Genomic DNA, 57671 nt, shown 5'->3' with positions numbered 1-57671 from the left:
TGACAGAAGACGAAGTGCCGGCTGAAAACAGAAAATCGGAAGCTTAAGAGAGGGGCATGCAGTTGTGAAATATCGCAGCGTTTTTGACATCATCGGCCCGATTATGATCGGTCCCTCCAGTTCCCACACGGCCGGTGCGGCCAAAATCGGGCGCGTCGCGCGGAAACTCTTCAGCGATCGTCCGCAGCAGGTCGATGTGACTTTATATGGTTCGTTTGCCGAAACCTATCGGGGACACGGTACCGATGTGGCACTGGCCGCCGGTTTGCTTGGCTTTGACGCAAACGATCCCAGGCTGCCCGATGCGCTGACAATAGCCGCCGATCAGCGGATGTCCGTTACTTTTACCGCTGACAGAGACACGCAGGTCGATCATCCGAATACGGCACGGCTTCATTTGACAAAGGGAAAGAACGAACTGGATCTCGTCGGCGTGTCGATCGGCGGCGGCAAAATCGAGATCACGGAGGTAGACGGTTTTTCCATTTCATTATCGGGGAGCAATCCTGCTCTGCTTGTGCTGCACCGCGACAAATATGGCGCAGTGGCGGAAGTCGCCGGGCTGATCGCAAAATATGAAATGAATATCTCTTACATGGAAGTTTCCCGGCATGAAAAGGGCCATCTGGCGATGATGGTTATCCAGACTGACGAGGAGATCGGCGAGGGACTGGCTGCAGAGGTTTCGGCTCTTCCCAATATGCTTAATGTTGCCGTATTATCCTGAGCCTGGAAACATTGACGAAAGGCACGGAGGGATTTTCTTTATGTTCAAAACTGTAGCAGAATTGGTGGAACTGGCACAAGACAGGAGTTTGCCTGTTTCCGAAGTGATGATTCAGACTGAAAGGGAAACGACAGGAAAAAGCCGTGAGGATATCTTTTCCAGAATGGCAGACAATCTTGATGTGATGGAAAAAGCGGTACAAAGAGGCATTCATGAAGACATTCGTTCGCATTCAGGCCTGACCGGCGGAGATGCCCGGCTTCTTCAGAAATATCTGTCGTCGGGCCGCTCTCTTTCCGGGGATGTTCTGCTCAATGCCGTAGTAAATGCCATGGCGACCAACGAAGTCAATGCGGCCATGGGGACGATCTGCGCCACGCCGACTGCGGGTTCGGCAGGCGTTGTGCCGGGTACGCTGTTCGGGCTGGCCCGGAAACTGCAGCCGGTGCGGGAACAAATGGTACGCTATCTGTTCACTGCCGGCGCGTTCGGGTTCGTCATTGCCAATAACGCATCGATATCCGGGGCTGCCGGCGGCTGCCAGGCGGAAGTCGGATCGGCGGCCGGCATGGCAGCGGCGGCGGCTGTGGAACTGGCCGGAGGAACGCCGCTTCAGTCGGCCCACGCTATGGCGATCGCACTCGGAAATATGCTTGGACTGATCTGCGATCCCGTGGCCGGGCTGGTTGAAGTCCCGTGTGTCAAGCGCAATGCCATCGGCGCATCCACCGCTATTGTCGCCGCCGATATGGCGCTGGCCGGCATTCAAAGCAAGATTCCCTGCGACGAAGTCATCGGCGCTATGTACCAGGTAGGCAGAATGATGCCGGCGGCGTTCAGGGAAACGGCCCAGGGAGGGCTGGCCGCTACTCCGTCCGGGAAAAAGCTGAAGAATGAAATATTCGGCCGGACCGGCCGCCCGTCGGTGCCTGATCAGCGATGACGATTTCCAGTGACCGGCAGCTTGTCTGCGATCTGCAGGGTGTCGGCCGGACATCGGCGGAAGAACTGAAACAGCTCGGCATCGTCACCCTTGAAGATTTATTCAGCTATTATCCTTATCGTTATGACAATTACGAAATCAGGGATCTGGCGGACGTCCGCGATGATCAGCATGTCACGGTTGCCGGCAAGGTGCACAGCGAACCGGTTCTTACCTTTTATGCCAAAAAAAGATCGAGGCTCGCCATCCGTGTCCTTTCCGGCCGTTATTTAATTACGGTGGTCGCCTTTAACCGGCCGTACTTAAAAAAGAGGCTGAAGCTGGGGGACGAAGTCACAGTCACGGGAAAATGGGAAAAAAACCGGGCCGTTCTGACCGCTTCGGAGTTCCATATCGGGCTGCCGAAACGTGATGAAAGCATCGCTCCGGTTTATCCGGTCAAAGGCGGCCTGACGGTCAGACGCCTGAGAGCGATCGTCAGACAGGCCCTCCGGCAGTATGCCGACAGCCTCACCGAAAATCTTCCTTCAGAAATAATTAAAGATTACAAATTAATGGGGCGCAGGGAAGCCATCTGCGAAATCCATTTTCCCTCGGAGCGGAGCAGATTGAGGCAGGCCAGACGCCGCCTCGTCTATGAAGAATTTCTGAATTACGAGCTGAAAATGCAGGCGTACAGGCTGAAAAAGCGGCGCTCTTCACACGGGGTCGCCATGGCAGTCCAAAGAGACCGTCTCCGGAATTTTCTCAGCGCCCTTCCTTTTTCCCTGACACGCGCTCAGGAAAGAGTGGTCGATGAGATTCTGCACGACATGGCGTCGCCGGCTGCGATGAACCGGCTTCTTCAGGGAGACGTCGGTTCGGGAAAAACCGTCGTTGCGGCGATCGCGCTTTATGCGGCCGCGACTGCAGGCTATCAGGGCGCGTTGATGGCTCCGACGGAAATTCTCGCGGAACAGCATGCGGACGGCCTGCAAAAACTGCTCGGGCTTTTTTCCGTCAACGTAGCGTTATTGACCGGAAGCATCCGTGGAAAACGCAGGAAACTGCTTCTTGACGGGCTGAAGGGAGGCACGATCCATGTACTGGTCGGCACGCACGCCCTGATTCAGGACGAGGTCGTGTTCAACCGGCTCGGGCTTGTGGTTACCGATGAACAGCACAGATTCGGTGTCGGACAGCGCAGAGAATTGCGCGGCAAAGGGCAGGATCCGGATGTGCTTTACATGACGGCGACACCGATACCGCGCACGCTGGCAATATCCGTTTTCGGCGATATGGATGTCTCGACGCTCGATGAGATGCCCGGCGGCCGGAAGGCGATTAAAACGTACTGGGTCCGTCATGAAATGATGGAGCGGGTCATTCAATTCATGAGGAGCGAACTGGGACAGGGCAGACAGGCCTACGTTATTTGCCCGCTGATCGAAGAGTCGGAGCAGCTTGATGTACAGAATGCAATGGATGTTCATGCGCGGCTGACCCGGGCGCTTCCGGATTACTGCGTCGGCTTGATGCACGGCAGAATGGCTTCGGAAGAAAAAGAAGCTGTAATGGCCAGCTTTAAAAATAACAAGACTCATGTGCTTGTATCGACGACTGTCGTGGAAGTCGGGGTGAATGTGCCGAACGCGACGCTTATGGTGATCTACGATGCCGACCGCTTCGGGCTCTCTCAGCTTCACCAGCTGCGCGGCCGCGTCGGCCGGGGCGACAGCCAATCTTATTGCGTGCTCGTCGCAAATAGCCGCTCAGAAACCGCCATGGAAAAGATGAGAATGATGACGGAAACGGCGGACGGCTTCCGGCTTTCGGCTTTTGACTTGAAACTGCGCGGACCCGGCGACTTTTTCGGCAAGAAGCAAAGCGGTCTGCCTCAGTTCAGGCTTGCCGACATGGTCCATGATTACCGGACACTGGCGGCAGCAAGAGACGATGCCGCGAGATTGGTAAAAGATCCGCATTTTTGGAAGAGTGAAGCGTTTCTGCCGCTGCGAAAGCCGCTGGTGGAAGCCGGCATTCTGAATCATGAGCAGCTGGACTAAGCCGGGCAGAGTTCCCTGCAGCCGGAGTCGCAGCCGGAAAATGCCATGTACAGCTACCCGGAAAGCGGTGGATATGATATACTTACTATTATTACCTAGTCTTAAAAGGACGTTAGAAGCGACGGTGTCAAAGTAATGAGAAAAAGCAAAATGGACCGGCAGGCGTTATTGAAACAAACGATTGCCGAAAATCCGTTTGTCACCGATGACGAGCTGGCGCACAAGTTTTCGGTCAGTGTTCAGACGATCAGGCTTGATCGCCTGGAGCTTTCGATACCCGAGTTAAGAGAGCGGATCAAGCATGTGGCGAGGCGGCAGTTCGACGATGTCAAGGCTCTTCACGAAGATGAAGTGATCGGGGAAATTGTCGATCTGCAGCTCGATTCGAGTGCCATTTCTCTGCTCGAAATCAATCAGGACCTTGTTTTTTCACGCACGGGGATCGCAAGAGGACACCATCTGTTCGCCCAGGCCAACTCGCTTGCCGTCGCGGTGATCGATGACGACTTGGCGTTGACATCCAAAGCGTCGATTCATTTTATCCGGCCGGTCAGGGTCGGAGAACGCGTCATTGCTAAAGCGAGGGTGACGCGGGTGGAAAGGGTACGCACGATCGTGGAAGTGAACAGTTATGCAGGACAGGATCACGTTTTTAAGGGCACTTTTACTATGTATCGCTCGCACGGCGCAAGAGGGCGGGCGCGAAAGTGAAGCTATTGCCGCTGCCGGGCATAGGGTCCGGCAGTCCCGCCTCTTTTCATATGCTTTTGCCGTGACTGAAATGACGATTCAACATCAGCATATTGGGCTTGTGATTCAGGAGGTTTGATGAATATGGGTAAATGTGCATTTGTATTTCCGGGACAGGGATCGCAGAGTGTCGGCATGGGTGCGGATCTGATTAAAGCGGTACCGGAAGCGGAAAAAATTTTTAAAGCGGCCGACACCCGCCTCGGTTTCTCTTTAACCGATCTGATTTTGAACGGACCGGAAGAAGAGCTGAAACGGACGGAAAATACGCAGCCGGCCCTTCTGACCGTGAGTGCGGCGCTGCACGCGCTGCTTTCCGGGGAAGGGATCAAAGCCGACTATTTGGCCGGCCACAGCCTCGGCGAGTACAGTGCGCTCTATGCTGCGGGCGTGCTCGGATTTGAAGATGCGGTTTATGCGGTCCGGGAACGAGGCCTGCTCATGGAGGCCGCCGTCCCGGCAGGCCGGGGAACCATGGCCGCCGTTCTCGGCCTTGACGCCGCCGCTCTTAAAGAAGTATGCGGACAAGCATCGGCCGGGAACGAATCGGCTCAGATTGCCAATCTGAATGCTCCGGGACAAATCGTGATTTCCGGTACCGTTGACGGTGTGGCGGAGGCGTCGCAGCTGGCCAGGGAAGCAGGTGCCCGCCGCGTCCTTCCGCTCTCGGTCAGCGGGCCGTTTCACTCCGAGCTGATGAAACCGGCGGCGGAAAAAATGCGTAGAATACTTGACGGGCTTCCTTTTGAGAATGCGAAAATTCCGGTCGTGGCCAACAGCACGGCGCAAACGGAAACGACAGCCGACGAGATCCGTGTTCACTTGATCGAACAGCTCTATTCGCCGGTGCGCTGGATCGAATCCGTTGAAAAGCTTAAATCGCTGGGGGTCGATACTTATATCGAGGTCGGGCCGGGAAGGGTACTTTCCGGGCTGATTAAGAAAATTCATCGCGGTGCCGTTATTCTTCAAGTCAATGATCTGAAAACTTTGAAAGAGACGGCCGGGAAGCTTGGGGGGAGAAAATAATTTGATACTCAAAGATAAGACGGCGCTGGTCACCGGCGCTTCAAGAGGAATAGGGAAGGCGATTGCCCTTGAACTGGCGCGTGCGGGGGCCTCGGTCGTCGTCAATTACTCGGGCAATAAAACCCGGGCCGAAGAAACAGCAGCGCAGATCAGGGAACTGGGTACGGAAGCCTTGACCTACCAGTGCGACGTAGCAAATGAGGAAGATGTTCAGGAGATGGTGCGGACGGCCGTTCAAAAATTCGGACATCTGGACATCGTTGTCAACAATGCCGGAATCATACGCGACGGTCTGATCATGCGGCTGAAGGAAGAAGACTGGGACGCCGTGCTGAATACAAATCTCAAAGGTGTTTTTCTTGTGACTAAGGCGGCGCTTCGTCCGATGATGCGGCAGAAACAGGGGAAGATTATCAATGTGGCCTCGGTCGTCGGCATCCTCGGCAATGCGGGCCAGGCGAATTATGTCGCCGCCAAAGCAGGTGTGATCGGCCTGACCAAATCCACGGCCCGCGAGGTTGCCTCACGCGGCATCACGGCCAATGCGGTCGCTCCGGGATTTATCTCAACAGAAATGACGGAAAAATTTCCGGAAAAGATTAAAGAAAAGATGAAGTCGGAGATTCCTCTTCATAGGCTTGGGACGCCGGAAGATGTGGCCGGGGTTGTCAAATTTCTGGCTTCGGAGGACAGCGGCTATATGACCGGGCAGATTTTAAGTGTTGACGGCGGTATGGCGATGCAATAAAATGATTTAGGCGTGTGTTTTGATAGGCGGCGGCTTTTACGCAAAAAGGCGGAAGATTATTTTGACTCATATTTATTTTCCTGTTATTTTTTAAATGTGTGTCCTTGAGAGGGGGTGAAGACATGGCAGAAGATGATGTACTGGAACGTGTAAAAAAAATCGTTGTCGACAGGCTGGATGTGGATGAAGCAGATGTAAAGCCTGAAGCTTCTTTTAAAGAAGACCTCGACGCCGATTCTCTCGATATTGTGGAACTTGTCATGGAACTGGAAGATGAATTCAATTTGGAAATTTCTGATGAAGATGCAGAAAAAATTCAAACGGTTGGCGATGTCGTTACTTACATACAGAGCCACAAATCTTGACATCATAACAATGAAGTCCCGTTTTGTAATCATTTATGGATACGGGACTTTTTTCTTTCATTTCACCCATTCTTGACGGATGGCTGAATGATCAGGTTTGGGGGCAATTGGAGGTGACGGCTGATGTCCGTTTCAAAAAAAGTGAAGGAATATGAAAAAGAAACGATTGACAGGCTCCATCAGTTTCTAAAAGAGTTTTCGATTATTTTCACGGATGAAGCTTTGCTGAAAAAGGCTTTTACCCATTCATCCTATGTGAATGAGCATCGCCGCGAGCTGCAGGAGGATTACGAACGTCTGGAATTTCTGGGAGACGCTGTACTTGAGTTAATGGTTTCGCAGTATCTGTTCAAACATTTTCCGGATTTGTCGGAGGGCGATATGACCAAGTTCCGCGCCGCTATTGTCTGCGAAACCGGGCTTGTCCAGTTTGCCTCCTCGCTGTCATTCGAAAATAAGATTTTTCTCGGCCGCGGCGAGGAGGCTACGGGCGGACGAAAACGGCCGGCCCTGCTGGCGGATGTTTTCGAAGCGTTCATCGGCGCCCTGTATCTCGATCAGGGTCTGGATACGGTCAATCAGTTTTTGAAAAGGGTTGTCTATCCCAGGATCAGCGACGGTACTTTTTCCCATGTGATGGATTTTAAAAGCCAGCTCCAGGAGACGATCCAGCGAAAAGACCTTGGAGAGCTCGATTATGACGTCATTATGGAAAAGGGACCCGGCCATCAGCGTGAATTTTTATCGAAAGTCCTTCTGAACGGCGAAGTGATCGGCAGCGGACGGGGACATTCAAAAAAAGATTCCGAACAGAGTGCAGCACGCGAGGCGCTCAAAAGTATCGACGGATAACAAAAACAGCCGGGAACGCTCGGCTGTTTTTGTTATCCGGGTCCCGGCAAGGCAGGCGATGTGCTAAAATGATGGAGTTAATAGAAACGGAGGGATCGGGATGTATCTCAAGAGACTGGATGTTTCCGGCTTCAAATCGTTTGCCAATAAAACATCTGTTGAGTTCGTTCCCGGTGTGACCGCGGTCGTCGGACCGAATGGAAGCGGCAAGAGCAACATTACGGAAGCGATCCGCTGGGTCCTTGGAGAACAGTCCGCAAAATCGCTGCGCGGTTCGAAGATGGAAGATATTATTTTTTCAGGAAGCGACGCCAAAAAGGCGGTTAATATGGCGGAGGTTACGCTGACGCTTGAAAATACGGATCATTACCTGCCTTTTGATTACAGCGAAATCAGCGTGACCAGGCGGGTATTCCGTTCCGGCGACAGCGAGTTTCTGTTGAATCGCCGGAGCTGCCGGCTTAAAGATATCGTTGATCTTTTTATGGATTCCGGGCTTGGAAAAGAAGCCTATTCCGTCATTGGCCAGGGGAAAATCGATGAAATTTTAAACAGCAAAGCCGAAGATAAACGAAGAATTTTCGAAGAAGCATCCGGCGTGCTGAAATATAAATTGCGTAAACAAACAGCGGAGAAACAACTGGAAGAAGCCGTGGTCAATCTGAATCGAGTCGAAGATATTCTGCATGAACTGAACAGCCGGCTCGGTCCGCTTGAAGAACAGGCGTCGACCGCCAGGGAGTATCTGGCCAAAAAAGAAGAGCTTGAAACAGTCGATGTTGCGCTTCTTGCCTACGATATCGGAGAGGTACATACGCACTGGTCGGCTTCAAAAAGCCGCGCGGAGAGCCTGAATCAGAAGAAAAAGGCGATGGCTCTTGACATTGAAGAAAAAGAGAAGCTTTTTCGTTCGAATCGTGAGGCTCTTGACAGATTGAATCGCGATATCGACCTTCTGCAGTCAGAGTCGGCCGAATCGGGTGAAAAGGTCGAGAAAATGCTCGGTCAAAAAGAAGTGGCGGCCGAGCGCCGGAAACATGCGAAAAGCAGCGCCCTGGAACTGCAAGAACGGCTCGAAAAGCTCGAGGAGCAGCTCGAGTCCGAGCGCCGTGCCCTGAACGGCAGCGAGTCGGCCTATCAGGCGGAGCGTTTAAAACTGAATGAGCTTCAGAAAAAGCTGAAAGGAAAGCTGGCCGAATTCGACGGATTTGAACATAATCTCGATGAAAGGATTGAAAAACTGAAGGGCGAGTACATCGAAGTGCTCAACCGGCAGGCTTCCATGCGCAATGAGCGGCGCTATCTGAACGATCAGCAGAAGTCGCTTCTGCAAAAGAAAAATCGGGTGGAAGCAAATTCTGAAGACGTCCGGAAAAGCGCCGAGGATGCGCGGAAGAGAAAAGAAAAACTTGTTTTTGAAATGAAGCGGCAAGCGGAAGAAGGCACGAATCTGCAAAAAACGCTGGCAGCATGCGAATCGCAGCTGGAAAAGGAACATGACCGCTACAGCAGGCAGAAAGAAGCGTTTGAAAAAGTCGACCTTTTGATTAAGCAAGCCGTCTCGCGAAGGGAAATGCTTGAGGCGCTCAGGGAAGAATATGCCGGTTATAATCAGGGCGTCAAGGCTGTTCTGAAAAACAGAAATAAGCTCTCCGGCATTCACGGAGCGGTGGCGGAGCTTATTCATGTGGATAAAACATACGGAACGGCGGTCGAAACGGCGCTCGGGGCATCGTCCCAGCACGTGATCGTCTCTGATGAGGCATCGGGGAGGGAAGCGATCCGTTTTTTACGCAGCCGTCAGGCGGGACGTGCGACCTTTCTGCCCGTCTCCGTTATGAAGGCACGATCGCTTCCTTACGGCGACAGGACACGCCTTTCCAAACATCCCGATTTTGTCGGGACAGCCGAGGAACTCGTTCATTGCGATCAGACATACCGTGATGTGATCGGGCATCTGCTCGGAGCGGTTGTGATTGCCCGGAACCTGGCGGGGGCCAACAGCCTGGCCAAGCTGCTGGGCTACCGGTACAGAATTGTGACGCTTGACGGCGATGTCGTGGCTCCTGGCGGCGCAATGACCGGCGGCAGTCTGCGGCAGAACCGCGCCGGCTTAATCGGGCGGGCGGCGGAAATTGACCGGCTTACGGCGCAGATCGGGGAGATGCGCGCGAAGAAAGAGCAACTGGAGCGCGGCTTCTCAGAACTGAAGAACCGGATCGCTGCCGATGAGCTGCGGACGGGGAAATTGCGGGAAAACGTCAGGCAGGCGGCCGAGACCTACCGGAAGCTTGAGGAGCAGGTTCATGAAGCGGAAGCAGAAGAAAAAAACAGTTCCGAGAAATATCAGCTGCTCGCCAGGGAAACCGGAGACTTTACTTCCGAACAGCAGACGATTGCGCAGCGCCTGAAGGAAATCGACCGCGATCTTGCCATGCACACACAAAAGGGAGAGGATCTGAGTTCGCGCATTGATCGGCTGTCTGAGAACAGAAAGAACCGCGATTCCAGCAAGGCGGCTCTGCAGGCGGAGATTACTTCGCTGAAGGTGGAAACCGCCAGGCAGGGGCAGATCGTCGCTCATCAGAAAGAAAAAGCAGGGCAGTCGGGCGCACGTGTCGATGATCTGATTGCTTCTATCGAGGCGCTCAGATTATCCATCGACGATGTCCATTCGGAATTAAAGGATCAGTCCGACAGTACAAAGACGCTTGAACAGAAAGTTCAGGCAGCAAGACTGGAAAAAGAAAGACTCAGCGGGCTTCTGACAGAAAAGAAAGAGCTTCGCCGCGGCAAACAGGAACATTTATCGGAAGAAGAACGGCTTCTTAAAGAAAAGCGGCAGGCGCTTGATCGGCTGACCAATGCTTTTCAGGAAGAAAATCTGGCACTGGGCCGTCTGGACGTCCAGCTGGATCATTTGCTGGATACGTTGCGGGAAGACTATGAACTGACGATCGAAGCGGCCAGGGAGAAATATCCGCTGACGATGGATGTGGCGGAAGCCCGTAAAAAAGTAAAATTGATTAAACGGGCTGTTGAAGAGCTGGGGACTGTGAATCTCGGCGCCATAGACGAATATAAGGATGTTTCGGAACGGGAACATTTTCTTGCTGCACAAAGAGACGATCTGCTGAAAGCGAGAGCAACGCTGGAGAATGTCATGACGGAGATGGACCGCGAAGTCGGGCAGCGTTTTTCAAAAACGTTTAAAAAAATCCGGGAACAGTTTCAGGTGGTCTTTCAGGAGCTTTTCGGCGGAGGACGGGCCGATCTGAAGCTGATTGATCCGGATGATCTGCTGAACAGCGGTATTGAGATCCTGGCTGAACCGCCGGGGAAAAAACTGCAGCGCCTGTCTCTGCTCTCGGGGGGAGAGCGTGCACTGACGGCGATCGCCCTTCTATTTGCCATTCTTAAGGTACGTCCGGTTCCCTTCTGCGTGCTCGATGAAGTGGAGGCGGCGCTTGACGACGCCAATGTCGACCGCTTTGCCGGTTTTTTGAAGAAATTCAGCGCTGAGACGCAATTTATTGTCGTGACCCACCGTCACGGGACAATGGAGCATGCGGATGTGCTGTACGGCGTTACCATGCAGGAATCCGGGATATCGCGGCTGGTATCCGTCCGCCTCGAAGAAACAGAAGAACTGATCTCGGCAAATCGCTGATAGAAACCGTTTTGAAATAAAAAAAGACTGCGAAGGAGGGAAAGACATGAGCTTTTTCAGTAAAATGAAGGAGAAGCTGACAGGGCGTACGGAGACGGTGACCGATAAATTTCGTGACGGCCTGTCGAAAACGAGACAGTCGTTCTCAGAAAAAATGAACAACCTTGTCAAACGCTATCGCAAGGTGGATGAGGACTTTTTTGAAGAATTGGAAGATATTCTGATTGAGTCCGATGTCGGCGTCACGACCGTGATGGATCTGGTTGAAAAATTAAAAGATGAAGCGAGGACACGCAATATTAAAGACAGCGATAAGCTGAAAGACGTCATTGTCGAAGTACTCTCCGGATTCCTGACAAAGAATCCGGATGAAACAAAACTGAACCTGAATCCGGACGGACTGACGGTTATTCTCATGGTCGGTGTCAATGGTGCGGGCAAAACGACGACGGCGGGCAAACTGGCAAACAGGCTGAAGAGTGAAGGCAGAACCGTTTTGCTTGCGGCAGCGGATACGTTCAGGGCCGGGGCGATCGACCAGCTCCAGGTCTGGGGAGACCGTGCCGGCATCGACGTGATCAAACACCGGGAAGGTTCCGATCCCGCTTCGGTCGTCTTTGACGCTCTGAAGGCCGCAGAATCCCGGCATTCGGATGTACTGATCTGCGATACGGCCGGCCGGCTCCAGAATAAAGTCAACCTGATGAAAGAATTGGAGAAGATCAAACGGGTCATAGCCCGGGAATTGCCGGGAGCGCCGCAGGAAGTGCTGCTCGTTCTCGATGCGACGACCGGCCAGAATGCGCTGAATCAGGCCAAGCTTTTTCGCCAGGCCTCAAATGTCACGGGAATTGTCCTGACGAAGCTGGACGGTACGGCTAAAGGCGGTATTGTGCTGGCCGTCCGCCACGAGCTGGACCTTCCGGTGAAACTCGTCGGCCTCGGAGAAAAAATCAACGATCTGCATGTCTTTGATGCCGATGCTTTTGTGTACGGACTCGTTTCCGCCATGTTTGAAACGTCGGATGGCGAAGCAGAAGCAGAAGATTCTTCGCGGCAATCATAAAAATGAAGGAAAAAACTTGACAGGCCAAGACTGTTCCTGTATCATTGTTCCGTAAAGTAAAAGACCTTTACAGTCAAGGGGATTTTGCCATGCTTGAGAAGATCTTAAGGGTCAACGCCCTATACGATTTCTATCAGCCGCTTCTCACTTCTAAGCAGCAGGAATATCTAAATCTTTATTATCTTAATGATTTTTCACTCGGCGAGATAGCCGAAAAATGCCAGGTGACGAGACAGGCGGTCTATGACAACCTGAAGCGGGCGGAAGCCGCGCTTGAGGCGTTCGAGGAAAAATTGGGATTGCTGCGCAAATATCGGGCGCGTCTTTCTCTCATTTCCGAACTCAGGGAGCAGGCAAACTGTCTGAGCGGCGAAGAACACCGGAAGCTGAATTCGGCTCTTGACAAGCTGGAAAATTTAGACTAGGAAGTGGGAAGAATGGCATTTGAAAGCCTTGCAGGCAGACTGCAGGAGACGATGAAGAAAATTCGCGGCAAGGGCAAGGTTTCCGAAGCCGATGTGAAGCAGATGGGCCGTGAGATCCGCCTGGCGCTTCTTGAAGCCGATGTCAACTTCAAGGTCGTTAAATCATTTGTCCGCCGTGTACAGGAACGGGCGGTCGGGCAGGAAGTTTTGAAAAGTCTGACGCCCGGACAGCAGGTGATCAAAGTCGTTCAGCAGGAACTGACGAACCTGATGGGCGGAGATCAGACCAAGCTGAACTTTGCCGCTAAACCGCCGACCATCATTCTCTTTGTCGGCCTTCAGGGTGCCGGGAAAACGACCTCTGCCGCAAAACTGGCCAATTTTATCCGCAAGGCGAACAATAAGAAACCGTTGATGATTGCCGCCGATGTTTACCGCCCGGCAGCGATCAAGCAGCTGCAGACGTTGGGCGGGCAGCTGAATATCCCGGTTTTTACGCTGGGCGATAAGGTCAGCCCGGTGGAGATTGTCCGCCAGGGTATTGAGCAGGCAAAGGCGGAGCACAATGATGTGATCCTGATTGATACGGCAGGAAGGCTGCACGTGGACGATGTGCTGATGGATGAATTGGAACAGATCAAAGCGATCAGCCATCCGGACGAAATCTTCCTGGTCGTCGATGCGATGACCGGCCAGGATGCCGTGAATGTGGCCGGCAGTTTTAACGACCGTCTCGATCTTACCGGCGTCATCATGACCAAGCTGGACGGAGACACGCGGGGCGGGGCGGCACTTTCCATCCGATCCGTCACGGGAACGCCGATCAAGTTTGTCGGAACGGGCGAGAAAATGGATGCAATCGAACCGTTCCACCCTGACCGCATGGCTTCGCGTATATTGGGAATGGGCGATGTTCTTTCATTGATTGAGAAGGCACAGGCCTCCGTCGATGAAAAAAAAGCCCGGGAGATGGAGCAGAAGCTGCGGTCTGTCAGCTTTACTCTGGACGATTTTCTCGATCAGATCGGCCAGGTCCGCAAGATGGGGCCGATCGACGATCTGCTGGCGATGATGCCCGGAGCCAATCGTTTCAAGGGCATGAAGAACATGAAGATCGATGAGAAGAAAATCGACCAGATCGAAGCGATCATCCGCTCGATGACGCCGTCGGAGAAAAGCGATCCGGAGATCATCAACTCCAGCCGCAGAAAACGGATTGCGCTTGGCAGCGGTACATCGATCGCCGATGTCAATCGGCTGTTGAAACAATTTAAAGACATGAAGAAAATGATGAAACAGTTTATGGGCAAGGCGAAGGGGAAGAAACGCGGCAATCCGTTTAACCTGCCGTTTATGTGATCATCCGTTTCTTCGAAAAGTTGATAAAATGATTGATAATTTTAAAGGGGAAGGTGTTTGTTTATGTCAGTTAAGATTCGTTTAAAACGTATGGGAGCCAAGAAGCGTCCTTTTTACAGAGTCGTTGTTGCGGATTCACGTGCACCGCGCGACGGGCGCTTCATTGAGGAAATAGGGACTTACAATCCGGTTTCAACGCCGAAAACATTTGATGTGAATGAAGAAAAGGCGCTTGACTGGCTGAAAAAGGGCGCGCAGCCGTCCGATACGGTGCGCAACTTGTTTTCGAAAAAGGGCCTGATGGAAAAGTTCCACAACAGCAAGCTGAAAAAATAATCTTCAGAATTTGAAATTTTAAGGAGCGGAAGCGCAATGGACGAACTGATTAAAGCCATGGTTGTCCCGCTCATTGATTACCCCGAGGATGTTCAGATTCAGAGACAGGAAGATGAGAAACAGATTACCTATGTTCTTGCTGTGAATAAGAAGGACATGGGCAGAGTGATCGGCAAACGCGGCCGTGTAGCCGGAGCTCTGCGCACGATTGTCTCCGCCGCAGGCAGTGCAAAGGGGAAAAACGTCCAGTTCCTGATTCGTGAATAAGTGCAAAGAAAAAGAGGAGGGAAACCGGCCCTTCTCTTTTTCGCCTGCGGAAGCGATGCCTTTCAGCCATCGGATGAGGAGGAAGTTCAGTGACAGACTGGATCTATGTAGGAAAAATAGTCAATACCCGCGGAATCAAAGGTGAAGTGAAAGTCGTCAGTGTAACGGACTTTCCCGAAAAACGGTTTGCCAGGGGCGCGGTGCTCTATGTTCACGATGACCGCACGTCGTCGTACGAGCCGCTTACGGTCGCCGAACACCGGCGCCACAAGCAGTTCGATCTTCTTACCTTTGAGCGCTTCGGCACAATCAACGAAGTTGAGAAATACAAGGGATGTTCGCTTTATGTTTCAAAAGACCAGCTTGCACAACTTGAGAACGGCGATTTTTATTACCACCAGATTATTGGTGCGGATGTCGTTACCGACGCCGGAGAGCATCTCGGCGAGGTCAAAGAGATTCTTTCACCGGGAGCCAACGATGTCTGGGTGATCCGGACAAAGGGAAAAGATTTACTGCTGCCGTACATTACGGATGTCGTAAAGGCCGTTGACACCGAACACAGGCGTATTACGGTGCATTTGATTCCGGGACTGATCGATGATGAGGATTGATGTTCTGTCGCTGTTTCCCGCCATGTTTCATGAAGTGTTTAACGAGTCGATCCTCGGGAAAGCTGCTGAAAAGGGTGCCGTCTCTTACCACATCACAGATTTTCGCGATTACACGGTAAACAAACATAGAAAAGTGGACGACTATCCGTTCGGAGGGGGCGCGGGCATGGTCCTGATGCCGCAGCCGATTTTTGACGCGATCGAAGCTGTTCGCACGGAGGCCGATTTTTCTCCGCGTATTATTTTAACTTCTCCTCAGGGGAAACCGTTCAGGCAAAAAGATGCGGAACAACTGTCGGCCGAGGAGCAGCTGATCTTTATCTGCGGGCATTATGAAGGATTCGACGAGCGGATTCCCCGGTACCTGGTCACAGATGAATATTCGATCGGCGATTTCGTCATGACCGGGGGAGAGCTTGCCGCCATGGCAATGATCGACAGTATTGTCCGCCTGATTCCGGGAGTGCTCGGAAATGACACATCGGCAGTCACAGATTCTTTCTCCGACGGGCTGCTCGAGCATCCTCATTATACCCGCCCGGCCGATTTTCGCGGAATGACGGTGCCTGATGTGCTGATGTCCGGCAATCATGAAAAAATTGCCGAATGGCGCCGCAAAGAATCTTTAAGACGGACGTTTCTGCGCCGCCCGGATCTGCTGACAGGCCGTGCCTTTTCACAGAAAGAAACGGAGTGGCTCGCGGAATTCAGACGCGAAAATATGGAATGAGACTTTGCGGAGCCGGCCAAAGGCCCGTTCCCGAATTTTAACTTGCACGAAGCGGATCGGTTATGGTAACATAGTTTTCGTGGCAATTATGAGCAGAATACGATGTTCCGCTGCAGTTTGACGGACTGTAAGAGCATTTGTACGGAAGGAGGCCATTTTAATATGCCAAATATACTTGATGAAATTACAAGGGAACAGCTTCGGAACGATATTCCCGATTTCAGACCGGGCGATACTTTGAAAGTACACGTGAAGATCATTGAAGGCACACACGAACGTGTTCAGATTTTCGAGGGCGTCGTGATCAAGCGCCACGGCAGCGGGATCAGCGCAACATTCACCGTTCGCAAAATATCTTACGGCGTGGGTGTCGAAAGAGCGTTTCCTGTGAATTCGCCTAAGATTGATAAAATTGAAGTTGTCCGCCACGGCAAGGTTCGCCGTGCGAAGCTTTATTATCTGCGCAATCTGCGCGGTAAAAAAGCGCGTATTAAGAGCAAATAAGCAGTGCCGGAGATACGGACAAGATAAAAGGGGGCCTGGGGTTAACCGGGCCTCTTTTTATTAATGGCTTTATTATAATGCATAAAGGGGGGAGCAATTTGACGATACAATGGTATCCCGGTCATATGGCCAAGGCAAAGCGGCAGATGATTGAAAGGATCAGGCAGATCGATGTCGTCATCGAACTGGCCGACAGCAGGATTCCTGCCTCTTCGCGCAATCCGCTGGTCGGAGAGATCGCGTCGGGCAAGCCGAGACTGCTGGTTTTGAATAAGATCGATATGGCGGATCGTGAAGCGACCAAGCTGTGGAAAAGCCATTTTGAAAGCCAGGGTCTAACGGTTCACCTTGTCGACAGCCGGACCGGCGAGGGAATATCCGCCATTCCGGAAACGGTTCACCGTCTGACGGCAGGACGCAGAGCAAGAATGGAGAAAAACGGGTTCCGGCCTCACGCCGATCGCGCTCTGATACTCGGTATTCCGAATGTCGGCAAATCGACGCTGATCAACAGAATGGCCGGAAAGAAAATTGCCAAAATCGGAGACCGTCCCGGAATAACGACGGCACAGCAATGGATAAAAATCGGGAAAACGATGGAACTTCTTGACACGCCGGGTATTTTATGGCCTAAATTCGACGATCCCGAGGTCGGGCTCCGTCTGGCAGCAACAGGAGCGATCAAGGAGGAACTGTTTGATTTTCAGGAAGTCGCTCTTTTTCTGCTGAAAATCATGATCGGCCGTTACCGTCAGCAGCTGGCCGGCCGATACAGCCTGGCCGGGCTGCCTGAACTGGCCGGCACGGAAGAAGATCATAACCGGCTGATCGGATTGTTTGATGCGATCGGGAGAAATCGCGGCTGTCTCGTCGGCGGGGGCCGGGTCGATTATGATCGTACCGCGGAGATTATTGTCCGTGATTATCGCCGCCAGAAACTGGGCTGCCTGACTCTTGAAATGCCGTGAGCATGCAGTCACCCTGGCTTCCGAAAAATGGAAAAACAAGCATTTAATAAACTGAAAACAGCGTCCGATAAATAAATCGAGGAGCATGGAAATGGGACCATCGTCAATTGCACGGATTAAAGAAGAATTATCGCAGGCGCACCGGCTGTCACCGGAAAGAAAGCAGATGCTGGAGAACGATCCGCGAAAAGGCGTCCGCCGTCTGTTCAGGCTATGGGAAGAACGGCAGTTTCGGGCACGGCGTCTGATTGAAAAGTTTAATGAGATGAACCGCATGGAAGACGACCTGCACGGCCAGGGCGTTAAAAACATCGCCGGCATCGACGAGGCCGGACGGGGTCCGCTGGCGGGGCCCGTCGTGGCCGCCTGTGTGATTCTGAACCCGACTGTCGTTCTGCCTGGAATCAATGATTCAAAGCAGCTATCGGCGGCGAAACGGAACGAGTATTATGATCAGATCAAGAAAACGGCCGTATCGATCGGCATCGGGATCGTTTCGGCGCACGAGATCGATGAAATCAATATTTACCGTGCTGCCAAAAAGGCGATGCTGCTTGCCGTCGGACAGATGAGTGTCCGTCCGGGCCACCTTCTGATCGATGCGATGGAGCTGCCCGTCGATCTTGATCAGACTTCTCTGATCAAAGGGGACGCCAGGAGCAATTCGATCGCGGCGGCTTCGATTATCGCTAAAGTGACGAGGGACCGGATCATGGACGGATTGGATGAAGTCTATCCGGGCTACGGTTTTTCAGGACATAAAGGGTATGGAACGAGGCAGCATCTGCAGGCGATCGGAAAACTGGGCCCATGTCCGGAACATCGCCTGACTTTTGCCCCGCTTAAACGATGAATCGATCAGTATGAAGGTGATCCCTTGAATTTTCAGCCTTATGCAGTCAGCCAAAGTCAATTGATCGGAACCTTTGCGCCCGATCAGATTCTTCGCGGCCGGGTTCTTGAGATTCTTCCGGACCGGACGGCCCTAGTCCAGCTGGGAGCAAAAAGAATGGTTGCCAAGGTCGACGTCGTCGTACCGCCTCTGAAAGTCGGCCAGGACTATCTTTTTCAAATCCGGCAGAATGCGAATCCCGTGCTGGCGAGGGTTATTGACCGGAAATCGCCGGAAGCGGATCGGACAGCCGGATCGATGGTTGATGACGTGCTCTCGACCCTGAATTTGAAAAATGAATCGCTAACCCGAAGCATCATTCAGGCGTTTCTTGATCACGGCGATGCGTTGTCGCGCCGTTCGATTCTTGCTGCACGTGCTCTGTTAAGCGGCGCGGCCGGGTCTTCGGAAGATATTCCGGTTATTCGCTGGATGCTGAGCCGCAACCTGCCGATGACGCCCGTTTTTTTTCAGGCGGCAAAAAACCAGATTCATTCTCCTGCCCTCTCTTCACAACTGATCGGTCTGAAAAACGAACTCAGTCATCTGGCCGTTCCGACACCTTCTCTGCAATCACTGAAAGCCGCCCTCGATAAATTTCCGGCAACGGAGGGCGCTCCGTCACTGGTTTTTGCCGCCGGTCTGCTCGGTGCGAGGAAGACCGCTGCTTTGCTGCAGTCCTTTCTTAAAGGACAGGTTCCGGACCTGCAGTCGGCCGTGAAACAATTAGCACTGGTGAAATTTATCAAAAGCCCGATGATGGCTTCCGACGCGGAAGCGCTGCTGGGCAAAATCGGAAGCAAACTGCAGCCGGAAGCATTTATCGGAACCTTTACCGACTATATTTCCACCCATTCCGGAGAACCCGCGCTGCAAAGCGTCCTGAACGGCGCAGGCAGCCCAGGGCTGCTGTATAATGTGCTGAAACAGATCGGCTTCGATTACGAATACAGCCTCGGCATCCTTCTTAAAAACGGAAATCCGCCGAAAACGGGTACGATTAAGGAAAATCTGCTCGCCGTCCTTCAGGACGCGGAAACACCGGCAGAAGTCAGAAAAACGGTCGGCCAGGTTGTTCAAAGGATCACCGGCGAGCAGATCCAGATGGTTTCTTCCGATCCGTTTGTGGCCCAGTTTTCACTTCAGCTGCCGCTGCCCTTTCAACAAGAAATCCGCCAGGCAACGGTTTACTGGGAGGGGAAAAAGAATGGCCGGAGAATGATCGATCCGGACTACTGCACGATTCTTTTCAGCCTGGATTTAAAGTATTTGAAACAGACACTGGTCAGCATGCGTGTCCAGAATCGTTCCGTCACGCTGACAGTACAGAACGACTCCGCCGATTTGCGGGCAATGCTGAAAAAGGGGCAGCCGATTCTGGCCGAAAAACTTGAAGCCTTCGACTATCATCTTCTCTCTCTCGTTCAGACAAAGAAGCTCGATGACCGCCTTGTCGAAAAAATAACGAGGCCGCTCGCGGTGTCTAACTATACATTGGATGTGAAGATATGACTGAGCCCGCCCCGAAGAAAAAAAAACAGGCTGTCGCCCTTAATTATGAACATGGGAAAGATGAGGTTCCTTATGTTTCCGCTAAGGGAGAAGGGGAACTGGCGAAAAAAATTATTGCGAAAGCCAAAGAGTACAATATCCCGATCCAGGAAGATGCCGCACTGGTCTCCATGCTTTCCGAACTGAATCTGAACGAAATCATTCCTGCGGAGCTCTATGGAGCCGTGGCGGAAATATTTGCTTTTCTTTATCAAATGGACGAACAATCAAAACCGAAAAAAAATTAGCGGTTTCCCGCGAAATGCGTTCGATATCTGTCAATAATCCGCAAAATCTTTATAATCCTCCGAATCCAAATTCCTTCTCATTTTATGTTAGGTCAATACGCCAATAATCCGCAAGACTTTTCTAATCCCCTGAATCCTGCATCATTTTTCACACTGTTCATATACTTAATCATCCATTATGTAAAACTCAAATCTAACAGAGTTCCACCGCAAATTAGAATTTTTTGCGACAAACTTGTGACAAATTAGTAGACAAAATCACAAATCTTTGTCTATACTGTTAAAGTAAAGGCTTTCAATTATTTAACAATTCAAATATTGGAAGAAGGGGAATTCATGAATATTCATGAGTATCAGGGAAAACAGCTTCTGAATAAGTACGGCGTTGCCGTTCCTCATGGCTATGTCGCTTTTACGGAAGATCAGGCGGTCGAAGCGGCAGAGAAACTTCAGACGGATATCAAAGTGGTTAAAGCTCAGATCCACGCAGGCGGCCGCGGAAAAGCAGGCGGCGTAAAAATTGCCAGATCCAACGAAGAAGTCCGGGCCTTTGCGGATGAATTGCTCGGCAAGGTGCTGGTCACTCATCAGACCGGGCCGGCGGGCAAAGAAGTCAAACGTCTGCTTATTGAGGAAGGAAGCGATATTGATAAAGAATACTATCTCGGTATCGTGCTGGACCGCTCCTCATCCCGTGTGGCTGTGATTGCTTCTTCGGAAGGCGGCATGGAGATTGAACAGGTAGCGGAAAAATTTCCGGACAAGATTTATCGCGAATCGGTCGACCCTTTAATCGGACTCTCCCCTTTTCAGGCGCGGCGGATTGCGTTCAGCATCGGCATCCCCAAAAAGCTTGTAAATAAAGCTGTTAAATTTATGCTCGGCCTGTATCAGGTTTTTGTTGAAAAGGATTGCTCCATTGCGGAAATCAATCCTTTGGTCGTCACGAAAGGCGGAGATGTTCTGGCGCTTGATGCCAAACTGAACTTCGACGATAACGGCCTGTACAGAAACAAGGATATTCTCGATTTCCGCGATCTCGATGAAGAAGATGAGAAAGAAATTGAGGCGTCAAAATACGGTCTGAACTACATCGCACTGGAAGGAAATATCGGCTGCCTGGTTAATGGAGCGGGACTGGCGATGGCAACCATGGACATCATCAAATCGTTCCACGGCGATCCGGCTAATTTTCTTGATGTCGGGGGCGGAGCGAGCAAAGAAAAAGTCGAGGCCGCTTTTAAACTGATTATGTCCGATCAGCATGTCAAGGGCATTCTCGTGAACATCTTCGGCGGCATTATGAAGTGTGACGTGATTGCCGAGGGCATTGTCGCAGCCACGGAAAAAATCGGCCTGACCATACCGCTTGTCGTTCGCCTGGAAGGAACGAATGTCGATCTTGGAAAAGAAATCCTGCACCGGTCCGGTTTGAACATCACACCGGCTCAGACGATGGCGGATGCCGCGAAAAAAATCGTGTCGCTTGTCGATCAGGCGGCTGGAGGTGTTGCAAAGTGAGTATTCTTGTCAATAAAAACACAAAAGTGATCGTACAGGGCATCACCGGTTCCCAGGGGCTCTTCCATACAAAACAGATGCTTGATTACGGAACGCAAATAGTCGGCGGGGTTACGCCCGGCAAAGGCGGCACGACAGTCGAAGGGGTGCCGGTCTTTGATACGGTCCGTGAAGCCGTTGAGAAAACAGGGGCGGACAGTTCCGTCATCTATGTTCCCCCGGCTTTCGCGGCGGACGCGATTCTGGAAGCTGCGGATGCCGGAATTCCGCTTGTTATCACAATAACAGAAGGAATTCCGATTCTGGACATGGTGAAAGTCAAACGTTATCTTGCAGACAAAAAGACGCGTCTGATTGGGCCGAACTGCCCCGGAGTGCTGTCAGCCGATGAATGCAAGATCGGCATCATGCCGGGCTATATCCATAAAAAAGGCCATGTCGGCGTTGTTTCCCGTTCCGGCACCCTGACTTATGAGGCGGTCCATCAATTGACTCAGCTCAACATTGGCCAGACAACGGCGGTAGGAATCGGCGGCGATCCGGTCAACGGAACAAGCTTTATCGACGTGCTTCGATTATTCAGCGAGGATCCGGAGACCTACGCCGTCGTTCTGATCGGCGAGATCGGCGGAAACAGCGAAGAAGAGGCGGCTAAGTGGGCGAAAAGCCACACAGATAAGCCGATCGTCGGTTTTATCGGCGGCCGGACGGCGCCTCCGGGCAAGAGAATGGGTCATGCCGGCGCGATTATCTCGGGCGGTAAAGGAACCGCTGATCAGAAAATCCGGGTGATGCGCGAGCAAGGGATCGCCATCGCGGAAACACCGGCGCAAATCGGCGAAACAATGGTCGGGCTCCTGAAAGAAAGAGGACTTTATAAAGACTGCCTCATCGCAAATTCCTGAAAAAAATGGGAAAACGCATCTGTCCGCGTTTTCCCCCCTTTTTTAAATACTCCGTATCAGAACCGCAACATTAAAAAGATACCGTTGCCCACGTCCTTTTTTATCCCCCTTTATTCCACTACGCAAACAGGAAGGTGCACATCCATGGATGACTTGACAAGAAAGCTGATCCAGCTTGATCACTGCCGCGGGCTGGGCAGAAAAACCATTTCCGCATTTTTGAAAACGGACCCCGGACTCAGCCGGGCGGCAGATTACTCATTCAAAGAGCTCACGGAAATTTATCGCATGTCTCCGGTTCGTGCCGAACAGTTTCTGAAAGATTTTCATACTTTTAATCCTGAACGGATGATTCAGAGGTATGAGCGACAGGGAATTTCGATTGTTTCCGTTCATAGTCCGGATTACCCGCATTATTTGAAGAAAATTTTTGATCCGCCCCATTTGCTTTATATGAAAGGGAAAAAGGAGAGACTCAAAGATCTGAAGATGCTGAGTGTCGTCGGCACAAGATATCCGAGCACCGAAGCGAGCCGGATCATGGACTATCTGCTTACCCCGCTGATCGAATCGGGATGGACGATTGTCAGCGGCCTTGCTCTCGGAATTGACGGGCTGGCGCACGCGCTCGCTTTAAAGGGACAGACGATCGCGGTTCTCGGATCCGGCCTCTATTTCCCCTACCCGCTGCAGCACAGGTCCCTTTTTAACGAATTGATTGAACATCAGCTCGTGATCAGCGAGTATCCGCCGCCTTCCAGGCCGGAACGATGGCGTTTCCCCGAAAGAAACCGTGTCATCAGCGGCCTGACACTCGGTACGCTGGTCATTGAGGCGAAAGAGCGCAGCGGTTCGCTGATTACGGCGGATCAGGCATTGGAACAGGGGCGCGAAGTGTTTGCCGTGCCCGGCTCTGTTTTTAAAGAAAACAGCAAGGGCACGCATCGCCTGATCCAGCAAGGAGCTAAATTGGTGACACAGCCCGGCGATATTCTTGAAGAACTGCGGGTCTGAAAATGTCCTGTTTTTTAACGTAAGAACGATTCCACAACCCATATTATTCCATTTACACGTCTTTCGTTGCGCTCATTATTTTGCTTTGCGTTTGACAAAGCAATAATCAATCATTAATATTAGTGAAGATTTGAATAATCTCAGAAAGGGGGAGCAACATCATGGACGAATATCTCGTCATTGTGGAATCTCCCGCTAAAGCAAAAACAATCAAACGCTACCTAGGACCGAAATATCAAGTGAAGGCATCCATGGGCCATGTACGAGATCTGCCCAGGAGCCAGATGGGTGTCGATATTAATGACCACTATAAACCAAGGTATATTACAATAAGAGGCAAAGGTCCCGTGATCAAGGATCTGAAAAGCGCGGCGCGCAAGGCGAAAAAAGTCTATCTGGCAGCCGACCCGGACCGCGAGGGCGAGGCAATCGCCTGGCATCTGGCACACAGTCTGGATATAGACGATCATTCGGACTGCAGAGTGGTATTTAACGAAATCACGAAACCTGCGATCAAGGAAGCATTTAAAAAGCCGAGAAAGATAAACATGGATCTAGTGGATGCCCAGCAGGCACGAAGAGTTCTGGACCGTCTGGTCGGTTATAACATCAGTCCGTTATTATGGAAAAAAGTGAAAAAAGGGCTGAGTGCCGGACGTGTTCAATCGGTCGCGCTTCGAATGATTATAGAGCGGGAGAATGAGATTAAAGCGTTCATTCCGCAAGAATACTGGTCGCTCATCGGTAAATTCCGGACCGGCGATGAGACTTTTGAGGCGGCTTTTTACGGACTCGACGGCAAAAAAACGCAGCTGAAAACAAAAGAAGATGTAGAACGGGTGCTTTCCCGATTAGGCGATCCGCATTTCCTGATACAGAATGTCCAGAAAAGGGAACGTCTCAGGAATCCGGTTCTGCCTTTTATTACTTCATCGCTGCAACAGGAAGCCGGGCGCAAACTTAACTTCAGAGCCAGAAAAACAATGATGATCGCCCAGCAGCTCTACGAAGGAATTGAAATAGGAAAGCAGGGTACGACCGGACTGATCACTTACATGAGAACGGACTCGACCCGGATCTCGGATATAGCGAAGGCAGAGGCCAAGACTTACATTACCGATCATTTCGGTGCACGTTATGTCGGCAAAAATCAGGCCAAACCGAAAAATTCCGAGAATGTGCAGGACGCGCACGAGGGGATCCGCCCTACTTCCGTGATGAGGCATCCGAAAGAGATCAAAGAATACTTAAGCAATGATCAATTTAAGCTTTACAAATTAATTTGGGAGCGGTTTATTGCCAGTCAGATGGCGCCGGCCGTCCTGGATACGGTTCGCGCCGATCTTGTCCAGAAGGGCGTGACATTCAGGGCAACCGGTTCGAAGATCAAGTTTCAAGGATTTATGAAAGTGTATGTCGAGAGCAGCGACGACGGCAAAAAAGCGGAATCTGCTCACGATAAGAACAACTTCCTGCCTGAATTGGAAGACGGGATGACGGCGGTTAAAGAAAGCACGGAATCGAAACAGCATTTTACCCAGCCGCCGCCGCGCTACACGGAAGCGTCGCTTGTCAAGAAGATGGAGGAAGTCGGCATCGGGCGTCCGTCGACCTATGCACCGACCATTGATACGATTCAGCGAAGAAACTATGTGACGATGGATGCGAAACGATTTGTCCCGACCGAACTAGGAGAAATCGTTCTCAATCTGATTGTTGAATTTTTCCCGGAAATTATCAACATTGACTTTACGGCACAGATGGAGACGGATTTGGATGAAGTCGAAGAAGGCAAGGAGAACTGGATTGCGATCGTCGATAATTTCTATAAGGAGTTCTCGCAAAGGCTTTCCAAGGCTGAGAAAGAAATGCAATCGGTCACGGTGAAAGATGAACCCGCCGGAATCATCTGTGAAAAATGCGGCCATGAGATGGTCTACAAAATGGGACGGTTCGGTAAATTTCTTGCCTGCTCCAATTTTCCGGAGTGTCGAAACACAAAACCGATATTGAAGAAGACGGGCGTTGTCTGCCCGAAGTGCGGAAAAGGCGAAGTCGTCGAGCGCCGCAGCAAGAAGCACAGAATTTTTTACGGCTGTGACCGTTACCCCGAATGCGATTTTGTATCATGGGATAAACCGATTCAGCGGCAGTGCCCGAAATGCGGATCCCACCTGGTGGAAAAGAAAGCGAAAAACGGGAAAACTGTTCAATGTCCGAATTGTGATTATCGGGAAGAAGTGCAGTAAAGAAATGAGTAAACGAACCGATAGTAAAAACGGAGGGGACGATTAGGACCTGACGGGGACGTTGAAGGATGATTGGCGGATGTCCCGGCGGATTGCCGCCGGCTACTCTTTTCTAGAAAAAGTGAGGAAACAAATGTGGCAGAACAAGCAGTAACCGTTGTCGGAGCTGGATTGGCAGGCAGTGAGGCTGCCTGGCAGATTGCAAAAAGAGGCATCGCGGTCAATTTGTATGAGATGCGGCCGGGCAAGCAGACACCGGCCCATCATACGGATCAGTTCGCCGAACTTGTGTGCACCAATTCACTGCGGTCGAACAGTCTTGCCAATGCGGTAGGCATATTGAAAGAAGAAATGCGCCGGCTCGATTCTGTAATCATGGCTGCTGCGGATTCGGCAAGTGTGCCGGCGGGAGGAGCACTTGCCGTGGACCGCCACGATTTCTCAGGCCGGGTGACAGCCCTTATAAGGAACCATCCGAACATCCGGATTATTCATGAAGAAATGGCCGGCATACCGGAAGGGCCCACGGTCATTGCGACAGGGCCTTTGACATCGGACCGGCTTTCGGCTTCATTGAAAAGACTGACGGGAGAAGATTACTTCTATTTTTATGATGCGGCCGCGCCGATTGTTGCCGGGGAAACAATCGACCGGGAAACCGTTTACCTGAAGTCCAGATATGACAAAGGGGATGCAGCTTATCTCAATTGTCCGATGACCCGGGAAGAGTTCCGCCGCTTTTATGAGGCCTTGGTTTCTGCAGAAACCGCGCCGCTGAAAGATTTTGAGAAGGAAAACTATTTTAACGGATGCATGCCGGTTGAAGTGATGGCCGGGCGCGGCGAAAGAACCATTCTTTTCGGCCCGCTTAAACCGGTGGGCCTTGAAGATCCGAGGACCGGGAAACGTCCTTATGCGGTCGTTCAGCTGCGCCGGGACAACGCCGCGGGCACACTTTTTAATATGGTCGGTTTTCAGACGCATTTGAAATGGGGCGAGCAGAAAAGGGTATTCCGCATGATACCGGGTCTGGAGAATGCCGAAATTGTCCGTTACGGCGTCATGCATCGCAATACATTTCTGAATTCGCCGCAGCTTTTGAGTGCAACCTATCAGACAAAGGCGAGGGACGATCTGTTTTTTGCCGGGCAGATGACGGGAGTGGAGGGCTACGTTGAATCGGCCGCTTCAGGATTAATTGCCGGCATAAATGCCGCCCGCCTTGTCTCGGGGGCACAGCCCGTTGTTTTTCCCGGGGAAACGGTGATCGGCAGCATGGCCCGCTACATTGCAACGGCTCCTTCGAGTCATTTTCAGCCGATGAATGCCAATTTTGGTTTATTAAAACCTCTCGACGGGCGGATAAAAGACAAAAAAGAACGGGCCGGCCGCTTTGCCGCCCGGGCACTGAATACAATTCAGAATGTTGCTATAAAACTGTAAATTGTGTTGCTTATTGATTTGACTTGTGCTAACATGAAAAAGCAAGAGGCCGTATGCTCAGATTGACCCTATTTATGATTGTTTCATTGAATGATTCTTTACCGCTTGTAAATAGATCGGAAAGGTCTGTCCCGCTTGATTCAGCGGAGCAGGCTTGTTCCATGCGCAGAAACCATGTTTTCTTTTTCAGAAAAGTGTTTCCGCTCGCTTTCACATAGCTGGAAGGAGGATTTTTATGGGGGCTTTTCATGCGACGACGATTTTCGCCATTCATCACAATGGGCGGAGCGCGATGGCCGGAGACGGCCAGGTAACACTCGGTCAGTCGGTGATCATGAAAAAGTCTGCCCGCAAAGTTCGCAGACTGTATCATGGAAAGGTTATTTCCGGATTTGCCGGTTCAGTTGCCGATGCTTTTACTCTGTTTGAAAAATTCGAGGGGCGGCTTGAAGAGTACAATGGCAATCTTCAACGCTCTGCGGTTGAACTGGCCAAAGAATGGCGCGGAGATAAGATGCTGCGCCAGCTTGAGGCGATGCTGATCGTTATGGATAAAAATAATCTCCTTTTGATCTCGGGAACAGGCGAGGTCATCGAACCTGACGACGGCATGCTGGCGATCGGTTCGGGGGGAAACTATGCACTCTCGGCAGGCAGAGCGCTCAAAAGATGGGGTTCTCCCGACCTCTCGGCCAGAGACATCGCCGAGAAGGCGCTGATTATTGCCGGAGAAATCTGTGTTTATACGAATGATCAGATTATTGTTGAGGAACTTTGACTGGAATCACCAAAGGGAGGTTTAAGCTATGTCGGCACCGCTCACGCCAAAACAAATTGTCGAACAGCTTGACCGATACATCATCGGCCAGAAAGAAGCCAAACGGTCTGTGGCCGTTGCTCTGCGCAACCGTTACCGCCGGTCGAAACTGGATGCAAGAATGCGCGAGGAAATCATTCCGAAAAACATTCTGATGATCGGGCCGACAGGTGTCGGCAAAACGGAAATAGCCAGGCGTCTTGCAAAAATCGTCCATGCTCCTTTTGTTAAGTTTGAAGCCACTAAGTTTACGGAAGTCGGCTATGTCGGACGGGATGTAGAGTCGATGGTCCGCGATCTGGTCGAAACGTCCGTCAGGCTTGTCAGAGAAGAAAAAATGAAACAGGTAGAATCGAAGGCCGAAGCGGCGGCGAATAAAAAACTGGTTGAACTGCTCGTCCCGGGCGGGCATAAGTCGGAGCAGCCGAAAAATCCGCTCGAATTTCTTTTCGGCGGGCAGACGAAGGGAACGTCCGAGGCTGACGGTGCCAATCATCAGGCGGACGTCGATTCCTCTCTGCGCGAGAAACGGCTGCAGGCCGAGAAACTGCTCAGGCTCGGGGAGCTTGAGGATCGTCTCGTTTCCGTTGAAGTGACGGAGCAGCAAGGCAATCAGGTTTTTGATCTGTTTCAGAATGCAGGTATGGAACAGTTCGGCGCCAATCTTCAGAACCTTTTGGGAAACCTGGGTCCGAGGCAGACTAAAAAGAAGAAACTGAAGGTAAAGGAAGCGCGGAGGATACTGACTCGGGAAGAAGCCGAGAAACTGCTTGATATGGATGAAGTAACACAGGAAGCTGTTGACCGCGCGGAGCAGTCGGGGATCATTTTTATCGATGAAATCGACAAGATAACGGGAAAAGGGCAAAATGCCGGCGAAGTTTCACGCGAAGGCGTCCAGAGGGACATTTTACCGATTGTCGAAGGATCGACCGTGATGACAAAATACGGACCTGTGAAAACCGACTACGTTCTTTTTATAGCTGCCGGGGCCTTTCATCTCTCCAAACCTTCGGACCTGATCCCTGAATTACAGGGCCGTTTCCCGATCCGCGTTGAGCTGAAAAGCCTGTCGGTTGATGATTTTGTTAATATTCTCGTCAAACCGAACAACGCCCTGATCAAGCAATATAAAGCACTTCTTGAAACAGAAGGTATAAAGATTAAATTTTCTGACGAAGCTATTCATAAAATGGCGTCGATCGCATACGAGGTCAATCAGGATACAGACAATATCGGTGCAAGAAGATTACATACGATTTTGGAGAAACTCTTAGAAGATCTGTCTTTCGAAGCACCGGATATCACACTTCAGGAAGTGGTCATCACGCCTGAATATGTTGATGAAAAATTATCCACAATTGCGAAAAATCGCGATCTCAGCCAATTTATTTTATAGATTGATGCCTGGGGGAGAAGATCCTTAAAGGCAAAAAGACATTCAAGTATCTGGCACGATATTCAGCTGAATATTCGGATGAGTTCATTTAAAAGAACTCATGACACTCAGGAGGAATTTATTATGACATTACTGGAAAAAACGAGAAAGATCAATCAATTGCTTCAAGGAACCAAGACGCAGGTTGATTTTAACGAAATGGCCAAGACGCTGCGCGATGTCATCCAGACAAATACATTTGTCGTCAGCCGGCGCGGCAAGATTCTCGGTCTTTCGCTGAAACTTGAATTCGAAAATGAACGGATACAGAAGATGTTTGAAAGCAGACAGTTTCCGGACAACTACACACAAAATCTTTTCACGGTTGTCCAGACCTCTCCCAATCTTGATATTAACAGCGAGTTCAGCATCTTCCCCGATGAGAATAAAGACTTGTTCGCCAACGGCCTGACAACGGTTGTTCCGATCGTCGGCGGCGGTGAACGGCTGGGTACGCTGATCCTTTCGCGATTGAACGAGACATTCACGGATGAGGATCTGATTCTTGCGGAATACGGAGCGACCGTTGTCGGCATGGAGATCCTCAGGGAGAAAACAAATGAGGTGGAGGAAGAAGCGAGAGAGAAGGCCATTGTTCAGATGGCGATCAGCTCCCTCTCTTACAGCGAATTGGAGGCAATCGAACATATCTTCGACGAACTGGAAGGAAATGAAGGGCTTCTTGTTGCCAGCAAAATTGCCGATCGGGTCGGCATTACCCGTTCAGTCATTGTCAATGCCCTGAGAAAGCTTGAGAGCGCGGGCGTCATTGAATCTAGGTCGCTTGGCATGAAAGGTACGTACATTAAAGTGCTGAATGACAAGTTCCTGCTTGAACTGAATCGAATTAAAGAAGGATAAGCTTTTTATCAGGCAAGTTAAAACGGTTTTAAAGGATTTTTGGTGATCGAGCAGTTGTTCCGATCACCAAAAGTCCTTTTTTTATTCTTTGAAAATTCACATGTTACAAATAGAATAATACTTTCGATCGATACAAACTGTAAAATTTAATATTTTCAATTGATATTTGGTAAAATAGGCCTTTTTTTACCAAGATTATCTATGGATATAAAGGAAAAATCTGGTGAATAAATGCCCTTTTTAGACAAAATATGACAAAATAAAGGTCTATTTACCCATAAAAAAGCTAAACAAGGGGCAGAAAACGGTCGATATAAAAAGATTAGCGTAGACATTAGGCCAAAAGTTGATAAAATGAACTTATAAAGACAAAATAAAAGGATGTGTTGGGAAAATGTTTTCGCTGACTCCCCTATCCGCTATTGAACGGGCTATGAACGGATCAATGGCGGAACAAAATGCAATTTCTCAGAACATTGCTAATGTGGATACCCCCAATTATAAGGCACAAAAAGTAGTTTTTAATGATGTGCTCAATCAGTCAATGCAAACAAATCAGAACAACTCCGATAATTTTCCTCTCACCTCTGCGGATCAGACGGGTTATAGTACGGTGACAGATACATATGGCACCATTCAGAATAACGGAAATAATGTAGATATTGACCATGAGATGTCTGATCTCGCTCAAAATCAATTATACTATCAGGCGCTTGGACAAGCAGCAAGCAATCAATTCCAACAATTCAACACGGTATTGGGAGGGTAAGACGGCATGGGAATGTTCAGCGGACTTGACATCGCGGCTTCAGGTCTTACGGCCCAGCGATTCAGAATGGACGTCGTTTCTTCTAATATAGCGAATGCGGATACGACACGCGAAAAAAACGTCAATGGACAATGGCAGCCCTATGCCAGAAAAGTGGTCAACATGAATACCATTAATCCGTCATTTGAATCGGTTTTTCAAAATTCCCTCGGTTCAGCTGCCGGCGGAGTGGAAGTGAGCAGCGTGACGGAAGATCCGGCTCCTTTTCCCGTTAAATACGATCCGACGAATCCGGATGCCGATGCGAACGGCTATGTGAAACAATCCAATGTCGATCCGCTTAAGGAAATGGTTGACCTAATGGACGCCAACCGCTCGTATGAAGCGGGAGTAACGGCCATCAATGCAGATAAAAACATGCTCTCAAGTGCATTAAATATCGGAAAGTAGGCTATGCGAAATGAGTATTAATCCTGTAGGTTTTGCCCCTTCAACAACTGCCGTTTCTCAGACGTCGCCCAGTGTTTCGTCGGCTCAGCAATCATTTACGAGTATGCTGGAAAATGCCATCGGAACGGTCAATGATTCTCAGCAGACGGCCAATCAGATGGTAACCGATCTGGCGAACGGAACAAGCAATGTCGATTTGCACAATGTGATGATTGCCATGCAGAAGGCCGATGTCATGCTGAAAACAGCCGTGCAGGTCCGCGACCGGGTCGTCAGCGCTTACCAGGATGTCATGGGAATGCAAATTTGACCGGATCGCCTGACGGAGGATGCTATGAAGGAAAAAGTGTTAGCTTTCATTAAGCGGCTTAAAGAGTTGTGGCTGGGTTTATCAAAAAAGAAAAAGATCTGGATTATCGGAGGGGCGGCAGCACTGGTTCTTGCGATCGTGCTCTTCGTGCTTCTGACAAACGTTAAACAGTACGCGCCGCTTTACAGCAATCTGTCGACGAGCGAAGCGGGACAGATCACGAGTACGCTGGACAGTAAGAAGGTTCCTTATAAACTTTCGGCAGGCGGAACGACGATCAGTGTTCCCTCCAATCAGGTCGACCAGCTGAAGGTCGATCTTGCCGCTCAGGGCATTCCGAAAACAGGAGAAATCGATTATTCTTTTTTCAGTCAGAATGCCGGATTCGGAATGACGGACAACCAGTTTAATGTTCTGCAGCGGGCCGCTATGCAGACGGAGCTGGCCAATCTGATTTCCAACACTCAGGGAGTCAAGTCGGCGAAGGTCATGCTGACACTTCCGCAGAATAGCGGATGGGTCGGAAGTCAGAGTTCGAACGACTCGGCATCGGCGTCGATCATGCTGAACGTATCCCCGGGTTTTCAGCTGACCAGCACGCAAATAAACGGGCTCTACCACTTGGTTTCCAAAAGTGTGCCGAATCTTCCCGAAAACAATATCGTTATTATGGACCAGTACTATAACTACTATGATCCGAAGAGCAACAGCGGCGGAAATTCGACTCTTTCCACCTATAATCAGCAGCAGCAGATCGTTCACGACATTGAAAATAACTTTCAGCGCCGGGTGACGCAGATGCTGACGCTGATGATGGGACAGGGCAAGGTCGTGGTCAATGTTACGGCCAACGTTGATTTTACGCAGTCCAAGGAAAAACAGGATTTGGTGGAGCCTGTCAATCAGCAGACGATGGAGGGACTTGCCTCCAGCACGCAGCATATCACTGAGACTTATACAGGACAGGGAGCAGGCGGACAGGTGGGAACCGGCACAAATGCCGTCCCGACTTATCAGGCAGGCACAAACGGCAACGGGACTTATCAGAAAGTCCAGGACCAGGTCAACTATGTATTTAACAAAATACACCGCGATGTGACGAACAGTCCTTATAAGATCACCGATCTCGGCATTCAGGTCATGATCGAACCGCCCTCGGCGAATAATAATAATTCTTTGTCGCAGCAGCGCATCAATGACGTGAAACAAATTCTGAATTCGATTGTCCAGACATCTATATCCGACAATCAGGGACAGGAATTGTCCGCCAATGTCGTCAATCAGAAGACATCGATCACGGTAGGACGGCTGAACGGCCAAATGTCGCAGGCCGCTCCGTCGATGAACTGGTGGCCCTATATTATCGGCGGCGGACTGCTTCTGCTGATTGCCGGGCTGGTCGTATGGCTGATCCTGTACAGAAGAAGAGCCGCGTCTGAAGAAGAAGCTTATGTAGAAGATATTCCGCAGGAGGATGAACTTAAAGAATCACTGGAAGATGAAAATCCGGAACAGAAAAAATACAATGAAATTGAAAAAATGGCAAAACAAAAGCCCGATCAATTTGTGAGGCTGCTCAGAGGCTGGCTTTCCGACGAACGATGAAGGGAGGAGTACCAATTGGCAGAACGAAGAAATAAACTGACAGGGAAACAAAAGGCCGCGATCCTCATGATCGCACTCGGGACCGAGGTATCGGCTACCATTTTTAAACATTTGACGGAACAGGAGATCGAAGAACTGACTCTGGAAATATCAAATGTACGAAAAATCGATCCCGATATGAAAAAACAGATCATTGATGAATTTTTTCAGACCGCGCTGGCACAGGAGTACATCTCGCAGGGCGGAATCGGCTATGCCAAGCAAATTCTTGAAAAAGCTCTGGGTCCCGACGAGGCAAAACAGATTATTCAGCGGCTGACGACGACACTGCAGGTCAGGCCTTTCGACTTTATGAGGAAAAGCGATCCCCAGCAGATTCTGAATTTTATTCAGAATGAGCACCCGCAAACGATTGCCCTAGTGCTTTCTTACCTGGATGCTCAGCAGGCTGCGACCGTTCTGTCCGCTCTTCCTGAGGAAAATCAGGCGGATATCGCCAAAAGAGTCGCCCAAATGGACCGCACGTCTCCTGAAGTAATTGCTCAGGTGGAAAGAGTACTGGAGAAAAAAATATCCACTTCATCCGTGAATCAGGATTATACAAGGACAGGAGGCATTGCTTCCATTGTCAACGTTCTGAACGGTGTCGATCGGGCGACCGAGAAGAATATACTGGATCGCCTGGAAAAAAATGATTCAGATCTGGCAGAAGAGATCAAGAAAAGAATGTTTGTGTTTGAGGATATCATTGTCCTTGATGACCGGGCTATTCAGCGGGTGATCCGGGAAAGCGAGAACGAAGATCTGATTCTGGCAATGCGCACGGCGAGCGACGAGGTGAAAGATTTACTGTTCCATAATATGTCCGATCGTATGGCGGCCAGCTTTAAGGAAGAAATGGAATATATGGGACCTGTCCGCCTGCATGATGTGGAGGAAGCGCAGACAAGAATCGTAAATACGATCAGAAAACTGGAGGACGCCGGAGAAATTGTCATTGCCCGCGGTCAGGGGGATGATGTGATTGTCTAACCTCATTAAATCTCCCGAGACGGTTAACGACAGACAAGTGATCGGGCTGTCGGCAGCGATCGACCCGGAACTGGATGCTCTAAACAGTAAGATGGACCGGGAATCTGTCGAAAGGAGTCTAGAAGAAAGAATACGCCGGGCAAAACGGGAAGCAGCGGAGATTTTGGAGGAGGCAGGGCAGAAACGTCTGGAATTCGATAAACAGATGGAAAACGATGCTGCCGAAGCGAAAAAAAGAAGAGATGAGACCTTCAGGCTTAAGGAAAAAGAAGGCTATGAAGCAGGTTTCAAGAAAGGGGCTTCCGAGGGAGAAAAAAGCTTTGAGTCGCGTGTGGCTCAGGCTAATCAGCTGATCAATCAGGCACGTGCGGCTTACCGGAGCTACCTGGAGGATGCAGAGCCGGAAATTCTGAAGCTGTCGATGGCCGTCGCTGAAAAGATCATCGGCATTTCCCTTGCGCTGGATAAGGACAAATGGTTTTCCCTTGTTTCAAAGGCCGTTCATGAGGCAAAGGATCAGGAAACGATAAAAATTACCGTTTCACCCGACCGTTTTGAGGTACTGAATCAGCGCAAAAACGAAATGGATTCGCTCGTTCAGGATGCTAAAATTTTTATTTACGCGGACGGCGATTTTGCCGAAAATGATTGTACTATCGAAACGGCTTTCGGGAAGATCGTTGCCAGTGTAGACAGCCAGTTATCCGTCATCAAGGAAAAATTAAAAGAACTGATGGAGGAGAAACGAAAATGAATGCGGACCGATTGATCGAAGCACTTCCATCAATTGACAGTTACCGCCGGTTCGGTAAAATCAATCGCGTCGTCGGTCTATTAGTCGAATCGAAGGGCCCGTCTTCATCCGTCGGCGACGTCTGTATTATTCATATGAAAGGCGGCCAGCGAAAAGTCCTGGCAGAGGTGGTCGGGTTTCGGGAAGAAAGCATTCTTCTGATGCCGTACACCTCCGTGGCCCATATTTCTCCGGGCTGTCTCGTTGAGGCGACAGGAAAGCCTCTTGAGATTAAGGTCAATGACGAGCTTCTCGGCCAGGTTTGCGACAGCATGGGGCTGCCAATGTCAGGTATGCATTTTTCAAAGCCGTTTGCGGTTGTTCCGACGAATCAGCCGCCCCCCGATCCGTTGAAGAGGCCGCGGATCAGCGAGCAGATTGAACTGGGAGTCCGTTCGATCGGCGGACTTCTGACCGTCGGCAAAGGCCAGCGTGTCGGGATTTTCGCCGGCAGCGGCGTCGGGAAGAGTACGCTGATGGGCATGATTGCCAGAAATACTTCTGCGGATTTAAACGTGATTGCTCTGATCGGCGAGCGCGGGCGTGAGGTCCGGGAATTTCTGGAAAAGGATCTGGGGCCGGAAGGAATAAAACGTTCGATCGTGATTGTTGCAACCGGCGATCAGCCGGCCTTAATGCGAATTAAAGGGGCGATGACGGCAACCGCTATTGCCGAATATTTCCGCTCAAGAGGAAAAGATGTCCTTTTGATGATGGATTCACTGACGCGCGTGGCAATGAGCCAGCGGGAAATCGGGCTGGCGGTCGGAGAGCCGCCGACCACCAAGGGCTATCCTCCGTCGGTTTTCGCCATGCTGCCCCGTCTCCTGGAAAGAACCGGTACGGACGTGAACGGGACCATCACCGCGTTTTATACAGTCCTGGTCGACGGAGACGATCTGGACGAACCGATTTCCGACACGGCGAGAGGCATTCTTGACGGGCATATCGTTCTTGATCGCGCACTTGCGCAAAAGGGCCAGTATCCGGCAGTCAATCTGCTGAAAAGTGTCAGCCGCGTTATGAATGAAATCGATACTCCCGAACATCTGGAAGCCGCAGGACACTTTCGAGCGCTTCTTGCCCAATATACCGAGTCTGAGGACCTGATCAGCATCGGTGCTTATAAGCCCGGAAGCTCGGCGGCTATCGATGAAGCGATCCAGTTTCATCCGAAGATGATCCGTTACCTGTGCCAGCCCCAGTCGCTGAAAGTGCCGTTGGATGAAGCGATTGATCAGTTGATCAAAGAATTCGGCAGAGGAGCTGAAAACAGTGCATGATTTTCGTTTTGAACGTGTGATGAAAATAGCGGAAAGCGAAAAGAAGACTCTGGAAGTACAGTATCGATTGCTTTTTGACCATTTCGAACAGCTGGCCCACGGACTCCTGGATTTGATCGAAGAGAAGAAATCCATTCAGAAAAATCTTCAGGACAAAATGAAGCAGTCGATTACCATTGATTTGGTAAAAAGCCAGATTTACGATGTGGAAAAAACGGAACGCCTGATCGACGAACAGACCGTGCAGTATGAACGGGCAAAGAATCAACTGGAACAATTCAAGGCCGTTTTGCTGAGAAAAGCGATCGAGGTGAAAAAATACGAGAAAATAAAACAAAAACAGATGTTTATGAATCACAGCGATGCACGAAAAAAAGAAACGAAAATGCTGGATGAGGTAGCTGCACTTCATTCTGCAAATAACGGCTGAAGGGATGAGCAAAATGGAGGAGAAAAAGAGCGGTTTCGGCTCGCGTTTATTAAAAATTCTTCTTGCTGTTCTCGTTCCTATTGTTTTTCTGCTTTTATTGGTTGGTCTGCTTCTGAAACTGGCCGGATTAAATCCGATTGTCGAAGTCAAGGGCCTCCTGTTCGGGAACAATGCTGCGCAGACTTTCGGAGGGACGTCTTCGAACCAGATAACAACCCTGAAGCAGCAGATCGCTGCGCAACAGTCAACCATCAAACAGCTGCAGAGCGATAACACAAGCAAATCGGACCAGATTTCCCAGCTGAACACGCAGCTGCAGCAGGCGCAGGCGGCGGCCAGTCAGAAGAGCAGCGCGTCTGCGAGCCAGGCACAGACGGCAAGAGATGCCGTCTATGCACAAACCTATCGAAATATGGATCCGGCAAAGGCGGCGGCTATTTTTGAAAAACTGCCGACCAAGCAGGCGGCAGAATACATAAACATGCTGGACGACAAAACCAAAGCGTCAATCCTGCAGAACATGCCGGCGGACAAAGCAGCGGCGCTGACCCCGCTGCTTCAGGCACAGCCCGCGGCAGCGAGTACAAGCGGGACGGGCTCAAGCTCCGTGTCGACTTCCGCATCGAGCGGCACTTACCCGTAAAACAGGAAGGGGCAGGACCGTAACACGCTTTGATTTGAAAGGAGGTGATAGCATGACCATGAATCAGGTAACTGTCCCGGTTTCAACCGTTTCCGGCACGGTGAGCCCGCTCAAAAAAAATTCTGAAAAACAAACGGCCAATTCCTCTTTTTCAGCGATTATGAGCCGGTTCCGTTCGCCTGCCGACCCTTTGGCAGACGGGCAGGATCCGAAGGGAGCCTTCAATGAGAGCCCATTTCCGTCAGCCGGCCGGCCGGCGGAAAAATCCGGCAAACGATCAGATACTTCGGATTCCGCAGCGGAAAAATCCAATGAACGATCGGGTATTTCGAATTTCGCGGCGGAAGAATCCGGCAAACGATCAAATATTTCGGATTCCGTGGTGCGGAAATCTAAAAAACGATCGAATACTTCGGGTTCTGTATCGGAAAAGAAGAAAGAAAAACAGGAAAAGCGATCGACGCTCGGTCCGGCTGAAACGGATCTCCCGACCGCCGATGTATCGGCCGACGTTAAAAGTGAAAAATCAAGAACCGGCAGCAGCACGGATATGCCGAAAATCAAACGGCATCAAGGCAGTGCTCAGGCTGCAGCCGCGGAGCCGGCCGGGACAAAGGGTGCGGTTTCTCCGAAAACGGGAAAGCCGCATGCCGCCTCTTATTCCGTCCTTTCCGTTAAACTTTCGCAGGCTGCCGCGGTAAAAGGAACGGACCGCTTGGAAGCAACGAACGGTCCTCCCGGATTTCACTCCGTCCTTTCTGTCAGGGCTGCGACGGCTGAAGGCGCAGAAAAGAGTTCTGTGCCCCGGCCGCCGGGCGATCGGAAAACAGGCGGTTCGCAGGCTTCCGAAGGAACGGAAGCCGCTGCAGCGGCCGGCCGGAAAACAAATGTGACAAATTTCTCAACCGAACATTTTGTGAAGGGCAAGGGATTAACGGCTGCGGCGGCCGGTTCCCCGGAGAAATCAGCTGGTCCTGCTGCTCAGCCGTCTGAGCTTCCGGCCGGTCCGTCGGCCGGAAGCATTCAGGAGGCAGTGAGTTCAAGAGAAATGGGATCTGCTTTATTAAGTGGGGGGCTCCAGGCGGCGCGGATGAGCGATTCCGCGGCAGCGGAAGTTCAGACCGCTTTGATTCATCGCCAGTCTGACGGGAAGCAGAACCGTTCTTTTTCTGCAGATCCGATAACAGACAAAAAATTGATATCGGCAGAAACAACGAATAAATCTTTAACATTGAGCGGCCGGGAAGCCGGCACGTCACCCGCTAAAGAAAGCGGATCTGAGCATTCAGGCCCGCTGCAGCCCTCCGTTTTCGGCAGGCCGATGAGTAAAGTGGAACTGTGGATGGCTTTTCAGAAGGGCGGCGGGTCGGCGGATAAGGAAACGCCCGTGCCCAGGCAGGTTTCGGAGACCGTCTCGGAATGGCTGGCCAAGTCGTCTTTTCACATGGACAATAATGGGGAGCAGACACTGACAATGACGCTTAAACCCGAACAGCTTGGCCGGGTGATTATTACGCTGACGAAGAACGCAGACGGCGGCATCGCCGCCCGGATGGCGACCGAGACGAAGGCTGCGAAAGACTTGCTCGAGTCGGGATTGATTCAGCTGAAGGAGAATTTTGCCGGCAGCGGGATTCCGATGACCCAAATCGATGTCGTGAGAAGCGGGCAGACTTCAAGTGCTATGTTTCAGCAGGCGGCTCAGAACCAGCAGTCCTTTCAGGGAGGCGGCGGCCAGTCGGGCGGCCGGAAAGAGGAGCAGCGGCAAAAGGCGGAGACGATGTCGGTGGAAAATGAGGATCACGGCCATTCATTTCTGGAATGGCTGACGGGAGGAATCTAAAGAATGAGTACATCTCCAACAACAGCGGCAGGTTCGGCCTCGGCAGTGTCGTCAAGCTCGAGCAGTACCCTGAACAAGGACGATTTTCTGAAGCTTCTCGTGGCGCAGCTGACCAACCAGGACCCGACGTCACCGATGGATGATACGCAGATGGTTTCGCAGTTGGCTCAGTTTTCAGCTCTTGAACAGACACAGAACGTGGCAACGGCGGTCAATCAATTGGTAGCTGTCGAAAACAATAACAGCCTGTCCAGCCAGGCTACGATCATCGGCAAAGAAATCACCTGGCAGCCGGCGGATGACGGCAGCAGCGATACAACGCCGGGTCCTGCAAGCGACATCGTCAAATCGGTAACATTAAAAGACGGGCAGATCAGCTATATAACAAACGGCGGGCAGTCGGTGGATCCGTCGACGGTTACGGAAATCAGTGATTCATCAGGAAGCAAGGCATCGTAGCGGGAAATCAGGGATTGAAAGAGACGCATATTTTTCGAATGTTAACGGAACGATTGTGATCAATCATTGAAAAAGCGGCCGTACCTTTTTAAGAAAGGCTGAGGCTGCGGATTGTATAGAAGCAGCCGATTAAAAAAGGAGGAATCATTCATGTTATTGCGTTCATTAGGGGCAGGCGTTTCGGGATTGAAGAACTTTCAGACGGATCTGGATGTGATCGGCAACAATATCGCCAACGTCGACACGGCGGGATTTAAGAAGGGCCGGGTTAATTTTGAAGATATTTTCAGCCAGCAGCTGCAGGGAGCGCAGGCGAACCAGAATGGGATTCAGGTCGGCCTCGGCTCGCAGACCGGTTCGATCGACAATATCACGACCGGCGGCACGGTCAACCCGACAAGCAATCCTTATGACCTTGCCATCAACGGCGAAGGCTATTTTCAGGTCAGCGACGGCTCGGGCAATGTCTATTACACAAGAGCAGGGGATTTTAAGCTGAACAGCGCGGGAACCGCTCTTGTCAATTCACAGGGAATGACGCTTACTGTTGATCCGACCGGGCAGGATCACAATACTTATCAGGATCTTTCCTCATTTACGGTTGACAAACAAGGCAACATTGTCGGAACGACGACGGCCGGTGCGAGTGTGAAGCTGGGCCGGGTGGAACTCTTTACGTTCTCGAATCCGGCAGGACTTGATAAAGTGGGCAACTCACTGTTTCAGGAATCGGCCGCATCCGGCGCTGCCGACGGAACTGCGGCGACAAACGGCCAGGGTGATATCCAGCAAGACGCACTCGAACTTTCCAATGTCGACCTGACCGATGAAATGACGAATCTGATTGAGGCAGAGCGGGCCTATCAGGCAAATTCCAAGACGATTACGACGGCCGATCAGGTTCTTCAGACGCTTGTCAATCTGAAACAGTGATGGAAGGGAGGATAGAGCAGGGTGCTCGCTTCGGAGCCCCGCTCAATTTTTGACACTTATGATTCAGCTGACACGCTTTAACGGACAAACTTTTCTATTAAATGTTTTTCTTATTGAACAAGTCGAGGCCCTGCCCGACACGACGATCACATTGACAACGGGTAAGAAGCTGGTTGTCAGGGAAACGGCCGATCAGGTCGATCAGCGCATAACCCGTTTTCTGAAACAAATCTCCTGGATGCCTGCGGCTCGGGCGGAAGAAAGTGTCATGCGATGTTTAAAAACAGAGTAGTCGGTACGTTGTTTGTTATCATGGCATTGATGATTATCGGCATTGCCGCCGCTTTCTTTGTGATGAATCGAACAGCCCAGAGTAAGGTCGATGTGAAAAATCCGACCATTGATCAGATCGTCAACAATCTCACGGTGACGACGGGAGAGATTACAACAAACATTAGCGGAGATCACTTCATTAAGGTTGATTTCAAAATACAGGTTTCCAACAGTGCCGCTAAGGACGAATTAACCAAACGATCTTTTGAGGTAAAGAACGCCGTCATTTATACGGTTTCCGGCATGAAGCCCGCAGACGTTCAGGATCAAAAGGGAATAGCAAATCTGGAGAACCTGCTTCGAAACCGGCTGAACGGTTTTCTAAAGAGCGGAACGGTGACACATGTTTATACGACCGAGAAAATCGTTCAGTAAGCCATCACAGGGTGAAAAGAGATGATCCGATAATTGGCCGATATATTGTCGCAGTCTGAAATCGATGCGCTGCTCTCAGCCATTTCAACAGGTGAGATGGATGCTGAAGAGCTGAAAAAAGCAGAAAGTAAACCTAAAGTCCGTATTTATGATTTTAAAAGAGCCCTGCGGTTTTCGAAGGACCAGATCAGAAGCCTGACCCGGATTCATGAAAATTATGCGAGAATGCTGACCACTTATTTTTCCGCCCAGCTGAGGACTTACGTGCAAATATCCGTGGCTTCCGTGGATCAGGTCCCTTATGAAGAATTTATCCGCTCGATTCCGTCGACTACGGTCCTGAATATTGTCGAGGCCCCTCCGCTGGAAGGGCACTTGATCATTGAGATTAATCCGAATGTCGCCTATTCCATGCTTGACCGCCTTCTGGGGGGTGAAGGCACCAGCATTAACAAGATTGAGAACCTGACCGAAATTGAGACCAATCTGATGAAAAGCCTGTTCGAAGGATCTCTTCCTTCTTTAAAAGAGGCATGGTCCTCCGTCGTTGAGGATCTTGATCCCAGGTTGCTTGAATTCGAGACCAATCCGCAGTTTCTTCAGCTTGTCTCTCCGAACGAGACGGTTATTGTCATCTCGCTGTCGGCGGTCATCGGCAAATCCAGCGGCATGATTAACCTCTGTATCCCTCACGTTGTCCTGGAGCCGGTGATCCAGAAACTGTCGATGCACTATTGGATGAATGAAAAAAAGAATGATCCGACAGAGGAAGAGTATCATGCACTGCGGCGACGTGTTGAAAATTCAGTGGTAGATATGCGTGCCTGTCTGGGAAGTTCAAAAATTACCGTGAAAGAGCTGCTGCAGTTGGAGGTCGGGGACGTGATTAAGCTGAATCAGCATTTGGAGGATCCGATTGTGATTGAAGTCGGGGGTTTTCCTAAATTTATCGCTCAGCCAGGGAAAAAGAATAAGCAAATGGCTGTTCAAATCATTAAACCCAGCATAGAGGAGGATACCCTTAATGAGTGACGGACAACTTTCACAAGAAGAAATCGATGCACTTCTCGGCCGTCAGTCAGGTGCCGATAAGCAGGAGGCCCCGAAGAAGGAAGCTAAAGAAGCTAAAACGGAAGATTTGTCCGAGCTCGAAGAAGACGTGCTCGGCGAAATCGGCAATATCTCTTTCGGCAGTGCGGCAACCGCCCTGTCCACCATTTTGAATCAGAAAGTCGAAATTACGACGCCTGTGGTCCGGATTGTCAACAGACATAGTCTCGGCGAAGAATTTCCCGTTCCCCATGTGTCCGTACTGGTCAACTATACACAGGGATTTCAGGGATCGTGCATGCTCGTGATCCAAACGCAGGATGCCAGCGTCATTGCCGACCTGATGATGGGCGGGGACGGGACCCATCCGACCTCCGAAATCAATGAAATGGAAATGAGTGCCGTCCAGGAAGCGATGAACCAGATGATGGGCTCATCTTCCACAGCGATGTCGACAGTCTTCAATCGCCGTATCGACATTTCACCGCCCGAACTGACGTTAATGGATGTGAAAACCCATCAGGGAACCGAATATATTCCGGCGGATGAGAACATGTTTGAAATTTCCTTCAGCCTTAAGATAGGGGCGTTGGTCGACTCCCATATCATGCAGCTTGTTCCGATTCCCTTCGGAAAACAGCTTGTCAGCCTGCTGATGAGCGAGACGGGCGGCGGTCAAGGCAATAAAAAAGAAGAGCCGGCTGCCGGCGGAGAATCAGATAATCGTTCCGAAGAAAAAACGGCGGCGGCAGCGGAACAGGCCGTCCGGACGTCGCCTCCGCCGAATCCCGAAGCCCGGAAAGAACGGGAAAACAGTGCCGACAAGGCTCAATCCGGCCGTTCCGCGGAACGGCCGGATCCAGGCGCCGATCATAAAGACGTCCGGCCGGCGGAGTTTTCCGATTTCGGCGAGGAACCGCCTTTATCCGGCAAGAAAGCACCGCGCAATCTGGAGCTCTTAATGGATATTCCGCTCGACGTCAGCGTCGAACTCGGGCATACGCAGAAAACCGTAAAAGAAGTACTTGAATTGGGCCCGGGGTCGATTATTGAGCTGGATAAGCTGGCCGGCGAAGCTATTGACATTTTGGTTAATCAAAAGTATGTGGCAAAAGGCGAAGTCGTCGTCGTCGATGAAAATTTTGGCATCCGGATTACCGAAATACTGAATCACTTCGATAGAATTAAAGATCTATAAACCTTTTCATCCAATAGAGTAAGAGACAACATGCTTAAAAACTTTTGGAGGGATTTTTGTGGCGGGACGCATTCTTGTTGTAGACGATGCAGCTTTTATGAGAATGATGCTGAAAGATATTCTGACAAAGAACGGATACGAGGTCGTGGGCGAGGGGGCGAACGGGAACGAGGCGGTGGATAAATATGAGGAGCTGAGGCCGGATCTTGTGACCCTGGACATCACAATGCCGGAGCTTGACGGGATTCAGGCGCTGAAAAAAATCCGGTCAATCGATACGGACTGCAAGGTCATCATGTGCTCCGCAATGGGTCAGCAATCGATGGTGATCGATGCCATTCAGGCCGGAGCCAAAGACTTTATCGTCAAACCCTTCCAGGCCGACCGCGTCATTGAGGCGATCAAAAAGACTCTGGGGTAATTGAGGAAGGTGACAGTGTGTTTCAAAGATGGCTGTTCTCTGTGATTGTCGTTCTCGCCCTTTTTCTCGGGCACGGCGCCAATGCTTCGGCTGCGAGCTCCGGAAACGGGACAGTCGAAGATATGTATAAAAGTCAGCAGAATACGCAGCATTCGGTTACCCAGACCAAGAGTACGGGAAGCAGCAGTACGGCTGCGAATAGTCAGTCGGGCGCTTCGATGAACGGAAATACGAATCTGTTCGTCGCTTTCTTTCAATTAGTCGTTGCTTTGCTGGTCGTTCTCGGACTCATCTATCTTTTGTATCATTTTGTGGCCAGACGGACCGGAAGATTCCGTGAGGGCGGTTTGCTGAAAAATTTAGGCGGCGTATCCGTCGGTCCCAACCGTTCGGTACAGCTCATCCGCCTTGAAAATGAAGTTCTGGTGGTCGGTGTCGGCGAGTCGGTGCGGCTGCTCAAGGAAATAACGGATCCGAAGATCATTGAAAGCCTGGTCAATCAGGAGGAAAAGCCGCAGCTTATCGAAAGCCATGTCAGGAAGATTGTCAATTGGACGGCGGAGAAAACGTTGAAAAAACGGAACGTGCAGGATAAAGACAGGGCGAAATCTTTGAAGCTGCAGCTTAAGGAATCTCTTAATCGATTGGAAAAGGAGCGCTCAGATAGAATGGAAGAGATTTTACAGGGGGAAGAGAAGCATGAATAGCATACCGGGGATCTCTTCGAGTTTTTTCACAAGTCAGCCTCAGGGAGTAGCGACGACCGTACAGCTCCTTCTTGTCCTGACGATCCTGTCCCTTGCTCCTGCCATTCTTATTATGATGACGTCCTTTACACGCATTATTGTCGTTCTGTCTTTTGTACGGACGTCCCTGTCGACTCAGCAGACACCGCCCAACCAGGTACTGATCGGGCTGGCTCTTTTTCTGACCTTTTTCATCATGGCGCCGGTCTACGGACAGATCAACACGAACGCCATTCAGCCTTATCTGAAGGGGAATATCAGCCAGCAGCAGGCGATCAAGAAGGCCGAAGCGCCGGTTAAAGAATTTATGGCCAAAGAGACGCGCCAGAAGGATCTTGAACTGTTTATGAGCTACGGAAAGTACAAGATGCCGAAAAAAATCGACGATATTCCGCTGACGGCCCTTGTCCCCGCATTTACGATCAGTGAACTGAAAACGGCCTTTCAAATGGGCTTCATGATTTTTATTCCCTTCCTGGTCATTGACATGGTCGTTGCCAGCATCCTGATGGCGATGGGAATGATGATGCTTCCGCCTGTGATGATTTCGCTTCCTTTCAAGATTTTATTATTTATTATGGTAGACGGATGGTACTTGATTGTTGCATCGCTCCTAAAAAGTTATTAGGAAGAAGGGTAGAAAAATGAGTTCGGAAATGGTCCTTTCCATTGCGGATCAAAGTGTGATGGCGATCTTGATGGTCGGCGGCCCGCTGCTCATCATCTCGCTGGTTGTCGGTCTGATCGTCAGTATTTTTCAGGCGGCGACGCAAATTCAGGAACAGACGCTGGCTTTCATACCGAAGATTGCATCGGTTCTGTTCGGGTTGATTTTTTTCGGCCCGTGGATGCTGGAGAAAATGCTCGCATTTACGGAGAACATTTTTGCCAATCTTCCTAACTTTATCAGATAGCAAGGGAACAAAAAAGAGTGTCTATTCTAAATATCATTCCTGTATTTTTACTTGTTCTGGTCAGAATTGCCAGCTTTCTGGCGACAATGCCTGTTTTTTCCTATCGGACCATTCCGGCCCGGACTAAAATAGGGCTCGCGGTTGCACTGTCCTTACTAATCGATGTGACTCTGTTCAAGAACCAGACAATACCTCTCGACGGGACGTTTTTTCTTCTGATAATCAAAGAAGCGGTCGTCGGATTGTCGATGGGTTTTGTAGCTGCCGTGATCACGTATGCGGTGGAGCTGGCCGGTTCATTTATCGATCTGCAGATGGGTTTTGCCATCGCCAACACGATCAGCCCCGAAAACGGAGTTTCTTCTCCGCTGACCGGCCAATTGCTCAGCATGCTTCAGGTGCTTTTTTTCCTTGGCGTCGATGCCCATCATATGCTGATCAGCGGTTTAATGTACAGTTTTAAACTGATTCCGCTCAGTTCGATGAATATACACCTGGCAAGCGGGAACACGGTCGATTTCGTGGCGCGGCTGACCGCACAGATGTTTGTGATTGCCATGCAGCTTGCCATGCCGATTATCGGCTGCCTCTTTCTTGTGGATGTGGCGATCGGTCTTGTGGCCCGTACCGTACCGCAGGTTAACGTTTTTGTCGTCGGGCTGCCCATGAAGATCATCGTCGGATTCCTGGTGATGCTTATTGTCTTTCCAATGTATATCGGACTCTTTCGCGTGATTTTCGACTCAATGACGGACATTTTCAGCAATTATATGCGCCTGCTGGGGAGTTAGTGTCTATGCTACATTTTCATTATCCTGTCGATCTGCAGTATTTTGCAGGAGAGAAAACTGAAAAGGCGACGCCGCACAAACGTGAAGAAACCCGGAAAAAGGGACAGGTTTTCAAGAGTGCCGATCTGAGTACAGCAGTCAGTCTGCTTGCTTTTTTCCTTTATTTTCGAATAGCGGGCGGGTCGGTCGGCGAAAAGCTTTCGGAAATGATGACCAATATTTATAGTAATAAGCTGCATACGGATCTTACAGAAAATAATGTTCATCAGCTGTTTTCCGAAATTACGCTTCAATCTCTCAGTATGCTGCTGCCGATTCTGATACTGACACTGGTCGTCGGCATCGCGGGACAGCTGTTTCAGGTCGGTTTCCTTTTTCACCCTGAATTGCTGCTGTTCAAGGCCGAACGTATCAGCCTGCTGAGCGGGTTGAAGCGGATTTACTCCTTGAGAGCCGTTATTGAACTATTGAAATCCATTCTGAAAATTTCAATCATTGGCCTTGTCGCCTTTTCAGTCATCTGGATCAACCGTGCGCCCATATCGGAAACCGCCAGTAAATCAATCGGAGACGGCCTCGGCACGATGGCCACGGTTGTCCTGGATATGGGCCTGGCAGCCTCTCTGGCACTGATTGTGCTGTCTCTGCTTGATTATCTGTTCCAAAAGTACGACTACGAAAAAAATATACGGATGTCCAAGCAGGATATAAAAGATGAGTACAAAGAGATGGAGGGGGATCCGCAAATAAAGGCGAAAATCCGGGAAAGACAAAAACAGATGGCCATGCACCGCATGATGCAGGATCTTCCTCATGCAGACGTCGTCATTACCAACCCGACGCATTTTGCAGTTGCACTGCAATATGATGCCGAAAAAATGAGTGCGCCGAAAGTTATTGCCAAAGGTTCGGATTATCTTGCCTTGAAGATAAAAGAGATCGCGCGGGAGCACGGGATCACCATCATTGAGAAGAGGCCGCTCGCAAGGGCTCTTTATCACCGGCTTGAAGTCGGCGACTCTGTGCCCGAAGAGTTTTTTAAGGCGGTTGCTGAAATACTTGCCTATGTTTATCGTTTGAAAGGAAAGGCCGGAAGGCGGAGAGGAGGGAAACAATGAAAAGCCGGGATTATATTGTGATGTTTGGCGTGATTATGATCGTCATGATGCTGATTATCCCTCTTCCGTCATCTTTGCTCAGCTTTCTGATTGTATTGAATATATCTCTTGCCCTGATCATTCTCCTCATCACCCTGAATGTGCGGGAGGCACTGGATTTTTCGGTTTTTCCTTCTTTGCTCCTGATTATGACTCTGTTCAGGATCGGATTGAATGTTTCGACGACCCGGCTGATCCTGTCAAAAGGGGACGCCGGCCAGGTTATCTCGGCTTTCGGCCAGTTCGTTGTCGGCGGCAATGTGATTGTCGGCCTGGTCGTTTTCATGATTCTGATCATCGTCCAGTTCATCGTGATCACGAAAGGGGCGGAACGGGTCGCCGAAGTCGCCGCCCGCTTCACGCTGGACGCGATGCCGGGCAAGCAGATGAGTATAGATGCCGATATGAATGCGGGACTGATCAATGATCAGGAGGCCAAAAAAAGGCGCGAGAAGATAACGCGTGAAGCCGATTTCTACGGAGCGATGGACGGCGCCAGTAAATTTGTAAAGGGCGATGCAATTGCCAGTATGATCATCGTCGCCATTAACTTAGTTGTCGGCATGATCATCGGCATGGCGCAATTGGGGATGTCGCTGGCGAGTGCCGCACAAAATTTCAGCCTCCTGTCTGTCGGCGACGGCATTGTCAGCCAGATCCCCGCCCTGCTCATTTCGACAGCGACAGGCATTGTGGTGACGCGGTCTTCGTCGGAAAGCAACATGGGAAAAGAAGTGGCCGATCAGCTGCTCGCCTATCCGGCGACGCTGGTTGTCACCGGTATCGTGATCTTTATCCTCGGGCTGACGCCGATCGGCATGGTCGCGACATTGCCGATTGCCCTGCTTTTGGTTGCCGGGGGTCTGATGATCCGGCGCAATCGCCGCAAGGCCGTACAGACTGTTGCTGAAGATCAGGGCAGGCAAAGGGAGCAGAAGTTCAAGAGCCAGGAGAACGTGATCAGCCTGCTGAATATGGATCCGGTCGAATTCGAATTCGGCTATGCACTGGTGCCGCTCGCGGACAGCAGCCAGGGAGGGGATCTTCTGGACAGGATCGTCATGATTCGGCGCCAGCTTGCGCTTGAACTGGGAATCATTCTGCCGGTCGTCCGCATCCGCGACAACATTCAGCTTGAGCCGGACAGTTATCGGATCAAGATCAACGGAAGTGAGGTAGCAAACGGCAAATTGATGCTCGATCATTATCTGGCAATGAGCCCCGGCGTTGAGGACGATTCCATTAAAGGAATTGAAACGAAGGAGCCGGCATTCGGACTGAAGGCGCTTTGGATCGATGAACCGACAAAAGAACGTGCGGAAATGGCCGGATATACCGTTGTAGACCCTCCTTCAGTCGTTTCAACGCATCTGACGGAAGTGCTGCGCCGTCATGCTTACGAACTGATCGGGCGCCAGGAGGTCAAGCAGCTTGTCGATCATTTGAAAGAACAGTATCCCGCGCTTGTCGAAGCCGTGACACCGGAACCGCTCAGCATCGGCGAAGTGCAGAAAGTGCTGGTTAATTTATTAAAGGAAAAACTGTCGATCAGAAAACTTCCTGTTATCTTTGAAACGCTCGCCGATTATGCTCCGATGACCAAAGATCCGGGATTGCTGACCGAATACGTGCGTCAGTCTCTGTCCAGACAGATTACCGAACAGTTTGCGAAACAGGGCGAGTCGCTTAAAGTGCTGACGCTGAGTCCGGATCTTGAGCGGAAAATTTCGGAGTCCGTGCAGAAAACGGAGCACGGGAATTTTCTGGCGATGGATACCGAAACCACGACAAGACTATTGAAAAATTTATCGGAGGCTGTCGGGAAGTGGGCGGACATGGACAGCGATCCGGTGATCCTCTGTTCGCCTGCCGTCCGCATGTACGTTCATCAGTTGACAGAACGCTATTTTCCGAACATTTACGTTTTGTCCTATAATGAACTGGAAACGAATGTGGAAGTCCAAAGCATCGGGGTGTTGAATGCGGCATGAAGATGAAGAAAATTATTGCTCCAACGATGACCCAGGCCATTGAGAAAGTCAAACAAGAGCTCGGAAACGATGCGGTTATTTTTCATACGAAAAAAGTCAAAAGCGGCCGTTTCTTTAATCTGTTTAAAAAAGAAAATGTAGAGGTGCTGGCAGCAAGTGATCCGGAACAGGATTTCCCGCTAAAAACTCTTTCGAAGACTGCCGAAAATAAGGATGAAAAGCCGCTTTTTCTTGCCGATAAAGAAATCGGCCTGCCCTTTCGCAGGACAGCGGATAAGGTTGACCGATTGTTTTCGGGACCCGAAAACGTCGAACGGTTTCGTAAACTGCTGAAAGATCAGGGGTTAAATGAAAAACATATCGATGAGCAACTGCAATTGCTGGTCAAGAAATGGTATCAGAGTGATGAAAAACTGACGGGAGCGGAACTGTCGCGTCTGCTGCGGGCGCAGCTGATCCAAAAGCTGGATCCGCGCCGTTTTCAAAGCCCGATTCTGCCCAACAAATATGTGATGCTGATCGGTCCGACCGGGGTCGGGAAAACGACGACCATCGCAAAACTGGCAGGGCGTGCCGTACTGGACGAAGGGAAAAAGGTAGCGTTTATCACTTCCGATACGTTTCGCATTGCAGCCATCGATCAGCTGAAGATGTACGCAGATATTTTAAATATTCCTATAGATGTAGCCTACACGGAGAAAGATTTCCAGGAATTGATCGAGAAATACGCGGATTTCGATCATGTTTTCATCGATACGGCGGGCAGAAATTTTCAGAATGAACAGTACATCCGGGAACTTGCCCGGCTGATCAACGATGATCGGCGCATCGGCCTCTACCTGGTTATTTCGGCAACTTCCAAGTATGAGGACATCAGTACAATGATCGATCAATTTAATCGGCTGCCGGCAGAACGGCTGATCGTCTCTAAGATTGACGAAACACAGACTTACGGAGCCATTATCAGCACGCTGCTGAATCATCCGCAGCTGACTCTTGCTTACATAACGAATGGACAGAATGTTCCGGATGATTTGCAGGCTCCGGACGTTCGCGAACTGATAAATCATATGCTGGGTGATATCAATGAACAATGATCAGGCTGAAAAATTGAGACAGCGGGCAGCTGCTGAAAAAAAAGCCGATTCGGAAGCCGTCGTTATCGGTGTGATCAGCGGTAAAGGCGGTGTCGGCAAATCTGTCTTTTCCGTGAATTTTTCCATTGCGCTGAGCGAGATGGGCAAAAAAATGCTGATTATTGATCTGGATATCGGAATGGGCAACATCGAACATCTGGTGGGCCGCTCGTCGCTTCCCGATATTGCGGACTGCGCACACGATCATCTTCAGCTTTCGGATGCTATTTTCAAAGGACCCGGGAATATTTCTTTCATTGCCGGAGGAAACGGTTTGTCTACACTGTTCCGTCCGGATGGAGAGCATCTTGATGCTTTTCTCAGGCAGATCGAACAAATCAAAAGAAACTATGATTTTATTCTCTTTGACTTTGGAGCCGGCGTAACGGACGATATGCTTCATTATATTCTTGCCGTTCACCAGATGATTCTGGTGACGACGCCGGAGCCCCCGGCAATGGCGGACGGCTATTCCGCTCTTAAAATAATCTGTTCAAAAAATGCTGCACTGCCGGTTTTCTGTGTGGTGAATATGACGGGTAATTCACGTGAGGGGAAAGAAACGTGGCAAAGATTGTCCGGAGCGGCGAAAAAATATATTCATATCGATCTGCAGTGGCTGACTGCTTTACATCGCGACAATGCCGTAATTCGTTCTGTGAGAGAACAAAGCCCCTGTGTTCTCCGCTATCCCCATTCCAGATTCAGTATTGACATGAGACTTTTGGCGCGGGCTTTCCTTGTGCAATATCAGCATGAACAGGCCGTTTCTTCATTTTCTCCGTTTGTCTTAAGAGTCAAAAAATATTTTGAACTATTGAGAGGTAAGTAATTATGGACCCCATTCGAGTGCTGGTTGTCGACGATTCGGCCTTTATGAGGCAGACATTAAAAGCCATGATCGAAGAAGACGCGTCCATGCGCGTGATTGCAACAGCAAGAAACGCCGATGATGCACTGAGAAAACTGGCGAAATACGAACCGGATGTCGTAACTCTGGATATCATTCTTTCAGGAGAAAAAGACGGCCTTTATGTCCTTCATGAGATGATGTCACGGCAGCCGACACCGACTATTGTAGTCAGCGGGGCTTCGGACGAAAGCGCAAATTATGTGATTGAAGCGATCAGCAGCGGAGCGTTTGATTTTATTTTCAAGCCCTCTGCCAGGCCGGGAGATATCGAACGGATTCAGCTTGAACTGCAGACAAAAATTCGTCAGGCTGTTCGTTCGAGACAGGCCGTTCACTCCCGGACAATGGAACGCAGCGGAGAGGAGCCTCTCCGGTCCGATTCCGGCATCCCGTCGGCGACAGCCGGGACAGCAGCGGCCGCCGGCGACGCGTCGCTTGTCCTGATCGGAACTTCGACAGGCGGTCCGAAAGCTCTGCAGACCGTTGTTCCCGCCCTGAAGAAAAATTTGCCGGCTCCGGTTCTGATTGTCCAGCACATGCCCCCGAAATTTACTCAATCGCTTGCGGAACGGCTGAACGGACTCTCACAGCTGACGGTCTGCGAAGCAAAAGATGGCGAAGTTCTCAAGAAAGGGCGTGTCTATATCGCACCCGGGGGTATTCATTTGCAGGTCTCACAGGATGAGGGCGGCGGCCTTTCCGTTCATCTTCTCGATTCGGTGCCTGTCCACGGGGTCAGGCCTGCCGTGGATGTGACGCTTAGATCTCTTCTGCAGATTAAAGCCTGTTCTTTTGTTATTGCGATTTTAACCGGAATGGGCAGGGACGGTGCCGAAGGCCTGGAAGCGTTGAAGAAAAAAAGAAAGAATATTTATGCCATAGCTGAATCAAAGGAGTCATGTATTGTATACGGTATGCCCAAGGCGGCAATAGAGACGGGGAAAGTCGACGAGGTATGTCCGCTGACTCGGGTTGCTCCGGCAATCTGCCGCCAATTTGGAATTCAGGGAGCTGACTGAAAATGGACATGAGCCAGTACTTAGGGGTATTTATTGATGAAGCCCGTGAGCACTTACAGAATCTGAATGATAAATTATCGGTCATGGGGGAGAACGGCGGCGATCCCGAACTGCTCAACAGTATTTTCCGGTCCGCCCATACTTTAAAAGGCAGTTCGGGCCAGATGGGGTTTGCAGATATGATGGAACTGACGCATACGATGGAAAATGTTTTCGATGCGCTGCGGCATGAAAAAATTGAAGTGTCCGATACAATGATCGATGTTTTATTTGAAGCTCTGGATATGCTGGAATCAATGGTCGACTCTATTGAACAAGGCGGCAGCGACAAAAAAGATGCGACGGCCGTGACGGAAAAACTGCGCGCGCTTACCGGCGGTTCGCAGGAGGCTCCGCAGCGGACAGCCGAGGCCAAAGAGGCTGCAGCGGCAGCCGCCGAAAAAGCGGCCGGCCCGGACCGAAGCAGGCCGGCCGGAGCGGACGGTTTTGACGATTACGAGAATGAGGCGGTGAAGCAGGCACTGGCTCAGGGCATGAACGTTTATCGGGTCGTCGTGACATTGCATCGGGATTGTGTGCTGAAAGCGGCCCGTGCTCTGATGGTCTCCAACGCGCTCGAAAAAATCGGCACGATCATGAAGTCCGTTCCGTCTACTGAAGACATTGAGAATGAGGCCTTTGACAGACAGTTTACTTATTTTCTGGTTACCGGCAAGAAAGAAGAAGACGTTTATACCGCTGTAATGGCTATTTCGGAAATTGACCGTGCCGATGTGTCTCCGGCCGGGGCCGGCGGTTCCGGGCAGCCCGGCAAAGAGGCGGATCAGCCGAAAACAAACGGCCGCGGGCAGAAAAACGAGCCGCCTGCCCGACAGGGCCGTCCGGCCATCGCCAAAACGATCCGCGTCAATCTCGACCGGCTCGATCATCTCCTTAATCTTTTTGAAGAAATGATTATTGACCGCAGTCGCCTGGAAGATATTTCATCTTCTCTTCATAACCCGGAATTGAAGGAATCGGTCGATGCGCTGAAAAGAACATCCGACCAGCTTCAGGAAACGATTCTGAATCTGCGAATGGAACCGGTTGAACAGGTATTCAACCGGTTTCCAAGAATGGTGCGCAGCCTGTCGAAAGAGCTGAATAAAAAAGTAAAACTTGTAATCAGCGGAGCGGAGACAGAACTGGATCGAACGGTCATCGATGAAATCGGCGACCCGCTGATGCACATGATTCGCAATTCGATGGATCACGGCATTGAACATCCGGATGTCCGCAGCGAAAAGGGTAAATCTGTGGAGGGAATTCTTTCGCTTAAAGCCTATCACAGCGGCAGCCACGTCATTATTGAAATCGAAGACGACGGAGCGGGCATCAACCGCGAGAAAGTCCTGGCGAAGGCGGTGGAAAAAGGCCTTGTAGCTAAAGAGTCGGCCGCTCTTCTTTCAGATCAGGATGTTTACCATCTGCTCTTTGAATCCGGATTCAGCACAGCGGATAAAATTTCCGATATTTCAGGACGCGGCGTCGGGCTCGACGTCGTCGAGAGCAAAATTCATTCGCTGAGCGGGACGGTTCAGGTCGATTCAGCACCCGGCAAGGGGACTAAATTTACGGTAAAACTCCCCCTGACTCTTTCCATTATTAATGCCCTGATGATCCAGACCGGCACGGAAATATATGCCGTACCGATTACCTCGATCGTCGAAACGGCGCTGATCCGCCAGTTGGAAATCCGTTCGGTAAACGGTCTCCGGGTCATGAACTATCGGAACCGGATTGTCCCTCTGCTCAGTCTTAAAGAGTACCTGAATATTCCGGCTTCCGAAGAGACGTCATCCGACCCAAAGAAAAGCGAAGCAACCTGCTCGGGTTCTGTCGTTCTCGTAAGAAGCGGCGACAGGCTGGCAGGCATTGTCACGGAAAAACTGCTCGGTTACCAGGATATCGTCATTAAACCATTGGGCCGGTATTTAAAATCCGTGAAAGGATTTTCCGGCGCAGCCATTCTTGGCGACGGGAAAGTCGCATTGATTCTTGACTGCCGCGTCCTGACCGGCCGGCAGACGAAGAGGTCCCAAATAGAAAATGCATGAGGAGGAATGGAACATGGAAGGAGAGTCATTCAAGGTCATTCTTTTTAAACTGAATGGTGAAACGTACGGTGTCCCGATTGACCAGGTGCTGTCCATTGAACGTGTTCAGCCCGTGACGCGAGTGCCGAATGCAGCGGAATATGTCCTGGGCGTGATGAATCTTCGCGGGTTAATCGTTCCGGTGATTGATGTGCGCCGCCGCTTTCATATGAACCGCAGCGAATTGACAGCGGAAAGCCGCGTCGTCATTGCCGATGTAGGCGAAATCCAGGTTGGCCTGCTCGTGGATTCGGCGAAAGAAGTCATGAATATTAAGAAAGACAGCATTGAAAAAACACCCGACATTGTCGGCGGACCTGAGGCGGAATACATAAATGGCGTCGCCAGGATTACCAATGACGATCTGCTGATTTTGCTGAATCTGGACCGGGTGCTGAGCGACGAAGAAATCGGTGAAATCAAACAAATCGAGGTGTGATACGGGTGGATGATTTTAAAAGGCTGCAGCCTGCTCATCTTGATCTGCTTAAAGAAGTGGGGAATATCGGTGCGGGCCACGCGGCTACCGCCCTGTCGCTCCTTTTAAATAAACGGATAGAGCTTAAGATTCCCGCAGTCAAGATGATGACTCTAGCCGAACTTCTTGACCGCGATACAGAAAAACATGTGGCTGCTTCATACATTCAAGTCGGGGGCGGACTGAACGGGCACTTTTTCATGATGTTCGAAGTGGGCCTGGCCAATCGGCTGATCCGGGAACTCGTGCCGGCGGCTTCGGTGTTTGACGGCGGAATAGGCAAATCGGCTTTCAGTGAAATCAGCAATATTTTATGCGGTTCTTATTTATCCGCTCTTTCCGCTTTACTGAAAGTATCTCTGAAGCAGTCTCCGCCGATCTGCGCGATTGATATGGAAGGCGCCATACTCGGCGAAGGGCTTGTCGAGCTTTCGCTTCGCGATGATTCGGTGATCTTAATGGATGCGGTTCTGCATGATTGTGCAAACAGCGATCAATTAAAAGGAGAATTTCTTTTTTTCCCCGCTCCTGAATCCATGGACGCTATTTTTAAATTAATGGAAGGGAAGTCGTCTTTGTGATTCATGTCGGACTGTCGGAAATTAAATTTGCTGAAAGTCCCGAAACGTTAAAAACGATGGGCCTTGGCTCGTGCGTCGGCGTGATTGTGTTCAGTGAAAGGGAACGAAGCGCCGGTATGGCCCATGTCATGCTGCCGGATTCATCGCTCGCCCGTTCGAATCATTTTCCACCCGGCAAATTCGCCAATACGGCGATTCCGGAAATGCTCAGGATGCTGACGATCCAACACGGGTTCTCTCCCGGATCGCTGAAGGCCAAAATAGCGGGAGGAGCCGAAATGTTCAAATCAAGCCGGCCGCTGCCTATGGGCAGTATCGGTAAACGCAACGTAGCAGCCGTAAGAAAACAGCTTGCATTTTTTCATATTCCGATTGTTGCGGAAGAAACCGGTGATGATTACGGAAGAACCATTGAATTCTTCACCGAAACATGCAGCCTTTTAATCCGTGCGATTTATAGAGGCGAGCGAATCATTTAGCCGGAAGTGCCAAAGGAAGGGGGAGAAAAGATGGCCAAAACTGATACCAGGGAATTGCAGTACTGGGACCGCTGGATCCGGTCGCGCGACAAGGATGCGGCTGACGATCTCCTTCGGCTTTACATGCCCCTTGTTCATTATCATGTACAGCGAATCAGCGCCGGACTGCCCCGGAATATTGATCGCGGCGAACTGCAAAGTTACGGGTTGCTGGGTCTCTATGACGCACTTGAAAAATTCGATAAAGAACGTGATCTGAAATTCGACACATACGCTTCATTCCGTATCCGCGGCGCCATTCTTGACGGCCTGCGAAGGGAAGATTGGATGCCCCGGTCGATCCGCGAGAAAAGCAAGAAAATTGAAAGAGCCGCGGAGAAAATCGAACAGGAAAAATTAGGCTCGGCGTCAATGGAAGAGGTTGCGGAATCATGCGGCATGAAGGTCGATGAAGTTTCACAGGTTCTCTCGGAAGGCCTGCTGTCGAATCTTCTCTCACTGGATGATAGTTCACCGACCGGAAAAAATGATTATTCTTCTGCCGCCATTGAAGATTTCCGGACCGTTCTGCCGGATACGCATCTGATTGATCAGGAAAACAGGCGCGCCCTTGCCCGGGAAATTGACAAACTGGGAGACAATGAGCGGCTTGTGATCACATTGTTCTATTATGAGGAACTGACCCTGACGGAAATCGGCCGGGTGCTCGGTCTGTCGACCTCGCGGATTTCCCAGATTCACAGTAAAGCCTTATTTAAATTGAGACGTTTTCTGAAGAGCCCGCTCTACGATTAATTTTGAGAATTGAAGGTGAGAACGGTGACGATCGCGTGGATCATTTTTAACTTTGTCCTGATTATTCTGATTCTGTATCTGATCCTGCATCTGTACCAGAGGATCCGGGTGCTTGAACAGATAAAGACCGATCGGATTCTTGACGATATAAATGAAGCTTTTACCGCTTATCTGGAAGATGTCCGCAAAGAAAACGAGCGGCTGGCTTCGAAAGTCGAGATTTTAATGAAAAAAAATGCAGTTTCGCCGGAAGAAACGGAAATGCAGGGAGA

62 protein-coding genes (2 of these 62 cut by a window edge) are annotated in these 57671 nt (G+C 50.6%); all 62 read left to right on the top strand.

The features are described from left to right. Positions 1-47: the end of an Asp23/Gls24 family envelope stress response protein gene (locus Q6A92_RS06695; protein WP_332237450.1), read on the top strand. 352 nt of this gene lie to the left of the window's left edge; 47 of the gene's 399 nt are visible here — the last part of the coding sequence; its start codon lies off the left edge, out of view; its stop codon occupies positions 45-47. Positions 48-64: 17 nt separating this feature from the next. After that, positions 65-727: an L-serine ammonia-lyase, iron-sulfur-dependent subunit beta gene (sdaAB, locus tag Q6A92_RS06690; RefSeq protein WP_332237449.1), complete on the top strand. Its 663-nt coding sequence runs from the start codon at positions 65-67 to the stop codon at positions 725-727. Positions 728-767: 40 nt separating this feature from the next. Beyond that, on the top strand, positions 768-1670 hold the full coding sequence (gene sdaAA, locus Q6A92_RS06685) for an L-serine ammonia-lyase, iron-sulfur-dependent, subunit alpha (RefSeq protein WP_274397453.1): 903 nt from the start codon (positions 768-770) through the stop codon (positions 1668-1670). Beyond that, positions 1667-3715 carry an ATP-dependent DNA helicase RecG gene (gene recG, locus Q6A92_RS06680; RefSeq protein ID WP_332237448.1) on the top strand — a complete coding sequence of 683 codons (2049 nt, stop codon included), beginning with the start codon at positions 1667-1669 and terminating at the stop codon, positions 3713-3715. The genes sdaAA and recG overlap by 4 nt, the downstream gene beginning before the upstream one ends. Positions 3716-3850: 135 nt before the next feature. Continuing rightward, positions 3851-4426 (top strand): transcription factor FapR, encoded by a 576-nt coding sequence (fapR, locus tag Q6A92_RS06675; protein ID WP_274397450.1) that lies wholly within the window; start codon positions 3851-3853, stop codon positions 4424-4426. Positions 4427-4549: 123 nt separating this feature from the next. Next, positions 4550-5494 (top strand): ACP S-malonyltransferase, encoded by a 945-nt coding sequence (gene fabD / locus Q6A92_RS06670; protein WP_332237447.1) that lies wholly within the window; start codon positions 4550-4552, stop codon positions 5492-5494. 4 nt (positions 5495-5498) lie between these two features. After that, positions 5499-6242, top strand: a complete 744-nt coding sequence (gene fabG, locus Q6A92_RS06665; protein WP_274397864.1) for a 3-oxoacyl-[acyl-carrier-protein] reductase — start codon at positions 5499-5501, stop codon at positions 6240-6242. A gap of 122 nt (positions 6243-6364) precedes the next feature. Next, positions 6365-6607, top strand: a complete 243-nt coding sequence (acpP, locus tag Q6A92_RS06660; protein WP_274397448.1) for an acyl carrier protein — start codon at positions 6365-6367, stop codon at positions 6605-6607. A 123-nt stretch (positions 6608-6730) separates the two neighbouring features. After that, positions 6731-7459: a ribonuclease III gene (gene rnc, locus Q6A92_RS06655; RefSeq protein WP_274397447.1), complete on the top strand. Its 729-nt coding sequence runs from the start codon at positions 6731-6733 to the stop codon at positions 7457-7459. Between the two features lie 100 nt (positions 7460-7559). After that, positions 7560-11129: a chromosome segregation protein SMC gene (smc, locus tag Q6A92_RS06650; RefSeq protein WP_332237446.1), complete on the top strand. Its 3570-nt coding sequence runs from the start codon at positions 7560-7562 to the stop codon at positions 11127-11129. A gap of 46 nt (positions 11130-11175) precedes the next feature. Then, positions 11176-12195 carry a signal recognition particle-docking protein FtsY gene (gene ftsY / locus Q6A92_RS06645; RefSeq protein WP_332237445.1) on the top strand — a complete coding sequence of 340 codons (1020 nt, stop codon included), beginning with the start codon at positions 11176-11178 and terminating at the stop codon, positions 12193-12195. A gap of 89 nt (positions 12196-12284) precedes the next feature. Further along, the gene (locus Q6A92_RS06640; protein WP_274397444.1) at positions 12285-12620 is read left to right on the top strand and encodes a putative DNA-binding protein; all 336 of its coding nucleotides are present in this window, start codon (positions 12285-12287) and stop codon (positions 12618-12620) included. A 12-nt stretch (positions 12621-12632) separates the two neighbouring features. Next, positions 12633-13979 carry a signal recognition particle protein gene (ffh, locus tag Q6A92_RS06635; protein WP_274397443.1) on the top strand — a complete coding sequence of 449 codons (1347 nt, stop codon included), beginning with the start codon at positions 12633-12635 and terminating at the stop codon, positions 13977-13979. 63 nt (positions 13980-14042) lie between these two features. Further along, a complete protein-coding gene (gene rpsP / locus Q6A92_RS06630) occupies positions 14043-14315 on the top strand; it encodes a 30S ribosomal protein S16 (protein ID WP_274397442.1) in 273 nt (90 codons plus the stop codon). Between the two features lie 36 nt (positions 14316-14351). Beyond that, positions 14352-14582: a KH domain-containing protein gene (locus tag Q6A92_RS06625; RefSeq protein ID WP_274397441.1), complete on the top strand. Its 231-nt coding sequence runs from the start codon at positions 14352-14354 to the stop codon at positions 14580-14582. Between the two features lie 89 nt (positions 14583-14671). Then, positions 14672-15196 carry a ribosome maturation factor RimM gene (gene rimM, locus Q6A92_RS06620; RefSeq protein ID WP_274397440.1) on the top strand — a complete coding sequence of 175 codons (525 nt, stop codon included), beginning with the start codon at positions 14672-14674 and terminating at the stop codon, positions 15194-15196. Continuing rightward, positions 15186-15926 (top strand): tRNA (guanosine(37)-N1)-methyltransferase TrmD, encoded by a 741-nt coding sequence (gene trmD, locus Q6A92_RS06615; RefSeq protein ID WP_332237444.1) that lies wholly within the window; start codon positions 15186-15188, stop codon positions 15924-15926. The genes rimM and trmD overlap by 11 nt, the downstream gene beginning before the upstream one ends. A gap of 162 nt (positions 15927-16088) precedes the next feature. Beyond that, positions 16089-16430 carry a 50S ribosomal protein L19 gene (gene rplS / locus Q6A92_RS06610; protein WP_332237443.1) on the top strand — a complete coding sequence of 114 codons (342 nt, stop codon included), beginning with the start codon at positions 16089-16091 and terminating at the stop codon, positions 16428-16430. Between the two features lie 98 nt (positions 16431-16528). Beyond that, positions 16529-17398 (top strand): ribosome biogenesis GTPase YlqF, encoded by an 870-nt coding sequence (gene ylqF / locus Q6A92_RS06605; protein ID WP_274397437.1) that lies wholly within the window; start codon positions 16529-16531, stop codon positions 17396-17398. A 91-nt stretch (positions 17399-17489) separates the two neighbouring features. Further along, entirely contained in the window at positions 17490-18251 is a 762-nt protein-coding gene (locus Q6A92_RS06600) for a ribonuclease HII (protein WP_332237442.1), read from the top strand. Between the two features lie 24 nt (positions 18252-18275). After that, positions 18276-19802 carry a hypothetical protein gene (locus Q6A92_RS06595; protein WP_332237441.1) on the top strand — a complete coding sequence of 509 codons (1527 nt, stop codon included), beginning with the start codon at positions 18276-18278 and terminating at the stop codon, positions 19800-19802. Further along, positions 19799-20089: an EscU/YscU/HrcU family type III secretion system export apparatus switch protein gene (locus tag Q6A92_RS06590; protein ID WP_274397434.1), complete on the top strand. Its 291-nt coding sequence runs from the start codon at positions 19799-19801 to the stop codon at positions 20087-20089. The genes Q6A92_RS06595 and Q6A92_RS06590 overlap by 4 nt, the downstream gene beginning before the upstream one ends. A 336-nt stretch (positions 20090-20425) precedes the next feature. Beyond that, complete coding sequence (gene sucC, locus Q6A92_RS06585; protein WP_274397433.1) at positions 20426-21610, top strand: ADP-forming succinate--CoA ligase subunit beta; 1185 nt, start codon at positions 20426-20428, stop codon at positions 21608-21610. Beyond that, a complete protein-coding gene (gene sucD, locus Q6A92_RS06580; protein ID WP_274397432.1) occupies positions 21607-22515 on the top strand; it encodes a succinate--CoA ligase subunit alpha in 909 nt (302 codons plus the stop codon). The genes sucC and sucD overlap by 4 nt, the downstream gene beginning before the upstream one ends. Before the next feature lie 144 nt (positions 22516-22659). Beyond that, the gene (gene dprA / locus Q6A92_RS06575; RefSeq protein ID WP_274397431.1) at positions 22660-23529 is read left to right on the top strand and encodes a DNA-processing protein DprA; all 870 of its coding nucleotides are present in this window, start codon (positions 22660-22662) and stop codon (positions 23527-23529) included. A gap of 161 nt (positions 23530-23690) precedes the next feature. Then, complete coding sequence (gene topA / locus Q6A92_RS06570; RefSeq protein WP_274397430.1) at positions 23691-25778, top strand: type I DNA topoisomerase; 2088 nt, start codon at positions 23691-23693, stop codon at positions 25776-25778. Positions 25779-25913: 135 nt separating this feature from the next. Further along, positions 25914-27221, top strand: coding sequence for an FADH(2)-oxidizing methylenetetrahydrofolate--tRNA-(uracil(54)-C(5))-methyltransferase TrmFO (trmFO, locus tag Q6A92_RS06565; protein ID WP_332237440.1), 1308 nt, complete (start codon positions 25914-25916; stop codon positions 27219-27221). Between the two features lie 235 nt (positions 27222-27456). Next, positions 27457-27999, top strand: a complete 543-nt coding sequence (gene hslV / locus Q6A92_RS06560; RefSeq protein WP_332237439.1) for an ATP-dependent protease subunit HslV — start codon at positions 27457-27459, stop codon at positions 27997-27999. A 28-nt stretch (positions 28000-28027) separates the two neighbouring features. Next, the gene (hslU, locus tag Q6A92_RS06555; RefSeq protein WP_274397426.1) at positions 28028-29437 is read left to right on the top strand and encodes an ATP-dependent protease ATPase subunit HslU; all 1410 of its coding nucleotides are present in this window, start codon (positions 28028-28030) and stop codon (positions 29435-29437) included. Between the two features lie 123 nt (positions 29438-29560). Beyond that, positions 29561-30337 (top strand): GTP-sensing pleiotropic transcriptional regulator CodY, encoded by a 777-nt coding sequence (gene codY, locus Q6A92_RS06550; RefSeq protein ID WP_274397425.1) that lies wholly within the window; start codon positions 29561-29563, stop codon positions 30335-30337. 394 nt (positions 30338-30731) lie between these two features. Continuing rightward, the gene (gene flgB, locus Q6A92_RS06545) at positions 30732-31106 is read left to right on the top strand and encodes a flagellar basal body rod protein FlgB (protein ID WP_274397424.1); all 375 of its coding nucleotides are present in this window, start codon (positions 30732-30734) and stop codon (positions 31104-31106) included. Positions 31107-31112: 6 nt separating this feature from the next. Next, entirely contained in the window at positions 31113-31556 is a 444-nt protein-coding gene (gene flgC / locus Q6A92_RS06540) for a flagellar basal body rod protein FlgC (protein ID WP_274397423.1), read from the top strand. A 10-nt stretch (positions 31557-31566) separates the two neighbouring features. After that, the gene (fliE, locus tag Q6A92_RS06535) at positions 31567-31866 is read left to right on the top strand and encodes a flagellar hook-basal body complex protein FliE (protein ID WP_332237438.1); all 300 of its coding nucleotides are present in this window, start codon (positions 31567-31569) and stop codon (positions 31864-31866) included. Positions 31867-31890: 24 nt separating this feature from the next. Next, positions 31891-33471, top strand: a complete 1581-nt coding sequence (fliF, locus tag Q6A92_RS06530) for a flagellar basal-body MS-ring/collar protein FliF (RefSeq protein ID WP_332237437.1) — start codon at positions 31891-31893, stop codon at positions 33469-33471. Between the two features lie 15 nt (positions 33472-33486). Then, positions 33487-34503, top strand: a complete 1017-nt coding sequence (gene fliG, locus Q6A92_RS06525; protein WP_274397419.1) for a flagellar motor switch protein FliG — start codon at positions 33487-33489, stop codon at positions 34501-34503. After that, positions 34496-35257: a flagellar assembly protein FliH gene (gene fliH / locus Q6A92_RS06520; protein ID WP_332237436.1), complete on the top strand. Its 762-nt coding sequence runs from the start codon at positions 34496-34498 to the stop codon at positions 35255-35257. Before fliG ends, fliH begins: the two co-directional genes overlap by 8 nt. Then, entirely contained in the window at positions 35254-36579 is a 1326-nt protein-coding gene (gene fliI / locus Q6A92_RS06515) for a flagellar protein export ATPase FliI (protein ID WP_274397417.1), read from the top strand. Before fliH ends, fliI begins: the two co-directional genes overlap by 4 nt. Continuing rightward, positions 36572-37009 carry a flagellar export protein FliJ gene (fliJ, locus tag Q6A92_RS06510; RefSeq protein WP_274397416.1) on the top strand — a complete coding sequence of 146 codons (438 nt, stop codon included), beginning with the start codon at positions 36572-36574 and terminating at the stop codon, positions 37007-37009. Before fliI ends, fliJ begins: the two co-directional genes overlap by 8 nt. Before the next feature lie 13 nt (positions 37010-37022). Then, positions 37023-37652 carry a MotE family protein gene (locus Q6A92_RS06505; protein WP_332237435.1) on the top strand — a complete coding sequence of 210 codons (630 nt, stop codon included), beginning with the start codon at positions 37023-37025 and terminating at the stop codon, positions 37650-37652. Positions 37653-37704: 52 nt separating this feature from the next. Continuing rightward, positions 37705-39495, top strand: a complete 1791-nt coding sequence (locus Q6A92_RS06500) for a flagellar hook-length control protein FliK (RefSeq protein ID WP_332237434.1) — start codon at positions 37705-37707, stop codon at positions 39493-39495. Positions 39496-39498: 3 nt separating this feature from the next. Beyond that, positions 39499-39954 carry a flagellar hook capping FlgD N-terminal domain-containing protein gene (locus tag Q6A92_RS06495; RefSeq protein ID WP_274397413.1) on the top strand — a complete coding sequence of 152 codons (456 nt, stop codon included), beginning with the start codon at positions 39499-39501 and terminating at the stop codon, positions 39952-39954. Positions 39955-40104: 150 nt separating this feature from the next. Continuing rightward, positions 40105-40887, top strand: a complete 783-nt coding sequence (locus Q6A92_RS06490; protein ID WP_274397412.1) for a flagellar hook-basal body complex protein — start codon at positions 40105-40107, stop codon at positions 40885-40887. A gap of 58 nt (positions 40888-40945) precedes the next feature. Continuing rightward, complete coding sequence (locus tag Q6A92_RS06485) at positions 40946-41179, top strand: flagellar FlbD family protein (protein ID WP_274397863.1); 234 nt, start codon at positions 40946-40948, stop codon at positions 41177-41179. Beyond that, positions 41161-41595, top strand: a complete 435-nt coding sequence (locus Q6A92_RS06480; RefSeq protein ID WP_274397411.1) for a flagellar basal body-associated FliL family protein — start codon at positions 41161-41163, stop codon at positions 41593-41595. The genes Q6A92_RS06485 and Q6A92_RS06480 overlap by 19 nt, the downstream gene beginning before the upstream one ends. Positions 41596-41628: 33 nt before the next feature. After that, the gene (gene fliM, locus Q6A92_RS06475; protein WP_274397410.1) at positions 41629-42627 is read left to right on the top strand and encodes a flagellar motor switch protein FliM; all 999 of its coding nucleotides are present in this window, start codon (positions 41629-41631) and stop codon (positions 42625-42627) included. Further along, positions 42620-43843, top strand: coding sequence for a flagellar motor switch phosphatase FliY (gene fliY / locus Q6A92_RS06470; RefSeq protein ID WP_332237433.1), 1224 nt, complete (start codon positions 42620-42622; stop codon positions 43841-43843). The genes fliM and fliY overlap by 8 nt, the downstream gene beginning before the upstream one ends. Before the next feature lie 58 nt (positions 43844-43901). Next, positions 43902-44264 (top strand): response regulator, encoded by a 363-nt coding sequence (locus Q6A92_RS06465; RefSeq protein ID WP_274397406.1) that lies wholly within the window; start codon positions 43902-43904, stop codon positions 44262-44264. A 17-nt stretch (positions 44265-44281) separates the two neighbouring features. After that, positions 44282-44971 (top strand): flagellar biosynthetic protein FliO, encoded by a 690-nt coding sequence (locus Q6A92_RS06460; protein WP_274397405.1) that lies wholly within the window; start codon positions 44282-44284, stop codon positions 44969-44971. Further along, a complete protein-coding gene (gene fliP, locus Q6A92_RS06455) occupies positions 44964-45638 on the top strand; it encodes a flagellar type III secretion system pore protein FliP (protein ID WP_274397404.1) in 675 nt (224 codons plus the stop codon). The genes Q6A92_RS06460 and fliP overlap by 8 nt, the downstream gene beginning before the upstream one ends. Positions 45639-45654: 16 nt before the next feature. Then, positions 45655-45924 carry a flagellar biosynthesis protein FliQ gene (gene fliQ / locus Q6A92_RS06450; RefSeq protein WP_274397403.1) on the top strand — a complete coding sequence of 90 codons (270 nt, stop codon included), beginning with the start codon at positions 45655-45657 and terminating at the stop codon, positions 45922-45924. A gap of 17 nt (positions 45925-45941) precedes the next feature. Then, the gene (fliR, locus tag Q6A92_RS06445) at positions 45942-46715 is read left to right on the top strand and encodes a flagellar biosynthetic protein FliR (RefSeq protein WP_274397402.1); all 774 of its coding nucleotides are present in this window, start codon (positions 45942-45944) and stop codon (positions 46713-46715) included. A gap of 5 nt (positions 46716-46720) precedes the next feature. Beyond that, the gene (gene flhB, locus Q6A92_RS06440) at positions 46721-47833 is read left to right on the top strand and encodes a flagellar biosynthesis protein FlhB (protein ID WP_274397401.1); all 1113 of its coding nucleotides are present in this window, start codon (positions 46721-46723) and stop codon (positions 47831-47833) included. Next, positions 47830-49863: a flagellar biosynthesis protein FlhA gene (gene flhA / locus Q6A92_RS06435; protein ID WP_274397400.1), complete on the top strand. Its 2034-nt coding sequence runs from the start codon at positions 47830-47832 to the stop codon at positions 49861-49863. Before flhB ends, flhA begins: the two co-directional genes overlap by 4 nt. Next, complete coding sequence (locus Q6A92_RS06430) at positions 49860-50960, top strand: flagellar biosynthesis protein FlhF (protein WP_274397399.1); 1101 nt, start codon at positions 49860-49862, stop codon at positions 50958-50960. The genes flhA and Q6A92_RS06430 overlap by 4 nt, the downstream gene beginning before the upstream one ends. Beyond that, entirely contained in the window at positions 50950-51831 is an 882-nt protein-coding gene (locus tag Q6A92_RS06425; RefSeq protein WP_274397398.1) for a P-loop NTPase, read from the top strand. Before Q6A92_RS06430 ends, Q6A92_RS06425 begins: the two co-directional genes overlap by 11 nt. A 2-nt stretch (positions 51832-51833) precedes the next feature. Continuing rightward, positions 51834-52931, top strand: a complete 1098-nt coding sequence (locus tag Q6A92_RS06420; protein WP_332237432.1) for a protein-glutamate methylesterase/protein-glutamine glutaminase — start codon at positions 51834-51836, stop codon at positions 52929-52931. Between the two features lie 2 nt (positions 52932-52933). Next, positions 52934-55027: a chemotaxis protein CheA gene (locus tag Q6A92_RS06415; protein ID WP_332237431.1), complete on the top strand. Its 2094-nt coding sequence runs from the start codon at positions 52934-52936 to the stop codon at positions 55025-55027. Between the two features lie 13 nt (positions 55028-55040). Further along, positions 55041-55505, top strand: coding sequence for a chemotaxis protein CheW (locus tag Q6A92_RS06410; RefSeq protein ID WP_274397394.1), 465 nt, complete (start codon positions 55041-55043; stop codon positions 55503-55505). A gap of 5 nt (positions 55506-55510) precedes the next feature. Next, positions 55511-56125 (top strand): chemotaxis protein CheC, encoded by a 615-nt coding sequence (locus Q6A92_RS06405; RefSeq protein WP_274397393.1) that lies wholly within the window; start codon positions 55511-55513, stop codon positions 56123-56125. Further along, complete coding sequence (locus tag Q6A92_RS06400; protein ID WP_274397392.1) at positions 56122-56604, top strand: chemotaxis protein CheD; 483 nt, start codon at positions 56122-56124, stop codon at positions 56602-56604. Before Q6A92_RS06405 ends, Q6A92_RS06400 begins: the two co-directional genes overlap by 4 nt. 30 nt (positions 56605-56634) lie before the next feature. Then, positions 56635-57399: a FliA/WhiG family RNA polymerase sigma factor gene (locus Q6A92_RS06395; protein ID WP_274397391.1), complete on the top strand. Its 765-nt coding sequence runs from the start codon at positions 56635-56637 to the stop codon at positions 57397-57399. A 24-nt stretch (positions 57400-57423) separates the two neighbouring features. Further along, a protein-coding gene (locus Q6A92_RS06390; protein WP_274397390.1) for a hypothetical protein crosses the window boundary here: on the top strand, positions 57424-57671 show its beginning. It continues 334 nt past the right edge of the window; 248 of the gene's 582 nt are visible here — the first part of the coding sequence; its start codon is at positions 57424-57426; the stop codon falls past the right edge of the window.

The organism is Sporolactobacillus sp. KGMB 08714 (genome assembly GCF_036598985.1).
In the GTDB taxonomy this organism is placed as follows: Bacteria; Bacillota; Bacilli; order Bacillales; family Sporolactobacillaceae; genus Sporolactobacillus.
Note: the sequence above shows the minus strand (reverse complement) of the source record. Positions and strands in the feature narration are given on the sequence as shown.

Coding starts and splice junctions, on each gene's coding strand:
- sdaAA (WP_274397453.1), top strand. CDS start 768: ATGTTCAAAACTGTAGCAGAATTGGTGGAACTGGCACAAGACAGGAGT.
- recG (WP_332237448.1), top strand. CDS start 1,667: ATGACGATTTCCAGTGACCGGCAGCTTGTCTGCGATCTGCAGGGTGTC.
- fapR (WP_274397450.1), top strand. CDS start 3,851: ATGAGAAAAAGCAAAATGGACCGGCAGGCGTTATTGAAACAAACGATT.
- fabD (WP_332237447.1), top strand. CDS start 4,550: ATGGGTAAATGTGCATTTGTATTTCCGGGACAGGGATCGCAGAGTGTC.
- acpP (WP_274397448.1), top strand. CDS start 6,365: ATGGCAGAAGATGATGTACTGGAACGTGTAAAAAAAATCGTTGTCGAC.
- rnc (WP_274397447.1), top strand. CDS start 6,731: ATGTCCGTTTCAAAAAAAGTGAAGGAATATGAAAAAGAAACGATTGAC.
- smc (WP_332237446.1), top strand. CDS start 7,560: ATGTATCTCAAGAGACTGGATGTTTCCGGCTTCAAATCGTTTGCCAAT.
- ftsY (WP_332237445.1), top strand. CDS start 11,176: ATGAGCTTTTTCAGTAAAATGAAGGAGAAGCTGACAGGGCGTACGGAG.
- Q6A92_RS06640 (WP_274397444.1), top strand. CDS start 12,285: ATGCTTGAGAAGATCTTAAGGGTCAACGCCCTATACGATTTCTATCAG.
- ffh (WP_274397443.1), top strand. CDS start 12,633: ATGGCATTTGAAAGCCTTGCAGGCAGACTGCAGGAGACGATGAAGAAA.
- rpsP (WP_274397442.1), top strand. CDS start 14,043: ATGTCAGTTAAGATTCGTTTAAAACGTATGGGAGCCAAGAAGCGTCCT.
- Q6A92_RS06625 (WP_274397441.1), top strand. CDS start 14,352: ATGGACGAACTGATTAAAGCCATGGTTGTCCCGCTCATTGATTACCCC.
- trmD (WP_332237444.1), top strand. CDS start 15,186: ATGAGGATTGATGTTCTGTCGCTGTTTCCCGCCATGTTTCATGAAGTG.
- rplS (WP_332237443.1), top strand. CDS start 16,089: ATGCCAAATATACTTGATGAAATTACAAGGGAACAGCTTCGGAACGAT.
- Q6A92_RS06600 (WP_332237442.1), top strand. CDS start 17,490: ATGGGACCATCGTCAATTGCACGGATTAAAGAAGAATTATCGCAGGCG.
- Q6A92_RS06590 (WP_274397434.1), top strand. CDS start 19,799: ATGACTGAGCCCGCCCCGAAGAAAAAAAAACAGGCTGTCGCCCTTAAT.
- sucC (WP_274397433.1), top strand. CDS start 20,426: ATGAATATTCATGAGTATCAGGGAAAACAGCTTCTGAATAAGTACGGC.
- dprA (WP_274397431.1), top strand. CDS start 22,660: ATGGATGACTTGACAAGAAAGCTGATCCAGCTTGATCACTGCCGCGGG.
- topA (WP_274397430.1), top strand. CDS start 23,691: ATGGACGAATATCTCGTCATTGTGGAATCTCCCGCTAAAGCAAAAACA.
- hslV (WP_332237439.1), top strand. CDS start 27,457: ATGGGGGCTTTTCATGCGACGACGATTTTCGCCATTCATCACAATGGG.
- hslU (WP_274397426.1), top strand. CDS start 28,028: ATGTCGGCACCGCTCACGCCAAAACAAATTGTCGAACAGCTTGACCGA.
- codY (WP_274397425.1), top strand. CDS start 29,561: ATGACATTACTGGAAAAAACGAGAAAGATCAATCAATTGCTTCAAGGA.
- flgB (WP_274397424.1), top strand. CDS start 30,732: ATGTTTTCGCTGACTCCCCTATCCGCTATTGAACGGGCTATGAACGGA.
- flgC (WP_274397423.1), top strand. CDS start 31,113: ATGGGAATGTTCAGCGGACTTGACATCGCGGCTTCAGGTCTTACGGCC.
- fliE (WP_332237438.1), top strand. CDS start 31,567: ATGAGTATTAATCCTGTAGGTTTTGCCCCTTCAACAACTGCCGTTTCT.
- fliF (WP_332237437.1), top strand. CDS start 31,891: ATGAAGGAAAAAGTGTTAGCTTTCATTAAGCGGCTTAAAGAGTTGTGG.
- fliI (WP_274397417.1), top strand. CDS start 35,254: ATGAATGCGGACCGATTGATCGAAGCACTTCCATCAATTGACAGTTAC.
- Q6A92_RS06505 (WP_332237435.1), top strand. CDS start 37,023: ATGGAGGAGAAAAAGAGCGGTTTCGGCTCGCGTTTATTAAAAATTCTT.
- Q6A92_RS06500 (WP_332237434.1), top strand. CDS start 37,705: ATGACCATGAATCAGGTAACTGTCCCGGTTTCAACCGTTTCCGGCACG.
- Q6A92_RS06495 (WP_274397413.1), top strand. CDS start 39,499: ATGAGTACATCTCCAACAACAGCGGCAGGTTCGGCCTCGGCAGTGTCG.
- Q6A92_RS06490 (WP_274397412.1), top strand. CDS start 40,105: ATGTTATTGCGTTCATTAGGGGCAGGCGTTTCGGGATTGAAGAACTTT.
- Q6A92_RS06485 (WP_274397863.1), top strand. CDS start 40,946: ATGATTCAGCTGACACGCTTTAACGGACAAACTTTTCTATTAAATGTT.
- Q6A92_RS06480 (WP_274397411.1), top strand. CDS start 41,161: ATGTTTAAAAACAGAGTAGTCGGTACGTTGTTTGTTATCATGGCATTG.
- fliY (WP_332237433.1), top strand. CDS start 42,620: ATGAGTGACGGACAACTTTCACAAGAAGAAATCGATGCACTTCTCGGC.
- fliP (WP_274397404.1), top strand. CDS start 44,964: ATGAATAGCATACCGGGGATCTCTTCGAGTTTTTTCACAAGTCAGCCT.
- fliQ (WP_274397403.1), top strand. CDS start 45,655: ATGAGTTCGGAAATGGTCCTTTCCATTGCGGATCAAAGTGTGATGGCG.
- flhB (WP_274397401.1), top strand. CDS start 46,721: ATGCTACATTTTCATTATCCTGTCGATCTGCAGTATTTTGCAGGAGAG.
- flhA (WP_274397400.1), top strand. CDS start 47,830: ATGAAAAGCCGGGATTATATTGTGATGTTTGGCGTGATTATGATCGTC.
- Q6A92_RS06430 (WP_274397399.1), top strand. CDS start 49,860: ATGAAGATGAAGAAAATTATTGCTCCAACGATGACCCAGGCCATTGAG.
- Q6A92_RS06425 (WP_274397398.1), top strand. CDS start 50,950: ATGAACAATGATCAGGCTGAAAAATTGAGACAGCGGGCAGCTGCTGAA.
- Q6A92_RS06420 (WP_332237432.1), top strand. CDS start 51,834: ATGGACCCCATTCGAGTGCTGGTTGTCGACGATTCGGCCTTTATGAGG.
- Q6A92_RS06415 (WP_332237431.1), top strand. CDS start 52,934: ATGGACATGAGCCAGTACTTAGGGGTATTTATTGATGAAGCCCGTGAG.
- Q6A92_RS06410 (WP_274397394.1), top strand. CDS start 55,041: ATGGAAGGAGAGTCATTCAAGGTCATTCTTTTTAAACTGAATGGTGAA.
- Q6A92_RS06395 (WP_274397391.1), top strand. CDS start 56,635: ATGGCCAAAACTGATACCAGGGAATTGCAGTACTGGGACCGCTGGATC.